Consider the following 40,573-nt stretch of genomic DNA (forward strand, 5'->3'; position numbering starts at 1 on the left):
CCCCACCCCCAGCGCGAAGGCCCCCAGCAGCCAGCTGACGGCGGTCTCCTGGCCATGCACCATGTCGCGTACCCAGGCCGGCAGTTGCGTCAGGTAACAGGCGCCGAGAAACCAGAACAGGCTGATCCCCAGCAGGCCCCGGAACACGCGCGGCTCGCGCCAGCTGCCGCGCAGCACCGCGACACTCCCGGACAGCGGCCGCCAGCGCACGCGCCCGGGATCGCTCGACGGCGCCGGGGGGACCGCCAGACTGGCCAGATAGCCGAGCAGTGCCACAGCGATCAGCGCCACGGCGATCGACGCCCGCGACCAGGGGCCCTCCAGCGCGGCGAGCACGCCGGCCAGCAGCGTGCCCAGCAGGATCGACACGAAGGTCCCCAGATTGATCCAGGCGTTGCCCTGGACCAGTTGGGTACGCGGCAAGTGCTGAGGCAGGATGGCGTACTTGACCGGCCCGAACAGCGCCGACTGGGTACCCATCATGAACAGCAGGGCGAGCAGCAGCAGGAACTGCTCGAACCACACGGCCGCCGCCGCCAGCGTCATGGTCGCCAGTTCGAGCAGCTTGAGACGCTGGACCAGCCGGCGCTTGTCGATGCGATCGGCCAGCGTTCCGCCCCAGGCGGAGAACAGCAGGAAGGGCAGGATGAACAACGCCGCGGCGAGATTGTTGAGCAGCCCCGTGTCCCAGCCGTAGCGCGGCACGGCGACGAAGGTCAGCAGCAGCAGCAGGACGTTCTTGAAGACGTTGTCGTTGAAGGCGCCCAGCGCCTGGGTCCAGAAGAAGGGCGCGAACTGGCGCCGCGCCATCAGTGATCGACTCACGACGACTCCGGCACGCGCTCGAGCCCGGCGAGAATGGTGGTGAGCAGCTGATCGAGCAGCTCGCCGACCTCGAGTTGCTGCCCCTGCCAGTACCCCAGGCGCTCGCTCAGCCCCAACTGGACCAGACCGTGCACGCTGCCCCACAGCGTCCGCGCCATGCGCCGCGCCGCGAGATCGTCGAGCCGGGGCTGATACTCCTTGAGCGTCGCCTCGACGCGGGTGAACAGCCCCTCGATCATGCTGTGCTGGCGCTGGTCGAGTTCGCCTTCCTGGGCCAGCGGGTAGTCGAACAGCAACTGCCAGCGATAGGGCTCCTTGTGGGCGAACTGCCAGTAGGCGGTGGCCAGCGCCTTGAGACGCGGCTCGGGCGCGGCTTCGGCCATGCCCTCCACGGCACCGCCCAGGCGCTCCAGAGTCTCGATGTTGACGTACTGGAGCAGGTTGTTGAAGCTGCCATAGAGCTTGAGCAGCGTGCTCGGCGCACAGCCGATCTCACGCGCCAACGCACGTAGGGACAGCGTATGTACGGGATTCTCCCGTAGCCAGGTGTCGCATGCCGTCATCACCTGGGCATGCAACGCCTCGGGCGCGTGCTGTCTGGGACGTGCCATTCAATGCCTCGCTTGTCGTCCGTCCTGCCAGCGGACGGCGTGGTCGAACAGTGTTTTCACCCCAGCATATCGACACCACGCGCAAACGCAAGCCTGATAACATGCCGCCTGGCGCGCGAGTCCGTGTTTCGCGGACCACCCCATTCCTTCGACGTCACGCTGCCCCGGGAGGCCCGATGGCCGGACGCCTGCACATCGCCGAGCATGCCCTCGATACGCGCCTGCCGTCGCTGCGTATCGACCAGCCCTTGCTGACCAGCCCCAACCGGGCGCCACGCCACCCCGTGTCGATGATTCGCCACGAGCAGGGCGAGCCGCATCTGGTCACGGCGTTCTGGGGGCTGACGCCGCCCTGGCTCAAGGTGCTCGACCATGCGCCGCACTGCGCCCGGGCCGAATCGCTCGACGAGCGCCCGATGTTCCGCGAGGCGTTCGCCGCCCGGCGCTGCGTGGTGCCGGTCAGCGGGGTCTATGTGTGGAAGCCGCAGCCGCGGATGAAGCAGCCCTTCCTGATCACCCGCGAGGATCGCGGTCCCCTGCTGCTGGCAGCGCTGTGGTGCCGCTATCACACCACTCTGGTGCGCTATACCGACTCCACCGCGCTGATCACCGTGCCCGTCAATCCGCTGCTGGCGCCGCTCACCGACCGTTTCCCGGCGCTCGTCGACCCCGCCCGGCTGACCGCCTGGCTCGATCCGGCGACGCCGCTGGAAACCGCTCGCAAGAGCCTGTCACCGGCGCCCTTGGAACTGTTGGGCGCTTTTCCGGTATCTAGACAGGTGAACGATCCCATGAATCAGGACTGGGCCTGCGGCCGCCCCACCGGGCGAATGGTCCGCTGGCACCGCGAACAGGAGTGATGATGCCCACACTGCGAACCCGGGCGACCGCCCTGGGGCTGGCGCTGCTGCTCGGCCTCGCCGGCCAGGCGCCGGCGGCCGAAACGCCATCCCAGGTCGCCGGCGACGACGGCCAGCCGATCGTCAGCCCCAACGACACCCGCCACTACCGCACCCTGACCCTGGACAACGGCCTGGAGGTGCTGCTGATCAGCGACCCCGACGCCGACAAGGCCGCCGCCGCGATGAACGTCGCCGTGGGCAGCGACCAGAACCCCGACGCCGTCCCCGGGCTCGCCCACTTTCTCGAGCACATGCTGTTCCTGGGCACCGACAAGTACCCCGAGGCGGACAGCTACCAGCGCTACATCAACCAGCACGGCGGCAGCCACAACGCCTTTACCGCCGATCGCGACACCAACTTCTTCTTCGACATCGACCCGGGCAACCTCGAGGGCGCCCTCGATCGCTTCAGCCAGTTCTTCATCGCCCCGCGCTTCAATGCCGAGTACGTCGATCGCGAGCGCCACGCCGTGAACTCCGAGTATCAGGCCCGCCTGCGTGACGACACCCGCCGAATCGACGACGCCATGAACCAGGCGCTCGATCCCGCGCATCCGGCGACCCGCTTCGCGGTGGGCAGCCTCGAGACCCTCAAGGACGGCGACCGGCCGCTGCGCCAGTCGCTGATCGACTTCTACCACAAGCACTACGGGGCCGGCATCATGGATCTCGTGGTGGTCGCCCCGCAGCCGCTGGACACCCTGGCGCAGTGGGTGCGTGACGACTTCGCGGCGGTGCCCAATCGCGGCCTGTCCCGCGCCGCGATCCCCGAGCCGCTGCTCACCTCGGCGCAATTGCCGGCCCGACTGCGGGTCAAGACCCTCGAGGAGCGTCGCCAGGTCGAGTTCGCCTTCCCCATCGACGACCCGCAGCAGGACTACCGCCACAAGTCGCTCGGCTATCTCGCCAACCTGCTCGGCCACGAGGGCGAGGGCAGCCTGCTCGCCGCGCTGCGCCAGGCCGGCTGGGCCGACGGCCTGTCCGCCGGCAGTGCCCGCGGCGACGGCGACGATGCGCTGCTGGTGGTCGACGTCAGCCTGACCCCGGAAGGGGCCAAGCACCTCGATCGCATCCAGGCCAGCCTGTTCGCGATGATCCGGCGCATCCGCGAGCACGGGCTCGATGCCTGGCGCTACCAGGAACAGGCCGACCTCGCCGAGCAGGACTTCCGCTTCCAGCAGCGCGGCGAGCCGATCCACGTGGCCAGCAACCTGGCCATGAACATGGCCTACTATCCGCTGAAGGACGTCCAGTACGGCCCCTACCGGATGGATGGTTACGACCCCGACAAGCTGCGCGAGATCCTCGCCAAGCTGACGCCGCAACGCCTGCTGCGCGTCTACAGCGGCCCCGATGTCGAGGGCCAGGCGACCACCCGCTGGTTCGACGCGCCCTACACCCTCGAGCGCGTCGACGCCTGGCCCCGCGCCGAGCCACTCGCCGGCCTGGCGCTGCCCGGTCACAACCCCTACATCGCCGAGGACCTGAGCCTGCTGCCGCTCGAGTCCAGTGCCCCGCAGACGCTGATCGACGGCGCGCACTATATCCTCTGGTACCGCCCCGACAGCAGCTTCGGCACGCCGCGCGTGGAATGGCGCTTCAGCCTGCAGAGCCCGCTGGCGGCCCGTGACGCCAAGGAGGCGGCACTGACCCGGCTGCTCGCCGGCTGGCTCGACGACAGCCTCAACGAGACGCTGTATCCGGCCCGCCTGGCCGGCCAGTCCTACGACGCCTACGCCCATGCGCGCGGCATCACGCTCTCCTTCTCGGGCTGGCGCGATCATCAGGCGCGGGTCATCCAGCGCGTCCTCGAGCAGCTCGAGTCCGGCAAGATCACCGATGACAGCGTGGCGCGGGTCAAGCTGGGACTCGAACGCCAGTGGCGCAACGCGCCCCAGGCGCCGCTCTACCAGCGGATGCAGGCCACCCTGGGCGACGCCCTGATCCGGCCCAGCTGGTCACCCCAGGCGCTGCTCGAGGCAATCGACGGCCTGAGCGCCGCCGACCTGCGCGACTATCGCACGCGCTTTCTCGACGCCCTGCACATCGAGAGCATGGCGGTGGGCAACCTTTCCCCCGAGCTCGCCCGCCGCGAAGGATTGATGGTCGACAACGCCCTCGCCCCCGAACTCGAGGACACGGCGATTGCCGAACTCCAGCCGCTGACGGTGCCCGCCAAGCCGCCCACCCTGCACCCCGACTCCAGCCGCAACGATACCGCGGTGCTGCGCTACCTGCAGGGGCCGGACCGCTCGCTGGCCAGCCAGGCGCGTCTGGCGGTGCTGGGTCAGTTGATCAGCACGCCGTTCTACGCCCAGCTGCGCACCGAGGAACAGCTCGGTTACATCGTCAACGCCGGCTACCAGCCGCTGCTCGACGCCCCGGGCCTCGCCCTGCTGGTGCAGTCGCCGAGCGCCGATGTCGCGCGTATCCAGTCGCGCATGACGGCGTTTCTCGACGGCTTCGACAAGCGCATCGCCGCGCTCGACGAGGCGACCCTGGCCCCCTATCGTCAGGCGGTCCATGACAGCCTGCTGGAACGCCCCTCGTCGCTCGCCGAGCTGACCTCACGACTGTGGCAGGAAACCGTCCACGCGGATCCCGACTTCCAGCGTCGCGAGCACCTCGCCGCACGGGTCGCCAAGCTCACCGCCGACGAGGTCCGCCAGGGCTGGCAGACCCTGCGTCAGTCGGCACCGCTGACGATCAGCTTCGGCGACGACGCCGAGCCCAGCGACGTGGCCAAGCTCACTGCCGGTTTCACGCCGCTCGCCGGGCCGCGCTGAACGAACTGCGCCCGCCGGTTTCCCGGCGGGCGCCTGTCGATTCTCGTCGGCTGGACAGGGCCTACCCGAAAGCCTGCGGCGGCAACATTCCCTCCACGTACATCACCAGCTCCTCGAGGATCTGGCGCTCACGGTCGTCGAGCGAGACCTGGTTGAGCCGCTCGATCTCGCGGGCGAACCCCTGCAGGGTCAGCGTGCCCAGCGAGGCATCGTTGAGCCGGGCCCAGCGATAGGCCTCCCACTGCTGCTGCTCCTCGCCGCTCAAGGTGTCGGGGTAGCTGCGCGCCCGCATGCGGAAGAGCATCTCCTCGAGCCGCGGATCCTGAAAGGCGAAGGCGGTCTCGCCCAGCGCCTCGGGTGAGGTCTCGTGGACCCGTTGCATCTGCTGGCGGTCGGCCGGCGAGAAGAAGCCGCCGGAGTAGAGCATCAGATCGGGGTCGCTGGGCGTGCTCGGCGGGCCGTCGGCGAACACCGCCGCCGCCTTGCGCGCCGCCTTGCGCGCCGCCTCGGGGTTGGCGATCAGCGCCTGCCAGTGTCGCTCGCAGGCCGCGCGGTCGATGCCGACCCGCGCCGCCACCGTGTCGCTCAGCGCCGACACCGGCAGCAGCACCGGGCTGCGGTTGACGTGCACGATCTTCAGGGGGATGCGCGCCTCGCCCTCGCTGAGCTCGTCGGCGCTGGCGAAGACCCGCTGGCGAATCGCCCCGGCGTCGAGCTCGAACAGCGGCGCGGGGTCGATGCTGAGGTCGTAGACGATCACCCCGTTGGGGTTGCCGGGATGCTCGGCGAGCGGCACCACCAGCGCGCTGCAGCCCCGGCTCGCCGGATAGCGCCGCGAGATGTGCAGCATCGGCTTGTGGGACGGGATGTCGAGCAACTTGCCCACCGCCCGCTTGCTACGCAATGAAAGCAGGTAGTCGAACAGCCGTGGGTTGCGCTCGCGCAGCAGTCGCGCCAGGGCGATGGTGGCACGCACGTCGGCCAGCGCATCGTGGGCGCCGGCGTGCTCGATGCCATTGGCGGCGGTGAGGTCCTCGAGCCGGAAGCTCGGCGAGCCGTCGTCGCGCCGGGGCCATTCGATGCCCTCGGGGCGCAGCGCGTGGAAGGCGCGCACCACATCGATCAGGTCCCAGCGCGAATTGCCGTTCTGCCACTCGCGGGCGTAGGGATCGAGCAGATTGCGATAGAAGAGATGCCGCGACACCTCGTCGTCGAAGCGCAGGCTGTTGTAGCCCAGCGCACAGGTGCCGGGCTGGCTCATCAGCGCGTTGATGCGCGCGGCGAACTCCCGCTCGGGGAGGCCCCGGCGGCTGGCGGTCTGCGGCGTGATGCCGGTGATCAGACAGGCCTGGGGCCAGGGCAGATAGTCGTCGGCCGGCCGACAGTAGAGCGTCAGGGACTCGCCGATCTCGTTGAAATCGGCGTCGGTGCGGATCGCGGCGAACTGCGAGGGGCGATCATTGCGCGGGTCGGCACCGAACGTCTCGTAATCGTGCCAGAGAAAGGTCTGCTGCGAATCGCCACCACGGGCCATGCACGCTCTCCCTAAGCGTCGGAGGAAAGGCGCTCAGCCTAGCACAGCCGCGATCACGTCTCAGCACCGCTCGGCCATCGCGTTTCAGCGCGGCAGCGTGACGTTGAGCTCGAGCACCGAGCAGTCGTCCTCGCTGTCGAGGGTGATGTTGATGGCTTCCTGGTCGACGTTGACGTAGCGGCGAATCACTTCCAGAAGCTCCTTCTCGAGCATCGGCAAGTAATCCGGCTGGTCACGCTGGCTGCGCTGATGCGCGACGATGATCTGCAGCCGCTCCTTGGCCACCGACGCCGACTTCTTGCGTTCACGCTTGAGAAACTCGAGTAGCTTCACCGACGACCTCCTCCGAACATGCGCGAGAGCAGGCTCTTTTTCTGGTACTCATGGAAACGCAACGGCACCTCTTCACCGAGCAGGCGCGCCACGGTGTCGGAATAGGCCTGACCGGCATCACTCTTCTGATCGTGCGTGACCGGAATGCCCTGGTTCGACGCCCGCAGCACCGCCTCGGATTCGGGGATCAGGCCGATCAGGTTGATCGCCAGGATCTCGTGGATGTCCTCGAGATTGAGCATGTCGCCACCGGTCACGCGCTCGGGATCGTAGCGGGTGATCAGCAGGTGCTCCTTGACCGGGTCCCGGTTCTGCTCGGCACGCCGGGTCTTCGAGCCCAGCAGCCCGAGGATGCGATCGGAATCGCGCACCGAGGACACCTCGGGGTTGGTCACCACCACCGCCTCGTCGGCATAGTACATGGCCAGCTGAGCACCGCGCTCGATGCCCGCCGGCGAATCGCAGACGATGTAGTCGAAATCCTCGGCCAGGGTATCGAGGACCTTCTCGACGCCCTCGGCGGTCAGCGCGTCCTTGTCGCGGGTCTGCGAGGCGGGCAGGATGTGCAGATTGTCGACGCGCTTGTCGCGGATCATCGCCTGATTGAGCCCGGCCTCGCCCTGAATGACGTTGATCAGATCGTAGACCACGCGGCGCTCGCAGCCCATGATCAGGTCGAGGTTGCGCAGCCCCACGTCGAAATCGATCACGACGGTCTTCTTGCCGCGCAGCGCCAGGCCGGTGGCGATGGCTGCTGCACTGGTCGTCTTGCCGACCCCGCCCTTGCCGGAGGTCACTACAATGATCTTGGCCAAGGTAAGCTTCCTGTTGCTTGCTGAAATCGAAGAGCGTTACATCACCGCGCGTCAGGCCAGTGGCGCAATGGTCAATTGGTCGTCGTCGAGACGGACCTGCGCCGGCTTGCCCAACAGTTGCGGATCGATGTCTTCCAGACGCTTGTAATTGCCGGCCAGCGATAGCAGCTCGGCGTGCAGTTCGTGACAGAAGATCCCGGCCTCGCGGTCGCCGTGGATCCCGGCCAGCGCCCGCCCGCGCAGCGCCCCGTAGACGTGGATGTTGCCCCCCGCCAGGACCTCGGCCCCGGCGTTCACCGCGCCGAGCACCACCAGATCGCCGTCGGCCGCGCTGACCTGCTGGCCGGAACGCACGGTGCCGCGGTGAATCCGGCTGCCCACGCTGCCCAGGGGCGTCGCGACCGGCGCCGGCTCCTCGGCCGGGGCGGGGGTCACGGTCTCGAGGCTGCGCGGGCGCACCTCCTGAGGCGGGAACCAGCCCAGCCCCAGCGCCCATGCCGACTGCTTGACCGGCTCGCCGCCACCGCGCACCGCGACCGGCAACAGCTTGTGGGAGCGGCACACCGCGCAGATCCGCTCCAGCGCCAGGTGCGGCTCCTCGAGCTTTTCGACACTCAGCATCACTGGCGTATGCTGAAAGAAGGCCGGCGCCTGATTGAGCTTGCCGACCAGTTGCTCGCGAATCCGCTCGGGATCCGCGCTGGTCAGCTCCATGACCGTCATGGGCAGCATGCCACCCTTGAAAGAGAAGGCGTTGCCAGCCCTGTCCACGTTGAGGCTCATTGCCGGTCTCCACAATCGGATGATGACTCTTAAAGCTAAGCGAGGGCCTGCCGAGCTGCAACCGATCATACGCGCTGTGGAAGGCGCATGTCAGTGTCGCCCAGCGACGACGCCCGGCTCTTTTCGCGTTCCCGGCCTCATGCTTATATAGCGGTATACCGCAAGCGACACTCGACAGGGCGGAAAGACGCCAGCGGACCGGCTGCCCCGCCGTTTGATCATCGTTATTTCAGGGATGCATTGCGACCTATGTCTGGATTTCTGCGACGATTCTTTGCCCCGCGCTGGCAGCACCGGGACCCTTCGGTCCGGCGCCAGGCCGCGGAGCGCCTCGACCCCACCGACAACGACGACCGCCAGCGGCTCGAGCGTCTGGCCACCGACAGCGACCCCGGCGTGCGTCAGACCGCGCTGGCCAGTCTCGACGACCCGGCCCGCCTGCTGACGCTGCGCGACACCCACGACAGCCCCGAGCTGCATCGCCGCCTGCTCGGCTTGCTGAGCGGTCGCGACGGCAGCACGCCGCTGACCACGCGGATCGAACTGGTCGCGCGCATCGAGGAGCCGACGCTGCTCGAGACGCTGGCGCTGGAAGGCGACAATCAGGCATTGCGCCTGGCCGCCCTGGCGCGTCTCGACGACGAGTCCCGACTGCTTCGTCAGGCCTGTGACAACGGCATCGCCGCGGTACGCCATGCCGCGGCCGAGCGGGTCACCAGCGAAGCCGGCCTGACCCAGCTGGCACGCCGCGCCCGGCGCGACAAGCAGGTCGCGCGCCAGGCGCGGGCACGCCTCAACCGGCTGCGCGAGAACGAGACCCAGGCCCGCGAGACCCGTGAACGCCGCGAACACGTGCTGGACTCCCTCGAGGCCCACGCCCGTCATGCCTGGGAGCCGCTCTACTCGGGGCGTTATCGTCACCTGCAGCGCGAGTGGGAATCCCTCGACGACCTGCCCACGCCGGAACAGGAGCGCCGCTTCCAGGAAGCCGCGCTGCGTTGCCGCAAGGTGATCGCCGACCACGAGGCCCACCATCATGCGCTGGCCGCCGCCGACCAGCGCCGCGACGATGCCGACGAGACGCGCCGCTCGCTGATCGAGGCACTCGAGGACACGCTGGCCGGGCTGCGTCACGGCGAGCGCCTCACCGAGCAGGACATCGCCAGCCTGCAGGCCCAGAAACGCCTGCTGGACAACCAGTGGCAGACGCTCTCCGATCGCCACCCGCCGGAGGCCGCCCTCAGCGATCGCTACGCCCGGGCGTTGAGCGAGTACGAACGGATCAACCAGGCCTGGGGGCGGCTCGAACGCCACGTCGGGGCGCTCGAGGAGGCGCTGGCCGAGCCGCGCAAGGCGACGTTGCGGCAGTGTCTCGATGCCCTCGACTGGCCTCACGACCTGCCACCCAGCCCGCTGCTCGCCCAGGCGCGCCAGCGCCTCGCCGACGCCCCCGACGAGCCGGCCGGCTCGCCCGAACAGGCGGCGCGCGTCGCGCGGGATCTCGAGGAGCTCGAGTCACTGCTCGGTCAGGGCGCCTTCAAGCGCGCCAGCCGGCTGCACCAGAGCCTGCGCCAGCGCCTCGGCCAGCTCGCCGAGGCCGACCGGCGCCAGTACCAGCCGACACTCAAGCGTCTCGGTGCGCAGCTCGCCGAGCTGCGCGACTGGCGCGGCTTCGTGGCCGGTCCCAAGCGCTTGCAGCTGTGCCAGGCGATAGAGGCCCTGGCCGAGGACACGACACTCGCCGACGTCGAGCTGGACCGCCAGCATCGTCAACTGGTCAAGGACTGGAAGAACCTCGGCGACGCCGCCGCCGACCGCGAACTGTCGGCCCGCTTCCGGGCCGCTTCGGAACGCATCCACGAGCGGCTGGTACCCTGGCGGGAAAAACGCGACGCACTGCGCGAGGACAACCTCGCCGCCCGCGAGGCACTCTGCGAGCAGCTCGAGGCCCTGCTCGCCAACCCCGACCCCGACGCCGATCCCGACGCCCTGCGCCAGATCCGCGACCGGGCCCGCGAGCAGTGGCGACGCTTCGCCCCGGTACCCCGCGATCGGGCCCAGGCGATCGGTCAGCGCTTCGGCGAGATTCGTCACGCCCTGCAGATGCTGATCGACCGGCGAGCCCAGGAGATCGCCGGCGCCAAGCGCGAGCTGGTCGAGAAGGCGCGCGTCCTGCAGGCCGATACCACCACCAGCGCCGCTCAGCGCGCCGAGCGTGCCAAGACGCTGCAACGCCAGTGGCGCGAGCTGGGCCGCGCGCCCAAGGGCGAGGAACAGGCGCTGTGGCGGGAATTCCGCGGCCTCTGCGACACCCTCTTCGCGGCCCGCGAGAACGAACGCGACGACCGGGCCCAGCGCACCCGCGAGCGACTCGACGCCATGCAGGCGCTGATCGAGCGCATCGATGCCTGGCAGCCCGATGCCAGCGATGATGTCGCCACGCTCGAGGCAGCCATCGCCGAGGCCGAGAGCCTCGAACCGCTGCCCCAGGGGCGGCGCAGCGACGGCATGCGACGGCGCTGGACGGGCATCGTCCGCGCGCGCCGCGAGCGCCTGGCACGGCTCGCGGTGAGCGAGGAGATTCAGCGCTGGCAGGCGCTGCGCCCATTGCTCGAGGCGCATCTCGCCGCCGACGCCCGGGCATGCCAGGGCAGCACGGCCGAGTCGGTCCCGTTGCCGTCGTCACCGCTCGACGACGACATGCAGGAAGCCCACGAACAGCGCAATGCCGCCCGGCGTGCGCCACCGCCCGATGACGTGGTCGACGAACGCCTGACCCGCCTGCGCGTGCATCTGGCACTGCTCGCCGGCGGCACGGTGCGCCGCGAGGACGAGCCGTTGCGTCTGGCGATCCAGGTCCAGCGTCTCAACGACGGCCTGGGTCGCGAGCTGACCCGGGCCGACGAACTCCACGGCGTACTGCGCGATATCCTCGCCACCGGCCCCGTGGCACCGGCGTTGTGGGAACGCGAGGCCGCCGAGCTGGACCGTCAGCTGTCGCGACTGGCCGAGCTTCCACCGCCCTGAACCGGACGGCCGCAGGCCCCGTAAACGCCGAGAGCGAGGCCGAAGCCTCGCTCTCGTGCGGGGAGTTGCAGTTGGCCGGCGTCTAGCCCATGAACTGGCCGCCGTTGATGTCCAGATTGGCCCCGGTGATGAAACCGGAGCCGCGATCGGCCAGGAAGCACACCGCGCGAGCGATCTCCTCGGGCTCGCCGAAGCGCTTGACCGGGATCGTCTCGCGAATCGACTCGCGGATCTTGTCGGGAATCTTCATGATCATGTCGGTGGCGATATAACCGGGGGAGAGCGTGTTGACGGTGATCCCCTTGGTCGCCGTCTCCTGGGCCAGCGACATGGTCAGCCCGTGCATCCCGGCCTTGGCCGCCGAGTAGTTGGCCTGACCGAACTGTCCCTTGCGGCCGTTGATCGACGAGATGTTGACGATACGCCCGTACCCCGCCTCGAGCATGTCCTCGATCACGCAGCGGCAGGTGTTGAAGACGCTGTTGAGGTTGCAGTCGATGACCTCGTTCCACTGCTCGGGGCTCATCTTCTTCAGTGTGGTGTCGCGGGTGATGCCGGCGCAGTTGACGAGCACGCTGATGGGGCCGAACTTGTCGCGGATTTCGCGCACCCCGGCCTCGCAGTCCTCGTAGTCGATCAGATTGGCGCCGGACAGGGCGATGTTGTTGTAGCCCTCCGCCTGCTGCTCCTCCAGCCAGTGCTTGGCCTTGTCGGGATTGTGATAGCCAGCCACGACCTGATAGCCCTCCTTGGCCAGCGCACGGCAAATGGCGGTGCCGATGCCACCGGTGCCACCGGTTACCCAAGCGACGGGTGCTGTTTGTGTCATCTTGTCTCCCCCTGAGTCATGACGTTGAACCGACGTGAGTCTTCGACTGGCGACGGGCCCTCTCCGAGCCCTGCCACCGGTTAGTATGGTCGACGACACCGCCCCCGTGCGAATACCCGACGAACACTTGACGTGATGCCAATTTTGCGTAGAATACGCTCCACGATCTGATGCGGGGTGGAGCAGCCTGGTAGCTCGTCGGGCTCATAACCCGAAGGTCGTCGGTTCAAATCCGGCCCCCGCTACCAAATTGTAAAGAGGCGAATCGTCCAATGGGCGGTTCGCCTTTTTTTTGCGTGCCTTTTGCAGCGCCGATCGAAAAACGGCCCTCGCGGATTCGCCCCGGCAAACGCCTCGCTGGTCAGCCCCGCTCCTGGTTCGCGTGTCAGCCCCGGCACCTGGGAGGGCGATGTTCCGGCTTGAGGGGGCAGCCGCCGCAAAGCGGCTGACCGGGCAAGCGATACTGGATACAGCACAGCCGCCGCACCCGCGCCGAGGCCCCTCCCTCCAGGTCGAGGTAACGTACCGGTCGGTACAACGGGTTACGCCGGCCATCCGGCAAAGTCCGCATCTCGAGGAAACGCAGCAGCGGTTCACCGGATCCGCTGAAGTCGGGATGCCGGTTACAGGCCTGCCCCGCATACTCCACGTAGTGCCCGAGATTGCTCCAGAACACCTTGGGCGACAGGCCCGAGAGGTCGGCCAACACCTCGATCAGCGGCCGGCAATGCGCATCGAACAACCTCGCGAAACGCACCTCGGGCGCCCGGGACACCAAGGGTCGCCCGCCATGGGGCAGCCAGAGCCGCGCGGTCTCGCCCCGTTCGCCCAGGCTGACCCGCACCGCGCTCGATGCCACCGGCAGTTCACACTCCAGCAACAGATTGGCGACCAGCGCCGGGATCGACACGGCACTCAGGTGATATTTCGACCAGATGGAGGCCGCCGCCCGGCGATCGGCCCCCTCGCCGAAGGCCGCCGCCGTGCGTTCGAGCAACCCGTCCAGCACCGTCCGTTCGAACAGATCGGCGACCGCCAATGTCGAGGCATCGGGCGTGCCGAAAGCCGGGGCTCTGAGGGTATCGAGAGGCGGCCGACGATAGAGCGCCAGCAGGGCGTCGGCGGCGTCATCGATGGGCAATGCCAGGGCGCCCCTATCGACCACAGGTCATCTCCTCGATCATGAACGCGCCTTCCTCACAGCCGCCGCAGCCCCCACATGAAATAGGCCCCACCGATCAACGACGCGATCAGCCCCGCCGGCATGTCGAAGGGGAAGATGATCTGGCGCCCCACCCAGTCGGCCAGCACCATCAGCAACATGCCGACCAGCGCCGCGCCCAGCAGGTGTGGGTACGCCCGCGTCAAGCCCAGCAGTCTGGCCATGTGCGGCGCCAGCAACCCGACGAAGGAGAGCGGCCCCACCACCAGGGTGGCGCAGGCCGTCAGCAGCGCCACCAGCAGTAAAAGCAGCAGCCGTGCCCGGTTGAGGGTAATGCCCAAGGCCCGTGACGTGGGCGCCCCCAGCGGCAGAATGTCCAGCCAGCGAGTCAGCGGCAGCGCGCACAGTGTCAACACCGTCGCCAGCGTACCGACGACCAGGGCACTGGTGAGATCGACGTAATAGGTGGACCCCGCCAGCCAGGCGATCACCTGCTGGCCACGCGGGTCGCCAGCCGACAGGATCACGCTGCGCAGCGCATCGAACAGCGCGCCGATCGCCACGCCGGTGAGCAGCAACTGTTCGGGCACGAAGCCACTACGTCCATTGAGCAGCACCAGCACCAGCAGCGTGGCCAGCGCCCCCAGGGTGCCCACGCCCACCAACATCCCGCTGGAGGGAGACGGCAGCAGGAAGATCCCCAGGATCAGTGCAATGGCGCAGCCGCCGCTGATACCCAGCACCTCGGGGCTGGCCATGGGGTTGGCCGACAGCCGTTGCAGCAGCGTGCCGGCCACGGCCAGCATCAGCCCGCTGGCGGCGGCAGCCAGCACCCGGGGCACCCGCCACTGCAGGACCTCCCAGTTGTCCGGCGACAACCCGTACCAGCCGTGCATCCCCTGCCCCAGCAACAGGCCGAGCCCCACCGCCAGCAGCAGGGCGATCGCCAGGCGTGTGATCAAGCGCCCCGGGCCGGGATGGCGACTCGCTGCGACCCCGGCCGGTTGCGGCGCCTGGTTGCCGTGCAACCTCAGGCGCGGAATCAGCCACATCAGCAGCGGGGCGCCCAGGGCGCCGGTCACGGCGCCGGTGGGAATCAGTATCGGCAAGCCCCCCAGGAAGTGCTGCAACAACAGATCGGTGGTAGCCAGCAGCACCGCTCCCAGCAGCACGCCCCACAACAAGCGCTCGCCGAGACGCCGCGCCCCCGCCAGGCGCACGATGTTGGGCGCCGCCAGGCCGATGAAGCCGATGATGCCCACCACGCTGACCACACTCGCCGTCATGAACACCGCCAGCACCAGGCCGGCCAGGCGTAGATACTTGAGTGAAACGCCCAAACTTCTGGCGCTGGCATCGTCCAGTTCCAGCACCGCCAGGGGCCGCAGCAGGAATACCGCCAACAGACCGGCGATGGCCAGCCGCGGCCAGAGGGTCGCCACGCCATCCCAGCCATTCTGGGCCAACGAGCCGGCCCCCCAGATCAACAGCCCCGACAACGCATCCGGGTTGAACAACAGCAACGCCGTGGACAGGGCGCCCAGGTAGAGGTTGACCACCAGCCCCGCCAGCACCACCACGATGGGCGCCAACCCACGCCGCCAGGCCAGCGTGAACACCAGACCCACCGCCAGCCCACCGCCAGCCAGGGCTATCCATTCACGGCCAACGGTCAACAACCCGGGGGTCAGCAGGGTCGCCGCCATCAATGCCAGATTGGCCCCCGAGGCCACCCCCAGGGTGGTGGGCGACGCCAGCGGGTTACGCAGCACCTGCTGCAGCAGTACCCCGGCCAGCGCCAGGCCACCGCCCGCCAGCAGGGCGATGGAGAGTCTCGGCCACCAGGCATAGTGCAACAGTAATTGGTCGACTGTCTCGAACGACGGCGACAGCAGTGCCTTAAGGCCCAGCGCCAAGCCCCCCTGAGCCTGCAGATCCAGCCACGCCAGCCCCAGCAGCGGCAGGCTCAGCAACAGGCAGGCCAGTGCCGGTGATAGGCCACGTCGAGCCGCGTGGCTCGTCGTGGTCACGTTTCCTCTCATCCGTTCCTGTCCCCTTCCACTGCCCCGTCGCACCGCAAATGCCATAATCGATAACGATTATCAATAAATTTAGCATTCTCGCCAACGCCAAGGCTACCCTGCTCGAGTGCCGGCGAGATTTTCCCGGCGCAAGGCGACAGGAGGAAGCCCACTTCTCCCGCCCTGGCGGGCACGAGCTGACGCGCTTCCCAGCCACCCGGCCGCTCCCGGCGGAGCGGCCCACAACGCCGAGAACCTAACCCCCTCCGCCGGACAGTCCGATCTTGACATCGAGCGCACCCGAAAAAATAATAACGATTATCATTTTTAAGAACATGAGACACCTCGCCCCCGACGTGCCCTCGAATCGCTACGAGACGCCAGCGAGCAAAGTTCAGGGCGGGGGCATAGCCAAGGCCAAGTGTTGGCGAAAGAGCGAGCAGGGCTCGCACACGGGTGCATGGCGTTTCAATGCGCATCTTGGTATCGAGCTGGACTCGCCCTGGTCGATTTTCTACGCCGCATGGCTGCGCGTAGGCAGTCTTCAGCCAATGCCGGAAACGCCGCTGCATGAACGAGCCTGTCCATTGACTGAGCGACGCCATCACCGAGGTGCCGCCTTACAGAGACTCCAGGGTGCCGGCATGACCGCAAGGCCCAACAAAGAACACCGACCTCGTCGTCGGACAACGAGGGCCCCCATGGCGGCCCTCCTGATCGTCTGGCTAGGCCTGGGCAACGTTGCCATGGCCAGCGATTATGAGAACGAGGTTTCCTTGGCGACTTTCGATTTCGCCATCGCCGAGACACTCGATGCCATAGGGCACCCTCCCACCTTCGTTTCGGGCCTTGCCGGCTACGAGACCTATTCCCGCCAGCCCGACATCATTCCGACCGCGACCGATCTGGGTTATCGTCATCTCCCTAACCTTGAGCTCCTTGCGAGCCAGCCCCCCGATGCGATCCTGATCTCCCCGCCCGCTCATGTGAACCTGATCCCCAAGCTCCGCAAGATCGCCGACGTCAAGGAGTACCCGCTTTACAACAATTACCCGGGGAAAGCCGCTATTGATCACTGGCAGATTCTCGAAGACTTGACGCGCCAGCTTGGCGCCCTGACCAAGGACCCGCCCGCAGCAGAACAGTACATTGCACGAACCGACAGACACTTCGATGAGTTGATAAACCGCTTGGGAAACGTCGACTCACCCGTGCTGATCGTTCGCCTGATGGATGAGCGCCATGCGCGCGTTTACGGACATGGCAGTGTGGAAGGCATGGTATTAAAACGTCTCGGACTCCATAACGCCTGGGAAGGAAAACTTGGCAATTGGGGTTTCACGACAGTCACGGCACGAGCCTTGCTGGATATAAAAGCCAGAATCGTCTTCCTCGATAGCCCTTACGACCCGCCTGGTGGGCAGCGCAAGTTACTCCAGAAAGGCCTGTGGCAACACTGGCCGAGTGTCCTGCGCAACGACTATGCCATCCTGTCGCTCGACTACTGGTCGTGGGGAGGCTTCCCGGCCGCCCGACGCTTCGCGAACAGTCTCGTCGACGGCCTTACCGACAAGAGCGACACCGGCGACGTTTGACGCCCCCTTTCGGCCGATTCTCGATGAGCCATCTGGTCCAGCCAGGGTGGCGTCATACGTCTGCGCTGCGACAACAACGCGGCCGTCCCAAAACCGTCTTATGCGTCCCACCCTACTAAGTTACAGCAAGAAGACCGGGGACAGGCTTGACAGCGGAAACACGGCTATATTGAATTAAACTATAAATAATAACAATTATCATTTAATTACAGGCAAAGGAGATCATTCATGTCCGTCCCTTTCGTACTGCATCGACACCCCCTCTCCCCCACCATCAGTATCGTCATCACGGGCATCTGCTCGACCACGCTGCTGACTTCCGGTTTCGCGCAGGCGGCAGAAAACCGAGACGGCAACAACATGCCGGCGGAATTGCCTGTCGTCCAGGTGACCGACGACAGAATCGCCAATGCGCTGATGCCAACCGAGGGCTATACCGCCAGCACCAGTCGCAGCGCCACAAAGAGTGACACCCCACTGTTGGAGACAGCACAGTCTGTGTCCGTCGTCACTCGCGAGCAGATCGAAGATCAGGGTGCCAACTCGGTACAGCAGGCTCTTCGCTATACACCAGGCGTTTTCACCGGGGCACGCAACGGTTTTGGCAACCGCTATGATTTCATTTCGATGCGCGGCTTCGGTGGCGTCGGAAATCTCGACAACATCTATTTCGATGGCCTCAAGATGGCTGGCGATGTGGGGGGATATAACTCATTACAGATCGACCCTTACTTTCTCGAGCGCATCGACGTCTTCAAGGGACCGACATCCGTCCTGTACGGCCAGAGCTACCCGGGTGGCCTGGTGGGGCTGACCAGCAAGCGTCCATTGTTCACGCCTCTCCATGAGATTCAGCTGGAGGCAGGCACTCAGAATAAACGCACCGTGCGCTTCGATTTTAGCGGCCCACTGGGCGATGACCAACGGATTGCTTATCGTCTGGTCGGGTTAGCCAGTGGGTCGGACAGCCAGTTCGATCATGTCGAGAACGAGCGCTATACCCTGGCACCATCGGTGACATTGCTGCCAACCGAGGATACATCCCTGACCTTGATGGCCTACCTGCAACATGAGCCCAATAGTGGCTACTATGGTTGGACACCCGCCGACGGTTCGGTACGCGATCATAACGGCCAGAGAATCGAGAACGACTTCTTCGATGGTGAACCGGATTTCAATGGGTTCGAGCGCTACCAGCGCTTGATCGGCTATCAGCTGGAGCATCAAATCAACGATGCCTGGCAAGCCCGGCAGAACTTCCGTTTCGCCTCGGCTGATATCGATTACGATCAGATTTATTCCAGCGGCTGGGTCGGAGACAGCAACCAGTTGAATCGCCGAGTCGCTAGTGCCGACGAGTCCCTCCACGCCTACAAGGTCGACAACCAGCTTCAGGGTAATTTCGCCACGGGGCCGCTGGAACATACCCTGCTTTTCGGCGTGGACTATCAATACCAGCGTAACTCCGGATCATGGCGGTTTGGCGCAGCCAGTCCGCTGGATGCCTTCGATCCGCAGTATGGCAATGCCCAGGTCACCTATGGCGCTCCCACCAACTTTATTGACAAGGTGGAACAGACCGGCGTCTATCTGCAAGACCAGATCAGCCTGGGCCAATGGCGATTCAACCTCGCTGGCCGTCAGGACTGGGCCGATACCAGTACCGCTTATACCAACCTCGGAATGGCTTCCGAGAGTGATAGTGACAGCTTCACCACGCGGGCCAGTCTGCTCTATGCGTTCGACAGCGGCATTTCCCCTTACCTCAGCTACTCGGAATCCTTCGAACCGGCATCGGCCACCAATACCGACGTTTCCGGCAACACGCTGGACCCCAGCGAGGCTTCACAATACGAGCTGGGGATCAAATACCAGCCGCCAGGGAGCGATGACCAGTACACGGCCGCCCTTTATCACCTCGAGCAAGAAAACGTTTCCGAGTCGATCCCCAACACCCCCTTCTACGAGGCTATCGGCAAGGTCCGTTCCCGTGGGTTGGAACTGTCGGCGAAACTCCACCCCACCGAGCAGTTGTCGCTGATTGCCAGTTACACCTACACGGACATGGAATACGTCGAGACCAATGACGACACCGAGGGTAACACCCCCTATGGCGTGCCTCGTCACATGGCGTCTGCCTGGGGAAAATACGAGTTCTCGCCAGGCACCTTGAATGGACTAGGTTTCGGTGCCGGCATTCGCTGCAATGATGCCACTTGGGGCAACGATACCCATACGTTCGACGTGGAGAATTATACACTGGTCGATGCCATGCTGGAATATGACTTCGGCACGCTGTCCCGCGATTTCCAAGGCATGGATTTGAGAGTCAATGCCGTCAACCTGCTCGACAAGGACTATGTCTCTTCGTGCTCCAGCGCGACGATCTGTCATTTCGGCGAGGCGCGCAATATGACGGCCACATTAAGCTACAAGTGGTAAATTCGCTGCCAAATACCACCGATACAACTATTACGGCAAGCCCAGAAACTACACCCTTACCATGAATTACTGCTATTGAGGGATGGCCATGCATGGCCTGACTCATTTCACGTTGCACACACCCCCAAGAAAGCACAATGCCACTCGACCCCAATGGCGCCGATTTTCCGATCATCATCCAGATGTAAGGCAAACCTACTGTACATGAACTCCCGCTGGCACAGGCCAGAGCGAAGTACCGGAAGACATCCTGACATTAGGTACTCCCGCCGAGCGGAATGACTATCACGATTTCGCGCGCCTGGGCGGCATCGTACCCGAGGCCGCCGGACAGGTACGCAGGGATATCGCTCAGGCTCTGCGGCAGTACCTGTTCAACAGCTGCCACGCCTGAGAATCGCCGGCTGGCGGCGCTATGCCGCGTCTTCTCCCTCGGCCACGACGGCAACGTTCGGGATTGCATTGAGTGGGGAAGCGAGGCATATTTAAATACGAATAATAACAATTATCTTTTACAAGCCAAAAAATCAACATCCAAGGGATGTTCCTAGGGAAGTCAACGATGTCACATCCTCTACTACGCAGACACCGACTCACCATTGCCATCGGCATTGCCAACATCTGTGCCACGGCCCTATTGGCTGCTCCCAATGCGCTCGCCCAGGGTCACTCGACACAGGACTCAGAGAATGACGAGTCCGCTGTCACATTGCCGACGCTACAGGTGACGGAAAGCCGCCTCTACGAAGAGGCCTACGGCCCCGTGCAGGGCATCGCCGCCACGCGTAGCGCCACGGCGACCAAGACCGACACACCGATCATCGAGACGCCACAGTCCCTCTCGGTGGTGAGTAGTGAGGAGTTCCGCGACTATGGCGCGCGAAACTTCACCGAAGCGCTGGGCTATACCGCTGGAGTCTCCAGACAAGAAGGCGCCGACCGCACCACCGACGTAATGCGTATACGGGGTTTTAGGGTCGGAACCACATACCGAGATGGAACCAAGTATCAAGCCAACGTCTACGACGGCCAGCAGGAACTCTATGGTCTGGAGCGACTGGAGGTACTCAAGGGGCCCTCCTCTATCCTCTATGGCGTGGCTTCCCCCGGTGGCGTGGTCAATGCCGTCAGCAAGCGCCCCACCAGCGAGCCCCTGCGCGAGATCAATCTCCAGGCCGGCAGCTTCGACCGGCGCCAGATATCCGCGGACTTCTCCGATGCCCTCGACGAGGATGGCGTCTGGTCCTATCGCCTCACCATGCTGCATCGCGACAGCGATACCTTCGTCGATCATGTGCCCGACGACCGCACCTACATCGCCCCTGCCTTGAAATGGCAACCGACCGACCAGACGTCGCTCACCCTGCTCAGTGAGTACCAGCGCGACCAGACCGCCTATGTCTACGGTCTGCCGGCCAGCGGTACAATCCTCTCGAACCCCAATGGGAAGATTTCACGAGATCGGTTCATCGGCGAGCCCGATTTCGACAACTTCGACAATGAACGCTACTCCTTTGGCTACCTGTTCGAGCACGACTTCTCCGACAACCTTCACTTCCGCCATAGCCTGCGTAGCTTCCACGCTGATCGGGTTTACGACAATATCTTTCTCGGTTCGAGCAGCGATGGACGTGTCTATTCCAGAACCGCCCAGGATCGCCGCGATGCCTCACGAGCACTGACTGCGGATACCTCCCTGCAGTACGACTGGGAGGCTGGCAATACTTCCAACACTACTCTTGTCGGCTTCGACTACACCCGTCAACGTCAAGAGACCGAGCGTTACAACCGCACGGCCCCGCCGCTGGATCTCTACGACCCCGTCTATGACAACGGTGAACTGGGCGATGCCATACCTTTCGCCTACTCTACCAAGCAACGCCATGAGCAAGTGGGTATCTATTTACAAAACCAGATGAAGATCGCCGACAAGTGGGTGTTTTTGTTGGGAGGACGCCAGGACTGGACCGAGGATGAAACCTCTCCCTATTTTGGTCCCACCGACTGGAGTCGCGCAACGGACGATGCGTTCACGGGACGCATTGGAGGCGTTTATCTTGCCGATAATGGTCTGGCGCCTTTCATCAGTTACAGCGAGTCTTTCGAGCCCACCAGCGGTACGGGTCGCAACGGAGACCGGTTCGAGCCGACGCGTGGCAAACAATATGAACTCGGGGTCCGTTACCAACCCGAGAGTTGGGACACTCTCATCACCGCCACCGCCTATGAACTGACTCAGGAAAACGTGCTCGTCACCGACCCCGTCGACACCAGCTTTCAAGCCCAACTGGGCGAGGTGCGTTCTCGCGGTATCGAGCTGGAAGCCAAGACGGCAATCGGGCCCAACGCCAATCTGGTCGCGGCCTATGCCTATACGGATGCGCGAACGACCGAAAGCAGCCCCGCGACGCCGGACCTGGAAGGCAAGCGAACGGCCAATACGCCCTACAACCAGTTATCGCTATGGAGTGACTATCGCTTGGCCAGCTTTGGTTTGCCTGGCCTGAAAGTCGGAGCTGGCGCGCGCTATGTCGGCTCGACCCTCGGTACCTGGATCGATGGCGAGGTTCCCTCTTTCACCTTGTACGACGCCATGGTCAGCTACGAGACAGGCCACTGGACCTATGCACTGAACGCCACCAACCTCACGGATGAGAACTATATCGAATCATGTACCTATGGGTGTTTCTATGGTGAGCCAAGAAATATCACAGCCACTTTAGGTTACCATTGGTAAAATGCCATTAACGGCAACGTTTAAGACACCAGAAAAACCATCACACAGGCATGAAATAGCAAGGGCCCGGGCTAACCGCCCGGCGCTTTAATGCAAAAAACAACACCTTTACTCCCAGAGCCTCAAGAAAAAATCCTTGCAGCACCTCGACCTCTTACATGATTCCAAAACCCAACTCGGCGGCTTTGATGTTCCAAAAAATCAAACTCGTTTACGCAAACCCCTAGAGAAATTCTGTCGCCAACCATGCTGAACAATGTGGTGACATCAAGGGAAAGAGACAATGCCTTCCTTGAGAAAATACGAGTTCTCGCCAGGCACCTTGAATGGACTAGGTTTCGGTGCCGGCATTCGCTGCAATGATGCCACTTGGGGCAACGATACCCATACGTTCGACGTGGAGAGTTATACACTGGTCGATGCCATGCTGGAATATGACCTCGGAGTGCTATCCCGCGATTTCCAAGGCATGGATTTGAGGGTCAATGCCGTCAACCTGTTCGACAAGGACTATGTCTCTTCGTGCTCCAGCGCGACAATCTGTCATTTCGGCGAGGCGCGCAATGTGACGGCCACATTAAGCTACAAGTGGTAATTCACCGTTCAGCAGGGACACGACAGATCAGGACATACCCCGTTTCGACAAGGTGGGTCTATGGCTGCCAGCGGCGTTCTAGCTTCTAACAATCAGACGCGCCAGGTACGCCTGGCGCGCCACCATGATTACCGGGCACCAGCGGCTACGTCTTTAACACCGACACCCACTCAGTGACTCGAGAGTCACTGACGGCACTCTCTTGCAAGCGTTGCTGAAGCTTAGGTAGAGCACTGCAGCGTTGCGCCAGGGCGAGACTTGCATGCTCATGATGCAACAGGTCGGTCAGCATGCCATGCGTCTGACGCAGACAGTCGGCCACACCATTTCCCCCCAGCGTGACGCGAACGGGCAGGGTGTTGATGAACATACCCAGCGCCCGCTCGACACCCTCGGTTCCTTGCATGCGTCCGAACAGCAGGGTGCCAATGACAAACATTATCGTTTGTGATGAAAGCCGTGAAAGACCGACACCCTCCCCCCACATCAGGAGCCGGTACGCCCGTATGGCGCCCGGCTCATGGCCCATGCTCGGCATTTCCCGCCACCCGTGCCGCCATGCCCAGGCGCCCGAGGCCCGGCCACTTGAGTGCCGGTCGCCGCACATCGACGCCCAGCGTCAAGCCCAGCAGCGTCACCTCGAGCCCTTCGTCGGCGGCCACGGTCACGGCCAGCAGCCCGAATGCGGAAAACTGCCAGCCGGTAGCGCTGGGCGCCCGCACGAAGGGGCCATCGAACACAAAGTCCCGGCCGATCGCCGTCACCGGCAACGCCACGTCGAGCCCCGGGACCCGACGCACCACCCAGGCGACGAAGGTATTGCTGTTGGGTCCCGGCCAGGCGCGGTAACGCGCCGGCGCCGGATAGTCACGCACCGCCATCTCGATGGCGGGAATCATCGCGGCCGCCGCCGTGCCGCGGTAATCCGCCAGCAGCCAGGGGCGGCTGCCGAACCAGGCACGATCGGGCGTGCCCGCGCCAACCGACACCGGCGGCCGACGCCAGCTGGTCACCTGATAGACGCGATAGCGCCGAGCGTCGGCCGACTTGGCGGCGATCCAGGTATGCACCGCGAAAGCGCCACGCCATTCGAAGGCGCGCGCGGCGTAGACCTGTACCACCGCCTCGCGGGTCGTCGACGCGGGCGGCGCCAGCCCCGTCGGGCTGCGATCGCTGGTGGCCCAGTTGCCGGTCAGATCGATGCCGGGGCTGGCCAGCATGGCCAGGGGACCACCCAGCATCAGCGCCAGCAAGACGCCGAGCCCCCACCCCGCCCATGCGCGTCGTCGCATCGTTGCCTCTCCCGGCCGCTCGAACAGTGATTCACGGCGCCGCCCCCTTGAATAGCGGCGCGATCACCCACATTGAATGGCAAATTCCGTCAATCAAGGCCAATCCCTATGCCGATCGTCGATCCTCGTACCGGAGAGCCGCTGAACTCCCCCGACAACGGGACGAACCGTTCGTCGCAGGTCGACCCCTCGCGATACATCGTCGACGTCGACATGTCCAACTTTCAGCAGGTGGTCCTCGAGGGCTCCCTCGAGATCCCCGTGGTACTGGACTGCTGGGCGCCGTGGTGCGAGCCCTGCAAGAGCCTGACCCCGGTGCTCGAGAAGCTCGCCCACGAATACGCCGGCGCCTTCGTGCTGGCCAAGCTCAACATCGAGGACAACCAGCAGATCGCCGCCCAGTTGGGTATCCGCTCGGTCCCCGACGTCAAGCTGATCATGCAGGGCCAGCTCTACGATCAGTTCCAGGGCGCGCTGCCCGAGCCGCAGATCCGCGAGTGGCTCGGCAACTACCTGCAGGCGCCCCAGGACGCCCCGGCCAGCCCCGAGGAACAGGCCGAGGCCGCGCTGGCCGCCGGCGACCCGGCCACGGCCAAGGCGATCTATCAGCAGCTGATCCAGGACTATCCCGACTACCCGGACTATCGCATCGGTCTGGCCAGCGCCCTGGTCGGCGAGGGCGAGGCCGAGGCGGCGCGCGAGATCCTCGATGCCCTGCCCCCGGAGCATCGCGACGGCGCCAAGGCCCGCGGCGTGAGGGCACGCATCGAGTTCGGCGAGGAAGCACCGAGCCGCGAGGAGCTCGCCGCACTCGAGGGTCGCGACGACAGCGAGGCGCAGTTCAAGCGCGCCCTGCGTCAGGTCGCCGACGGCGACTACGAGAACGGCCTGGAAGGCCTGCTGGCCCTGCTCAAGCGCGACCGGGCCTATGGCGACGACCTCGCCCGCAAGACGCTGCTGCGGGTCTTCGACGCCCTGGGCGCCGAGCATCCGCTGACCGTCGCCTATCGCCGCAAGCTGTTCGCCCTGCTCTACTGATCCTCCCCGGCGTCGCTCAGCGTCCATCGAGCAGGGTGGCCATGCGTGCCAGGCCCTGCTCGAGCTGAGCCGTCGGCGTGCCGAAGTTCAGCCGCACGAAGCCCGGCCAGCCGAAATCCGCCCCGTCGGAGAGCGCCACTCGGGCCTCGTCGAGCAGGCGCTGCTGTGGCGAGTCGCCGAGCCCGGCCCCGCGCAGGTCCAGCCAGGCCAGATAGGTCGCCTCGGGGGGCGCGACACGCACGCCCGGCCAGCCGGCAGCGGCCTCGACCACCCGCCGACGGTTGTCGCGCAACACCTCGAGCAACTCTTGACGCCAGGGCTCGCCCTCGGCGTAGGCGACCTCGGCAGCGAGCAGGCCCAGCACGTTGACCTCGGGCAGCATGCCGCGCATCGCCGCCTGCCAGCGCCGGCGCAGCTCGGCATCCTCGATCACCGCGCAGGCGCAGCCCAGCCCGGCGAGATTGAAGGTCTTCGACGGCGCCCACAGCGTCACCACGCGCCGGGCGAGAGCCGGGAACAGCGCCGCCAGCGGCCGATGCGCGACATCGTCGAGGATCAGGTCGCAGTGCAGCTCGTCGGAGACGATCAACAGATCGTGGCGCTCGGCCAGCTCGGCGAGCATCGCCAGTTCCTCGTACGTCCATACCCGCCCGGTGGGATTGTGCGGATGGCACCACAACAGTAGCCGCGTGGCCGGGGTGATCGCCCGCTCCAGGGCGTCGCGATCGAGCCGCCAGGGCTCGCCCGGCGCGGCCGGCTCGCGCAGCTCACAGGTCTGGGCGAGCCGGCCGTGGCGCTCGGCCACCTTGAGAAACGGCGGATAGATCGGGGTGACCGTGAGCACGCCGTCGCCGGGCTCGGTCAACGCCTGGCAGGCGAGGTGCAGGGCCGGCACCACGCCGGGCAGCCAGACCTGCCAGTCGGCCTCGATCCGCCAGTCGTAGTGGCGCTCGCTCCAGCGACACAGCGCCTGGCGCAGGCTGTCCGGCGTGCGTCCGTAACCGAACACACCGTGCTCGACACGCGCCTTCAGCGCCTCGATCACCGCCGGGGGCGAGAGAAAGTCCATGTCGGCCACCCACAGCGGCGCGACATCCTCGGCATAACGCTGCCATTTCTGCGACGGGTACTGGCGGCGGTCGAGGGACGTGGCAAAATCGAAGGGCATCGAGCCTCCCGGAAAGAGTGGCGGATTACGCGAAAACGGAGTCAAGAAACGAACATGCCTGAAGCTCCCTTCTATGCCAAGGCCATGCGCGGCGCCTCGCGGCTGGTCGGACACTGGCTGATGATCGGCCAGGCCGCCCCCGATCGGCTGGCGATGATCCTCGCCGACACCGCACGCCTGGCCAAGCTCGGCGAACCCGAGGACACCCCCGACGGCGCGACCCTGACCGCCTGGAGTGGCGACGCCCAGCCCCCGCTGTGGGCGGCCCGCACCGCGCTGTTCCTGCTCGTCCAGATGCCCTCGCGCCCGACGCCGCGCGACGAGCTGGAAGGCTGTGCCTGGGCCTACTGCTGGCTGCGCAACCGCGCCTTCGACAGCTACGGCGAGGCCTGGGAGGCACTGCCCGCGCACCTGCGCGAGCCATTGCAGGCGCCGCTGGCGCAGGCCTGGGCGGACCGCGAGTCGCAGCGTCTCGTCTAAAGCCGCATTGTCGCGCGGCTAGCGCTTCTCTAGGGTTTGAGCCCCCGTCGCCCGCTCCTGGCCCCCCTCAGGAGAGGCGTCTTTTGCCGGTCGTTTGTCGCTAGAGGTGCGAATGGAAGTCCCGCTGTTCCTGCAAGTCTGCAAGCTGCTGGTCTCGATCGGCGTCGTGCTGGGTCTGTCGCTGATCGCCGAGCGCGTGAGCACGCGTGTCGCCGGGCTGCTCTCCGGCTACCCGCTGGGCACGGCGATCGCGCTGTTCTTCATCGGCCTGGAGATCGGTCCCGACTTTGCCGCCGACAGTGCGGTACACACCCTGGCCGGCTTCACCGCCACCCTGGCCCTGGGTGGCGGCTACCTGCTCTGCGGGCGCCGCGACGGCCTGCCGGGCGTGCTCGCCGGTACCGTCGGCGGCCTGCTCTGCTGGCTGGCGGCCAGCACGGTGCTGGCCTCGCTCGCTGTCACCCGCGTGAGCGGGACCCTCATCACCCTGGCGGCGATCGGCCTGTTCATCGGCCTCTACCGCAACATCCCCGAGCGCCCCGCCACCACCCGCGGCGCCTTCTCGTGGCCGGCCCTGGGCTTTCGCGCCGGCCTCGCCGCGGCGATCATCTTCCTGATCACCGGGCTCGCCCACGTGCTCCCCGCCGCCTGGGCCGGACTGCTCTCGGCGTTTCCGGTGACCATGTTCCCCTTCCTGGTGATCCTCCACCTGACCCACGGCGCGGCGCCCACCGCCACGGTGATCAAGCACTACCCCGCCGGACTCGGCTCGTTGCTGGCCTACGCGCTGTGCGTCTCGCTGACCTACGACCGCTGGGGCCTGGCCCTGGGTACCCTGGCGGGCTTCGCGGTGGCCACGCTGTGGCTGGTGGCATGGACGCGCTTGCATGCCTCACATCGCCGGTATCGACGCCACGGCCGCGCTTGACCGCGTCACCCCGGCATTGGATCCTGAAACGCCCACAAGGAGGTGCCCCATGTTCACGCGCACGATCGACCCCACGTTCAGCGACACCGACGCCCTGGGCCACATCAACAACACGCGCATTCCGGTGTGGTTCGAACTCGGCCGCAACGACGTCTGCCGGCTGTTCACGCCCGACCTGGATCCGCAGAAGTGGGTGTTGATCCTCGCCCGCATGGAGATCGAGTACCGCGCCGAGCTGGCCTTCAACGCGCCGATCGAGATCCGCACCTGGATCTCGCGCATCGGCAACAGCTCGTTCACCGTCGATCAGGCGCTCTATCAGCACGGCGAGCTGGGGGCCGAGGGCAGGACGGTGATGATCCATTTCGACCACGCCGCCAAGCAGGCGCGGCCGATCCCCGAGGCGATCCGCGAGGCACTCGCGGCGCACCGGGACACCACCGCGGCCGAGTGCGAATCATGACGCCGGCGATCCGCGTTCTGGAACGCTCGGGCGTGCCCTTCGAGATCCACGAGTACCCGCACGATCCGACGGCGCCGGCCTACGGACGGGAAGCCGCGGAGGCGCTGGGGCTCGATCCCGGCGAGGTCTTCAAGACCCTGCTCGCGCGCATCGACGGCAAGCGCCTGGTGGTAGCCATCGTGCCGGTGTCGGGCAGTCTCGACCTCAAGGCGCTGGCCCGCGCCGCCGGCGGCAAGAAGGCCGCCATGGCCGAGGCCGACGACGCCCAGCGCGCCACCGGCTACGTGGTCGGCGGGATCAGTCCGCTGGGCCAGAAACAGCGTCTGGCCACCTTCATCGACGCCAGTGCCGAGGCCTTGCCGCGCATTCACGTCAGCGGCGGACGGCGCGGCCTCGAGATCGCGCTGGCCCCGGACGATCTGAAACGGCTGAGCGGTGCCGAGTCGGCGGCGATCGCCCGCGACTGAGTCATCGCCTCCAGGAGAGCCCCGCATGGCGATCCGCTACGACCTCTGGCTGTTTCCCGACGACGTCGAACGCCATCGGCGCGTCGAGGCCGACCTCGAGCACTACTTCGTCGAACGCTTCGCCGACTACCCGCACATCCGCTTGTTCGGCGACGACCCTTACGATTATGATGCGCCGTTCAATCGCCTCTACGCCGCGCTGCTTGCCCGCGCCAACGACTACTGCGAGCGCGAGTGGCGTTACGCGCCCACCCCGGTCCAGCTCAATCAGGCCTTCTTCCGCGCGGTGGCACGCTCGACCAAATTCCTGCGGGGCCCCAGTGATGCTGATCCGAACCGATGACTACCCCGATGCGCGCCAGCTGACACGAATCGCCGAGCAACTCGGCCGCACGCCGCGCGGCATCCAGGCCGTCACCGCCACCGACGGCGAGGGCACGCCGCTGGTGCTGCGCATGGAGTCGATCGTCGACGACAAGCCCTTTCCCACGCTCTACTGGCTGTGTTCCGAGCGGCTCAAGATCGAGATCTCGCGGATCGAGGCCGCCGGCATCATCAAGCAGCTCGAGGCACGCCTGCAGGAAGACCCCGAGTTTCTGGCCGCCTACCACGCCAGCCACGCGGACTACGTCGCGCGACGCTGGGCAAGCATGCGCCCCGAACACCGCCGGTTGGCCGCCGAGCGCGGCTACGAGGCGTTGTTCCGCGAGCGCGGCATCGGCGGCATCAGCAATTGGGACCAGGTACGCTGCCTGCATACCCAGTACGCGCACCATCTCTCCGGCGACAACGTCATCGGCCAGTGGCTCGACCGCGAATACGGCGTGATCGACTGTCTGCCCTGATCGGCCTTCATCCATCCACGAGGAGTTCGCATGTCGTGTATCTGTGTCTACCTGGGAGCCCGCGAGGGCCATGATGCCCGCTTCCGCGAGGCCGCCGTGACGCTCGGCCGGTGCATCGCCGAGCGCGGCGATACCCTGGTCTACGGCGGTGCCCAAGTGGGCCTGATGGGCGCCCTGGCGGATGCCACCCTGGCCGCCGGCGGCCAGGTGATCGGGGTCATCCCGCACCACCTGGTCGATCGCGAGCTGGCCCACGAGTCGCTGACCCGCCTGATCCGCGTCGACGACATGCACGAACGCAAGGCGACCATGGCGGAGCACGCCGATGCCTTCATCGCCCTGCCCGGCGGTATCGGCACCCTGGAAGAACTCTTCGAGACCTGGACCTGGCAGTACCTGGGTCTGCACGACAAGCCGCTCGGCGTGCTCGACGTGGGCGGCTTCTACCAGCCCTTGCTGCGGTTTCTCGACAGCACCGTGGAGGCCGGCCTCCTCGATGCCTCCACCCGCGGTCAACTGGTTGCCGCGGCCGAGCCGAATGTCCTGCTCGACCGGCTCATGGCACCGGCTGACACCGACTAGGCGCGACCTCGCCCCCGGGTCGCGCGGCGGTCTCCACCTCCAGCGGGGCCTCGCCGATATAGCGACGCCGCTTGTCGGGCTTGAGCCGGGTCACGTCGACCACCACCAGGCCGTCGAGGCAGTAGCCGAAATCGGCATCGACCCCGAAGTCCATGAAGCGCACCGCGCCGGACTCGGCCACCTCGCCATACTGCTTGTAGAGTACCGGCACGCTGGCCCCGAGCGACTCGAGCTGCTCGCGCAGGCGGCGGAAGTCGCCGTCGCGATCGTCGCCCTGAAAGAGCCGCTCGGCCTCCTGACGGCCGGCCGTCGACAGGGCGAAGGGCGCTCTGGCACGCACGCACTCGGACAGGTCGCCATAGTAATGCCGATAGTAGGCGACCAGCAGCTCCCGGGCACGCAGCGGCAGGCGTCCGGAGATCGTCACCGGACCGAACAGCCAGCGCACCTCCGGATGATGGCGCAGGTAGGCGCCCAGCCCCAGCCATAGGTAGTCGAGGCTGCGCCGCCCCCAGTAGCGCGGCTGGACGAAACTGCGCCCCAGCTCCAGGCCGTGGCGCCACGCGTCCCAGGGCGCGTCACCCAGATGGAAGAGCGTCGAGGCATAGAGCCCGTCGATGCCGTGACTGTCGAGCAACGGCCCCACCTCGCCGAGGCGATAGGCGCCGGCGATCTCCAGGTCCTGATCGTCCCACACCAGCAGGTGGCGATAGCGGGCATCGAAGTCATCGAGATCGCAGCGTCGACCGCTGCCCTCGCCGACCCGACGGAACGCGATCTCGCGCAACCGGCCGATCTCGCGCAGCACCACCGAGTCGAGAGGGCCGTCGTAGAGCAGGATCCGCTTGCCGTCGCGGGTCTCGCCCAGGCAGCGGGCCCCGCGCAGCGCCGCGCGCAGGGCCTGACGGTCCTCGGGGTGGGCGATCGCCGCCTCGCCGCGAAAGATGCCCTTGCGCCCGCGCCCCAGCCGATAGACGTGCTTGCGCAGCAGCTTGAGCTTGACCGGCGTCGCCAGATCGGCGCGATCGAACTGCTCGAGCGGCAGCAGCGCCCCCGCGCGTACCCGGAGCAGGCGATCGCGCTGGCGGAACATCTCGTGGGGCAGCAGCAGGGTGGCCAAGTCGTCGCGCAACGCGGCAAGCAGATAGAAACGCCATGAGTTGCGCCCCTGGACGTGCAGCGGCAACAGCGGCGCATTGGTGCGGCGCGCCAGGTGCAGCACGCCCGCCTGCCAGCGACCGTCGCGAACGCCGCGCAGGCTCGCCCGGGAGACCTCGCCGGCGGGGAAGACGATCACCGCCTCCTCGCGATCCAGCGCCTCGCCGATGGTGGCGAGGCTGCGTCGGAATCCCCGCCGCGAGAGGTTGTCGACCGGCAGCAGGCATTCGGCGAGCGGCTCGACCTGCAGCAGCAGGGTGTTGGCGACGATCTTCACGTCGGGGCGCACATCGGCGACGAGTCGCAGCAGGGCCAGGCCGTCGAGTGCCCCCAGCGGGTGGTTGGCGACGATCAGCACGCGCCCGCTGACCGGGATGTTCTCGCGCTCGCGCGAGGGCAGGGTATAACCGAAACGGAAGTGATCGAGTACGCGGTCGACGAAGGCGAGCCCCCGGCTGTCGCGATGCTCGACGAGGAAGCGATTGATCTCGGTCTCGTGGATCAGCCGCCGGACCAGGGCGACGAGACCGTGACGCAACCAGCCGGGCAGCCGCCCGAACCCCGTGACATGGCGCTGCATGGCGCCGGCGATATCGATCATCCCCGCTTCCTCCGGCCTGTGTCGATTATTGTCCGACGACAGCTTGCCGATGCCGTATGACAGTGACGTGGCGGCCGGCGCTTGGGTAAAGTGGCGACAGGCTTCAGTGACCGGACCCAGCAAGGAGAGACGGATGTTCGCCATCGCCATCGATAACGACCAGCAGTTGCACTGGCAGGAGCAGGACGCTCCCGGCCGCCAGGACCCGCATGACGTGCGCATTCGCGTCGCCTGGGCGGGCATGAACCGGGCCGACCTGATGCAGCGTGCCGGTCAGTACCCGCCGCCGCCCGGCGCGTCGACGATCCTCGGCCTCGAGGTCAGCGGCACGGTGATCGACACCGGCCCTCAGGTGGAGCGGCTGCGTCCCGGCGACAAGGTCTGCGCACTGCTCGCCGGCGGCGGCTATGCCGAGGAAGTGGTCGTCCACGAGGACCAGGTGCTGACGCTGCCCGACGGCTACGGGCTTCGCGAGGCGGCGGCCCTGCCCGAGGTGTTCGCCACCGCCTGGCTCAACCTGTTCATGGAGGGCGGGCTGCGGCGTGTCGACGGGCGGCCCGAACGGGTCCTGCTGCATGCCGGGGCGAGCGGCGTGGGGACCACGGCGATCCAGCTGTGCCATGTCTTCGGGCACCCCTGCTTCGTCACCGTGGGCAGCGCGGAAAAGCTCGAACAGTGCCGTCGCCTCGGAGCCCAGGCCGGCTGGAACCGCCACGACGGCAGCTTCGTCGAGGCGGTCAGGGACTGGGGCGGCGCCGACGTGATTCTCGATCCGGTCGGGGCGAGCTATCTCGCCGACAATCAGCAGGTACTCAATCAGGACGGCCGGCTGGTGCTGATCGGCCTGATGGGCGGGCGTCACGCCGATCTGGACATGGGCCGCATGCTGATGAAACGCCAGCGCCTGATCGGCTCGACCCTGCGCAGCAAGTCGCCACGCGCCAAGGGCTCGATTCTCGACAGCCTGCATACCCATGTCTGGCCACGGCTGGCCCGCGGCGAACTGCGCCCGCTGATCGACCGCGACTGGCCGATCCAGCAGGCCGACGCGGCAATGGCCTATCTGGAGAGCAATGCCAGCACGGGCAAGGTACTGCTGTCGGTCAGCGGCGAGGGATGAGCGTCGCCGCGCTCACGGGCGGTGGCTGCGTGCCGCCGCTTCGCGGGTCTTGAGGTAGGTCAGCTGGAGCAGACGCGCATCGTCGCCGGCACGGTGGCGCTGAATGCCCCACTCGCCAATCAGGGCTTCCTTGGTCTGCTTCCAGAGTCCGAGCTGCGCCTCGCAGAGCAGCGAGCGCAGCGCTTCGAGGCGAAAGCGCGGCAGCATGCCGGCATGATGAAAGAGCAGCGACAGCCAGGTGTTGTCGTAGCCCCAGCTGTCGCTGTAGGCGATGCCGATCTCGGCGAGCTCGTCGTTGAGCCAGCGCGCCACTTCCCCCACCGGGTAGCCCTCCCGCGCGAGCCGTGCGCGACTGATGCCATGCAGCAGCTCCGCCTTGGGATCCCAGTGTGTCCACTCGGGCAGGGGCTGGATCAGAAACGCGCACACGCTGCCGTCGCCACGGGCCAGGCCGATCTCGATGGGGTAGCTGCCGCGGCCAAAGCCGGACGCTTCGATATCGAGGAGAGTGGGCAGCGTCACATCAGCGGTCCTTTGTCGTCGGTCAGGCACGGCCGGTTAGGCACGGCCGGTTAGGCACGGCCGGTCAGGCACGGCGCCCGAGCAGGCGAAGGGCAGCCGTGCCTCCCGCTAGCGCAGGAGGCCCGAGCACCACCCGGTGGGGTCATTCTGGCGCCGATAGCGCAGGGCGACAACGGTCGGCGGGGAATTCCCGACCAAGGCAGGGTGTCCCGGGCCGGGTGCCTCGACGCCGTCACGGCGAAGGGCGCTCCCGGCACGCGACATGATCAGTGGGTCAGCGCCCGCTGGCCATGGTGGCCATCGGCACCGGTATGGCGCTCCGCCAGCGCCTGCCACTGGGCGGCGCGTCGCGAATCGACCGGCAGCCCCAGTTCCCCGCGGCGGTAGGCATCGGCCAGGCGTTCGGCGGCCGTGGGATGGCCCGCCTCGCCGGCGCGGGCATACCAGGTCACCGCATGGTCATCGCGACGCGGGTACTGGGCACAACCGTGCTCGTAGATGCGGGCGGCCTGATACTGAGCCCGGGCATCGCCGGTCTGGGCCGCCTGCAGCACGTAGCGGGCGCCCTTGGCCTTGTCCTGGGGCGTCACGCCACGCTGATAGAGCATGTGCCCGTACAGCGACAGGGCGCTGGTGTGGCCGGCCTCGGCGCAGCGCTGAAAGAGGCGCATCGTCAACCGCTGGGTACGCGGAGAGCGAGGCAACCAACGAGTCTGGAACAGCTGTTCGGCCAGCCGAAATTCGAGCCGGGTGAACAGGGAAGATGCCTGCGGCATGGCGATAAAACCTTGATCGAGTTTGCCTTGGGTGACGACGTCGACCTTGGCTCCACCCTGAGCCAGCCCACGCCTCATCTCCTGACTGCCAACCGTCCGGACCTCCGCCGGAGCAACGGGTGGCAAGCATACGCCCCACTCTGGCCCGACTCAACCCCCGATTTGCTGCCCTGCAGCGGGCTGGTTAACATGCGATTTTTCGACCGTTCAGGGAGCCCCGAACATGCAAAAGCGCCCGCTAGGCAATACCGGGATCAACGTCAGTCGTCTGTGCCTGGGGACGATGACGTTCGGCGAGCAGAACAGCGAGTCCGACGCGCATCGCCAGCTCGATCGGGCACGCGACGCCGGGATCGACTTCATCGACACGGCCGAGATGTATCCGGTACCGCCGAAGGCGGAGACCCAGGGACTGACCGAGGCCTACATCGGGACCTGGCTCAAGGCACGCGGCAAGCGCGACGAGGTGATCCTCGCCACCAAGGCCGCCGGCCCGCGTCTCGAGCATATCCGCGGCGGCCCCCGCTTCACCCGCGAACACCTCCATGCGGCCGTCGACACCAGCCTCGAGCGCCTGCAGACCGACTACATCGACCTCTACCAGCTGCACTGGCCGGACCGCAGCACCAACACCTTCGGTCAGCTCGATTACGCGCCCGACCCCGACGAGGACGCCACGCCGCTGGAGGAAACCCTCGCCGCCCTGAAGGAACTGGTCGACGCCGGCAAGATCCGCGCCATCGGCCTATCCAACGAGACGCCCTGGGGCGTGATGCGCTGCCTGCATCTGGCCGAGACGCTGGGACTGCCGCGGGTCGCCAGCGTGCAGAACCCCTACAACCTGCTCAATCGCAGCTTCGAGGTGGGCCTGGCGGAGATCGCCCATCGCGAGAACGTCGGCCTGCTCGCCTATTCGCCGCTGGCCTTCGGCGTGCTGTCGGGCAAGTATCTCGACGGGGCGCGCCCGCCGCAGGGGCGTCTGACGCTGTTCGAGCGCTTTCAGCGCTATACCTCGGATGTCGCCGAGCAGGCCACCCGCGCCTACGTCGACATCGCCCGGCAACATGATCTCGACCCGGCCCAGATGGCACTGGCCTTCGTCAATTCACGCCCCTTCCTGACCAGCAACATCATCGGCGCCACGACGCTGGACCAGCTCGAGAGCAACCTGGCGAGCGAGTCGCTCACCCTGGAACCGGCCGTACTCGAGGCCATCGACGCCGTCCACCGGCGTCTCTCCAATCCCTGCCCCTGAATGGCTATGAGCGCGATAGCGGGGGCCGCCTCGGCCCCCGTCACCACGCTTGGTATACTCCGGGATTCGCCCGTCAAACCGATCAGGAGTTCGCCATGCTGAGCGTGATTTCGCCGGCCAAGACGCTGGATTTCGAGACCCCTCCCACCACCGAGCAGTACTCCCAACCGGATTATCTCGACCAGAGCCGGGAGCTGATCGACATCCTCCGCGATTATTCGCCCCAGCGGCTGGCCGAGTTGATGGGCATCAGCGACAAGCTGGCCGGCCTCAATGCGGCACGCTACGGGCAGTGGCAACCGCCCTTCACGCTCGACAACGCCAAACAGGCCGCCCAGGCCTTTCAGGGCGACGTCTACCAGGGGCTCGATGCGCCGACCTTCGACGATGACGACAACGCCTTCGCCCAGGCGCACCTGCGCATTCTCTCGGGGCTCTACGGATTGCTGCGTCCGCTGGACCTGATCCAGCCCTACCGGCTGGAGATGGGCACGCGGCTGGCCAATCCGGCCGGCAAGGATCTCTACGCCTTCTGGCGCGAGCGGCTGACCCGGGATCTCGATGCCGCCGTGGCCGCAAGCGGCTCCCCGGTGCTGGTCAACCTGGCCTCCAACGAGTACGTCAAGGCGATCGACACCCGTCGACTGTCCGCCCGGGTCATCTCGCCGGTCTTCAAGGACGCCAAGAACGGGCAATACAAGATCATCAGCTTCTACGCCAAGAAGGCCCGCGGCCTCATGGCGGCCTGGCTGATTCGCGAACGCATCGACGACCCGGCAGCCCTCACGGGGTTCGACGTCGCCGGCTATCGTTACGCCCCCGAACAGTCGAAAGAGCATGCCCCGGTCTTCGTGCGCGAGGAAGCGGACCGCGCCTGATACCTGCCCGGGGTTTTCCGCTAGGGTGAGTCAGGTTCGCCAAGAACCGGTAGAATGAGCGGGCGTTTCACCCTCCGGAGATTGTCCATGCGTAACCTGTTCGTCATGTTGCTGGTCGGCCTGCTCGGCTTCGGCCTGGCGGTCGATCACGCCGAAGCTCGCCGTATGGGCGGCGGCAAGAGTTTCGGTTCCTATTCACGCTCCATCAGTAGCCAGAAGTCCTCCACGGCCAGCCACAGACCCTCCATTGGCCTGTCGCGCTTCGCCGGTCCGTTCGCCGGGCTGCTTGCCGGCGGCCTGCTGGCCTCGCTGTTCTTCGGCGGCGGCTTCGACGGCCTGCGCCTGATGGACATGCTGCTGATCGGCGGGGCGATCTGGCTGGCCACTCGCCTGTTCACCCGGCTCCGGGCAGCGACGGCGAGCGGCCCCCAGGCCCACCGGCAATCCCACGATAGCGCCCAGGAAACGGCGCAACCCTTCACGGCGACGGGTGCCATGGGTGGCGGCAACTCGCCGAGCTGGTTCGACAAGGAGCGTTTCCTCAACGATGCCAAGCAGCACTTCATGGCGCTGCAGCGCGCCTGGGACAACAACGACCTGAGCAAGATCCAGGAGTACGTGACCCCGGAATTCTACAACCTGTTGCGCGAGGAACGCGCCAATCAGCCGCCCAACAACCGCACCGAGATCGTGCGTCTGTTCGTCGAGCTGGGCGACGTGCGCGAATACGCGCAGCAGGCCGAAGCCTCGGTGATCTTCCACGGCGTCGTGGACGAGAACGGCGAGCGCAACGAGTTCAACGAAACCTGGCACCTGACGCGCGAGCTGCGCGACGGCGCCCCCTGGCACGTGCAGGGGATCGAGCAGAATCCCAGCGCCTGACGCCTTCATGCGGTCACCGGGCCGCTCACGAAAAAGCCAGCCTGACGGCTGGCTTTTTGCATGGCATCGGGTCGCGGCGGATCGCTGTTCCGCCTCCCCTCATGCTCAGTTGTTCTGGGCGTCCTCCGCGGCATCCTGGACGTCGTCGCCCATCTCCTCGACGCTGTCGCCGACGTCTTCTGCCGCCTGATCGATGTTCTCGCCCGCCTCCTCGGCAGGGCCGTCATTGTCGCAGGCGGCCACGCCACCCAGCATCAGGGCCATCATCAGGGCCAGACCGAGTTTGCGCAGCATATCCGATGTCATCATGGGCTCCTCCTGAGTCTTGATCACCATTCTTGGCACTACATGTCCTGGCGGTGCGTCCGAAAACGGCCGCCAGCGCTCCTACCATAACCATACCGCGTCCTGGACTCTAGTCCCGGGCCCACTCGATCGCCCCGGTGAGCGAATCTCTCACAAACACTATCGGTCCTGGCCTATCTAACCACGGCCGACGACTGCGTTATCGTCCCCTGGACACCCGCTAGCCGGGCACCTTCCAACAACGACATGTCTCCCCGCAGTGGAACCGTGGGCGTCGAATCCGCTCACCACGATACGCCGGCATCGCGCATCGCGATCCCAGCCATCCATCGAGGAGTACCTGGCATGCCGTTCACCGAACGACATCTCGCCCAAGCCCTATCCCTTCCCATGACGCAAGGAGACGCGACATGAGCCACCCTTCCCGTTCCCACGGCCGGCCCGTGCAGGATCTCAAGCACGACCTCCCGGCCGGTATCGCCGTCTTTCTGGTCGCCATTCCCCTGTGCCTCGGCATAGCACTGGCCTCGGGGGCTCCCCCACTATCCGGCCTGCTAGCCGGCATCATCGGCGGCCTGGTGATTTCGCTGGCGAGCGGGTCCTCGCTGAGCGTGAGCGGCCCCGCCGCCGGCCTGGTGGTGGTGGTCCTCTCCGCCATCGAGACGCTCGGCTTCGCCGGTCTCTTGATGGCGACGGCGGTCAGCGGCCTCCTGCAGATGCTCTTCGGCTATCTGCGCCTGGGCCGCATCGGTGCTTTCGTGCCGAGTTCGGTGATCAAGGGCATGCTGGCCGGCATCGGGGTGATCCTGATCATCAACCAGTTACCCATGCTGCTCGGCATGCCGGCCGGAGAGACCCTGGGCTGGCACGACCTCGCCAACCTGCCCGAACAGACGAATGGCCTGGCCGTCGTCATCGCCGTCACCTCCCTGGCCCTGCTCTGGCTCTGGGATCGGCCGAGCATCAAGCGCTCGCCGCTGGGCATGCTGCCCGGTCCGCTGGTGGTGGTCGTCGCGGCGATCCTGATCGACCAGACGATGCCCGGCGCCTGGTTCACGCCCCTCGACGACACCCAGCACATTGCCCTGCCCATCGAATCGCTGGGGCTCACCGGCTTCCAGCAATTCCTCGATCAGTTGCAGACACCCGCAATCAGCACGCTGGCCAATCCCGAGCTCTACCTGTTCGCGCTCACCCTGGCATTGATCGCCAGTCTGGAGACTCTTCTGAGCATCGAGGCGGTCGACAAGCTCGATCCTCTCAAGCGGCATACATCGCCGCATCGCGAACTCAAGGCGCAAGGACTCGGCAATCTGCTCAGTGGCCTGGTGGGCGGTCTGCCGATCACCGCGGTGATCGTGCGCAGCTCCGCCAACGTCAACGCCGGTGGGCGAACCCGTGCCTCGAGCCTGATTCACGGACTCCTGCTGTTCGCCACCGTCGCCTTCCTGGCGCCCATGCTGGAGCTGATGCCGCTCGCCTGCCTGGCCGCGATCCTGATCCACACCGGCTACAAGCTGGCCAATCCGCGCCTGATCCTGGCCCTGTACCGGCAAGGCATGAATCGCCTGATTCCGTTCGCCACGACCCTGGTGTCGGTGGTCGCCATCGACCTGCTCAAGGGCGTCCTGATCGGCATGTTCTGCGGGCTATGCTTCATGATTCGCGCCAATTTCCGTCGCGCCGTGTCGTTCCGCCAGGAAGGCGACCGGGCCTGGATGACCTTCCACACGGACATCTCCTTTCTCAACCGGGAGGAAGTTCGCAGCCGGCTCGAGCGCCTCGTGCCGGGCACGCACCTGATCATCGACGCGCGCCACGCCCTGCATGTCGACCCCGATATCCGCGAGGATATCGACGCCTTCACGCGCAATGCCCCGCTGCACGGTATCACCGTCGAACTGAGAGACCTGCGGGGATTCAGTGCGAGCTTTCCGGGCTCTCCCGTCGACGACGATAGCCACCGCCTGCCCCTGGGGCAGAGCGCTTTCACCTGACCGTTTCACTTTCCAGCGGGCCGGCCCCCGGGCCGGCTTTCCGGTGCCCGACGCCGAGGTGAGCGAGCGAGGCTTTCGCATGGAACTGCCGCAACGAGATCCGAGCCCTATAGCCGACACAACAACCCCGGCCACAGGGTAAGAAGGCGTCGGGCTTATGGGGCCCCGAGCGGTGGCGCGGCATCTGGGGAAGGCAGGGTTACAGAGGGCCGGGCGACATCGGCCCGACGGTTTTTCGGTGCCCTGAAACGCAAAAACCCCAGCCGATTGGCTGGGGTTTTCGAAAAGATGCCTGACGATGACCTACTCTCGCATGGGGAGACCCCACACTACCATCGGCGCTGAGCGGTTTCACTGCTGAGTTCGGCATGGGGTCAGGTGGGACCCGCTCGCTATGGTCGTCAGGCGTAACCGTGGCGTGCTGCAGAGCCTGCAGCACCCAACTACCTGGTGCGCTTCAACAACGTGATCAAGCTGATCGAGTCGACTCTCGCGACGTATCCGTCGTGTCTCGCCCATAGGGCCACTCAGGCCCCTTGGGTGTTATATGGTCAAGCCTCACGGACCATTAGTACGCGTTAGCTCAACGCCTCGCAGCGCTTCCACATCGCGCCTATCAACCTCGTCGTCTTCGAGGGTCCTTCAGGGGGCGCGAGGCCCCAGGGAAGTCTCATCTTGAAGGGGGCTTCCCGCTTAGATGCTTTCAGCGGTTATCCCGTCCGTACATAGCTACCCGGCAGTGCGATTGGCATCACAACCGGAACACCAGCGGTACGTCCACTCCGGTCCTCTCGTACTAGGAGCAGCACTTCGCAAAC

36 protein-coding genes, 1 tRNA gene and 2 rRNA genes are annotated in these 40,573 nt (G+C 66.1%); 21 read left to right on the plus strand and 18 right to left on the minus strand.

Going from position 1 to position 40,573, the window contains the following annotated elements:
• A partial coding sequence (locus tag D0901_RS18140; protein ID WP_233440467.1) for an MFS transporter occupies positions 1 to 825 on the minus strand: 825 nt, incomplete at its 3' end.
• Positions 822 to 1,436, minus strand: a complete 615-nt coding sequence (locus tag D0901_RS18145) for a TetR/AcrR family transcriptional regulator (protein ID WP_129141713.1) — start codon at positions 1,434 to 1,436, stop codon at positions 822 to 824. The genes D0901_RS18140 and D0901_RS18145, both read right to left, overlap by 4 nt.
• Before the next feature lie 176 nt (positions 1,437 to 1,612).
• On the opposite strand from D0901_RS18145, the gene D0901_RS18150 reads away from it, so the two are divergent.
• Together D0901_RS18150 and D0901_RS18155 are read left to right on the plus strand one after the other, a co-directional pair.
• The gene (locus D0901_RS18150; RefSeq protein WP_129141714.1) at positions 1,613 to 2,296 is read left to right on the plus strand and encodes an SOS response-associated peptidase; all 684 of its coding nucleotides are present in this window, start codon (positions 1,613 to 1,615) and stop codon (positions 2,294 to 2,296) included.
• Between the two features lie 2 nt (positions 2,297 to 2,298).
• Positions 2,299 to 5,124: an insulinase family protein gene (locus tag D0901_RS18155; protein ID WP_233440468.1), complete on the plus strand. Its 2,826-nt coding sequence runs from the start codon at positions 2,299 to 2,301 to the stop codon at positions 5,122 to 5,124.
• 61 nt (positions 5,125 to 5,185) lie between these two features.
• Here D0901_RS18155 and sbcB read toward each other — a convergent pair whose 3' ends face one another.
• The 4 genes from sbcB to minC form a co-directional block, all read right to left on the minus strand.
• Positions 5,186 to 6,658: an exodeoxyribonuclease I gene (sbcB, locus tag D0901_RS18160; RefSeq protein WP_129141716.1), complete on the minus strand. Its 1,473-nt coding sequence runs from the start codon at positions 6,656 to 6,658 to the stop codon at positions 5,186 to 5,188.
• Between the two features lie 84 nt (positions 6,659 to 6,742).
• Positions 6,743 to 6,991: a cell division topological specificity factor MinE gene (gene minE / locus D0901_RS18165; protein ID WP_129141717.1), complete on the minus strand. Its 249-nt coding sequence runs from the start codon at positions 6,989 to 6,991 to the stop codon at positions 6,743 to 6,745.
• Positions 6,988 to 7,806 (minus strand): septum site-determining protein MinD, encoded by an 819-nt coding sequence (gene minD / locus D0901_RS18170; RefSeq protein WP_129141718.1) that lies wholly within the window; start codon positions 7,804 to 7,806, stop codon positions 6,988 to 6,990. Before minD ends, minE begins: the two co-directional genes overlap by 4 nt.
• Before the next feature lie 51 nt (positions 7,807 to 7,857).
• Positions 7,858 to 8,589 (minus strand): septum site-determining protein MinC, encoded by a 732-nt coding sequence (minC, locus tag D0901_RS18175; RefSeq protein WP_129141719.1) that lies wholly within the window; start codon positions 8,587 to 8,589, stop codon positions 7,858 to 7,860.
• 249 nt (positions 8,590 to 8,838) lie between these two features.
• On the opposite strand from minC, the gene D0901_RS18180 reads away from it, so the two are divergent.
• Positions 8,839 to 11,616 (plus strand): DUF349 domain-containing protein, encoded by a 2,778-nt coding sequence (locus tag D0901_RS18180; protein ID WP_129141720.1) that lies wholly within the window; start codon positions 8,839 to 8,841, stop codon positions 11,614 to 11,616.
• 82 nt (positions 11,617 to 11,698) lie between these two features.
• Here the strand turns inward: D0901_RS18180 and phbB are convergent, their stop codons facing one another.
• Positions 11,699 to 12,445 carry an acetoacetyl-CoA reductase gene (gene phbB, locus D0901_RS18185; RefSeq protein WP_129141721.1) on the minus strand — a complete coding sequence of 249 codons (747 nt, stop codon included), beginning with the start codon at positions 12,443 to 12,445 and terminating at the stop codon, positions 11,699 to 11,701.
• Between the two features lie 171 nt (positions 12,446 to 12,616).
• Between phbB and D0901_RS18190 the strand changes: the two genes are divergently transcribed.
• A tRNA-Met gene (locus D0901_RS18190) sits at positions 12,617 to 12,693 on the plus strand.
• 137 nt (positions 12,694 to 12,830) lie between these two features.
• Here D0901_RS18190 and fhuF read toward each other — a convergent pair.
• Both fhuF and fhuB read right to left on the minus strand, forming a co-directional pair.
• Entirely contained in the window at positions 12,831 to 13,610 is a 780-nt protein-coding gene (fhuF, locus tag D0901_RS18195) for a siderophore-iron reductase FhuF (RefSeq protein ID WP_129141722.1), read from the minus strand.
• Positions 13,611 to 13,642: 32 nt separating this feature from the next.
• Entirely contained in the window at positions 13,643 to 15,637 is a 1,995-nt protein-coding gene (gene fhuB / locus D0901_RS18200; protein WP_233440469.1) for a Fe(3+)-hydroxamate ABC transporter permease FhuB, read from the minus strand.
• A 692-nt stretch (positions 15,638 to 16,329) separates the two neighbouring features.
• Between fhuB and D0901_RS18205 the strand changes: the two genes are divergently transcribed.
• From D0901_RS18205 to D0901_RS18220, 4 genes are all read left to right on the plus strand, one after another.
• Positions 16,330 to 17,223: an ABC transporter substrate-binding protein gene (locus D0901_RS18205; RefSeq protein WP_162500912.1), complete on the plus strand. Its 894-nt coding sequence runs from the start codon at positions 16,330 to 16,332 to the stop codon at positions 17,221 to 17,223.
• A 228-nt stretch (positions 17,224 to 17,451) separates the two neighbouring features.
• Complete coding sequence (locus D0901_RS18210; RefSeq protein WP_129141725.1) at positions 17,452 to 19,665, plus strand: TonB-dependent siderophore receptor; 2,214 nt, start codon at positions 17,452 to 17,454, stop codon at positions 19,663 to 19,665.
• A 562-nt stretch (positions 19,666 to 20,227) separates the two neighbouring features.
• Positions 20,228 to 22,402, plus strand: a complete 2,175-nt coding sequence (locus D0901_RS18215; RefSeq protein ID WP_129141726.1) for a TonB-dependent siderophore receptor — start codon at positions 20,228 to 20,230, stop codon at positions 22,400 to 22,402.
• 283 nt (positions 22,403 to 22,685) lie between these two features.
• Complete coding sequence (locus D0901_RS18220; RefSeq protein WP_129141727.1) at positions 22,686 to 22,997, plus strand: TonB-dependent receptor; 312 nt, start codon at positions 22,686 to 22,688, stop codon at positions 22,995 to 22,997.
• A gap of 145 nt (positions 22,998 to 23,142) precedes the next feature.
• Here the strand turns inward: D0901_RS18220 and D0901_RS21450 are convergent, their stop codons facing one another.
• The gene (locus D0901_RS21450; protein WP_129141728.1) at positions 23,143 to 23,604 is read right to left on the minus strand and encodes a condensation domain-containing protein; all 462 of its coding nucleotides are present in this window, start codon (positions 23,602 to 23,604) and stop codon (positions 23,143 to 23,145) included.
• The gene (locus D0901_RS18230) at positions 23,516 to 24,289 is read right to left on the minus strand and encodes a DUF3750 domain-containing protein (RefSeq protein ID WP_129141729.1); all 774 of its coding nucleotides are present in this window, start codon (positions 24,287 to 24,289) and stop codon (positions 23,516 to 23,518) included. Before D0901_RS18230 ends, D0901_RS21450 begins: the two co-directional genes overlap by 89 nt.
• Positions 24,290 to 24,397: 108 nt before the next feature.
• Between D0901_RS18230 and D0901_RS18235 the strand changes: the two genes are divergently transcribed.
• Positions 24,398 to 25,327 carry a thioredoxin family protein gene (locus tag D0901_RS18235; protein WP_129141730.1) on the plus strand — a complete coding sequence of 310 codons (930 nt, stop codon included), beginning with the start codon at positions 24,398 to 24,400 and terminating at the stop codon, positions 25,325 to 25,327.
• A 16-nt stretch (positions 25,328 to 25,343) separates the two neighbouring features.
• On the opposite strand, the gene D0901_RS18240 is transcribed toward D0901_RS18235, so the two are convergent.
• Complete coding sequence (locus tag D0901_RS18240; RefSeq protein ID WP_129141731.1) at positions 25,344 to 26,495, minus strand: MalY/PatB family protein; 1,152 nt, start codon at positions 26,493 to 26,495, stop codon at positions 25,344 to 25,346.
• 54 nt (positions 26,496 to 26,549) lie between these two features.
• Between D0901_RS18240 and D0901_RS18245 the strand changes: the two genes are divergently transcribed.
• The 7 genes from D0901_RS18245 to D0901_RS18275 all read left to right on the plus strand — a co-directional run bounded on the left by D0901_RS18245 (position 26,550) and on the right by D0901_RS18275 (position 30,260).
• Positions 26,550 to 26,975: a hypothetical protein gene (locus tag D0901_RS18245; protein WP_129141732.1), complete on the plus strand. Its 426-nt coding sequence runs from the start codon at positions 26,550 to 26,552 to the stop codon at positions 26,973 to 26,975.
• Between the two features lie 112 nt (positions 26,976 to 27,087).
• Positions 27,088 to 27,903, plus strand: coding sequence for a hypothetical protein (locus tag D0901_RS18250; RefSeq protein WP_129141733.1), 816 nt, complete (start codon positions 27,088 to 27,090; stop codon positions 27,901 to 27,903).
• A gap of 49 nt (positions 27,904 to 27,952) precedes the next feature.
• On the plus strand, positions 27,953 to 28,366 hold the full coding sequence (locus D0901_RS18255; RefSeq protein ID WP_129141734.1) for an acyl-CoA thioesterase: 414 nt from the start codon (positions 27,953 to 27,955) through the stop codon (positions 28,364 to 28,366).
• A complete protein-coding gene (gene ybaK, locus D0901_RS18260) occupies positions 28,363 to 28,833 on the plus strand; it encodes a Cys-tRNA(Pro) deacylase (protein ID WP_129141735.1) in 471 nt (156 codons plus the stop codon). The genes D0901_RS18255 and ybaK overlap by 4 nt, the downstream gene beginning before the upstream one ends.
• Positions 28,834 to 28,858: 25 nt before the next feature.
• Complete coding sequence (locus D0901_RS18265) at positions 28,859 to 29,176, plus strand: hypothetical protein (RefSeq protein ID WP_129141736.1); 318 nt, start codon at positions 28,859 to 28,861, stop codon at positions 29,174 to 29,176.
• Positions 29,157 to 29,678: a DUF501 domain-containing protein gene (locus D0901_RS18270; RefSeq protein ID WP_129141737.1), complete on the plus strand. Its 522-nt coding sequence runs from the start codon at positions 29,157 to 29,159 to the stop codon at positions 29,676 to 29,678. Before D0901_RS18265 ends, D0901_RS18270 begins: the two co-directional genes overlap by 20 nt.
• Positions 29,679 to 29,708: 30 nt before the next feature.
• Positions 29,709 to 30,260 (plus strand): LOG family protein, encoded by a 552-nt coding sequence (locus D0901_RS18275; protein ID WP_129141738.1) that lies wholly within the window; start codon positions 29,709 to 29,711, stop codon positions 30,258 to 30,260.
• Here D0901_RS18275 and olsF read toward each other — a convergent pair.
• Positions 30,235 to 32,019 carry a bifunctional ornithine lipid synthase OlsF gene (gene olsF / locus D0901_RS18280; RefSeq protein ID WP_129141739.1) on the minus strand — a complete coding sequence of 595 codons (1,785 nt, stop codon included), beginning with the start codon at positions 32,017 to 32,019 and terminating at the stop codon, positions 30,235 to 30,237. The genes D0901_RS18275 and olsF overlap by 26 nt on opposite strands.
• A gap of 133 nt (positions 32,020 to 32,152) precedes the next feature.
• On the opposite strand from olsF, the gene D0901_RS18285 reads away from it, so the two are divergent.
• Positions 32,153 to 33,139 carry an NAD(P)H-quinone oxidoreductase gene (locus tag D0901_RS18285; protein ID WP_129141740.1) on the plus strand — a complete coding sequence of 329 codons (987 nt, stop codon included), beginning with the start codon at positions 32,153 to 32,155 and terminating at the stop codon, positions 33,137 to 33,139.
• Positions 33,140 to 33,151: 12 nt separating this feature from the next.
• Here D0901_RS18285 and D0901_RS18290 read toward each other — a convergent pair whose 3' ends face one another.
• Both D0901_RS18290 and D0901_RS18295 read right to left on the minus strand, forming a co-directional pair.
• Positions 33,152 to 33,661, minus strand: coding sequence for a 3'-5' exonuclease (locus D0901_RS18290; RefSeq protein WP_129141741.1), 510 nt, complete (start codon positions 33,659 to 33,661; stop codon positions 33,152 to 33,154).
• Between the two features lie 266 nt (positions 33,662 to 33,927).
• Positions 33,928 to 34,437, minus strand: a complete 510-nt coding sequence (locus D0901_RS18295; protein ID WP_129141742.1) for a tetratricopeptide repeat protein — start codon at positions 34,435 to 34,437, stop codon at positions 33,928 to 33,930.
• Between the two features lie 223 nt (positions 34,438 to 34,660).
• Here D0901_RS18295 and D0901_RS18300 point away from each other — a divergent pair, with 223 nt between their 5' ends.
• From D0901_RS18300 to D0901_RS18310, 3 genes are all read left to right on the plus strand, one after another.
• Positions 34,661 to 35,692, plus strand: a complete 1,032-nt coding sequence (locus tag D0901_RS18300; RefSeq protein ID WP_129141743.1) for an NADP(H)-dependent aldo-keto reductase — start codon at positions 34,661 to 34,663, stop codon at positions 35,690 to 35,692.
• Positions 35,693 to 35,787: 95 nt separating this feature from the next.
• Positions 35,788 to 36,570 carry a peroxide stress protein YaaA gene (yaaA, locus tag D0901_RS18305; protein WP_129141744.1) on the plus strand — a complete coding sequence of 261 codons (783 nt, stop codon included), beginning with the start codon at positions 35,788 to 35,790 and terminating at the stop codon, positions 36,568 to 36,570.
• An 87-nt stretch (positions 36,571 to 36,657) separates the two neighbouring features.
• Positions 36,658 to 37,452, plus strand: coding sequence for a Tim44 domain-containing protein (locus D0901_RS18310; RefSeq protein WP_129141745.1), 795 nt, complete (start codon positions 36,658 to 36,660; stop codon positions 37,450 to 37,452).
• Positions 37,453 to 37,557: 105 nt separating this feature from the next.
• Here the strand turns inward: D0901_RS18310 and D0901_RS18315 are convergent, their stop codons facing one another.
• Positions 37,558 to 37,761 (minus strand): hypothetical protein, encoded by a 204-nt coding sequence (locus tag D0901_RS18315; RefSeq protein WP_325051850.1) that lies wholly within the window; start codon positions 37,759 to 37,761, stop codon positions 37,558 to 37,560.
• A gap of 407 nt (positions 37,762 to 38,168) precedes the next feature.
• On the opposite strand from D0901_RS18315, the gene D0901_RS18320 reads away from it, so the two are divergent.
• Positions 38,169 to 39,755 (plus strand): SulP family inorganic anion transporter, encoded by a 1,587-nt coding sequence (locus tag D0901_RS18320; RefSeq protein WP_129141746.1) that lies wholly within the window; start codon positions 38,169 to 38,171, stop codon positions 39,753 to 39,755.
• 290 nt (positions 39,756 to 40,045) lie between these two features.
• Here D0901_RS18320 and rrf read toward each other — a convergent pair.
• Together rrf and D0901_RS18330 are read right to left on the minus strand one after the other, a co-directional pair.
• Positions 40,046 to 40,161: ribosomal RNA gene (rrf, locus tag D0901_RS18325) — 5S ribosomal RNA — on the minus strand.
• Between the two features lie 141 nt (positions 40,162 to 40,302).
• Positions 40,303 to 40,573: ribosomal RNA gene (locus tag D0901_RS18330) — 23S ribosomal RNA — on the minus strand; the annotation flags it as partial.

It is taken from the genome of Modicisalibacter coralii (assembly GCF_004117855.1).
GTDB lineage: Bacteria > Pseudomonadota > Gammaproteobacteria > Pseudomonadales > Halomonadaceae > Modicisalibacter > Modicisalibacter coralii.

Bases quoted from the DNA above. Each gene is read 5' to 3' on its own strand.
- D0901_RS18145 (WP_129141713.1), bottom strand. From the start codon at position 1,436: ATGGCACGTCCCAGACAGCACGCGCCCGAGGCGTTGCATGCCCAGGTG.
- D0901_RS18150 (WP_129141714.1), top strand. From the start codon at position 1,613: ATGGCCGGACGCCTGCACATCGCCGAGCATGCCCTCGATACGCGCCTG.
- D0901_RS18155 (WP_233440468.1), top strand. From the start codon at position 2,299: ATGCCCACACTGCGAACCCGGGCGACCGCCCTGGGGCTGGCGCTGCTG.
- sbcB (WP_129141716.1), bottom strand. From the start codon at position 6,658: ATGGCCCGTGGTGGCGATTCGCAGCAGACCTTTCTCTGGCACGATTAC.
- minC (WP_129141719.1), bottom strand. From the start codon at position 8,589: ATGAGCCTCAACGTGGACAGGGCTGGCAACGCCTTCTCTTTCAAGGGT.
- D0901_RS18180 (WP_129141720.1), top strand. From the start codon at position 8,839: ATGTCTGGATTTCTGCGACGATTCTTTGCCCCGCGCTGGCAGCACCGG.
- phbB (WP_129141721.1), bottom strand. From the start codon at position 12,445: ATGACACAAACAGCACCCGTCGCTTGGGTAACCGGTGGCACCGGTGGC.
- D0901_RS18205 (WP_162500912.1), top strand. From the start codon at position 16,330: ATGGCGGCCCTCCTGATCGTCTGGCTAGGCCTGGGCAACGTTGCCATG.
- D0901_RS18210 (WP_129141725.1), top strand. From the start codon at position 17,452: ATGTCCGTCCCTTTCGTACTGCATCGACACCCCCTCTCCCCCACCATC.
- D0901_RS18215 (WP_129141726.1), top strand. From the start codon at position 20,228: ATGTCACATCCTCTACTACGCAGACACCGACTCACCATTGCCATCGGC.
- D0901_RS18220 (WP_129141727.1), top strand. From the start codon at position 22,686: ATGCCTTCCTTGAGAAAATACGAGTTCTCGCCAGGCACCTTGAATGGA.
- D0901_RS21450 (WP_129141728.1), bottom strand. From the start codon at position 23,604: ATGTGCGGCGACCGGCACTCAAGTGGCCGGGCCTCGGGCGCCTGGGCA.
- D0901_RS18230 (WP_129141729.1), bottom strand. From the start codon at position 24,289: ATGCGACGACGCGCATGGGCGGGGTGGGGGCTCGGCGTCTTGCTGGCG.
- D0901_RS18235 (WP_129141730.1), top strand. From the start codon at position 24,398: ATGCCGATCGTCGATCCTCGTACCGGAGAGCCGCTGAACTCCCCCGAC.
- D0901_RS18240 (WP_129141731.1), bottom strand. From the start codon at position 26,495: ATGCCCTTCGATTTTGCCACGTCCCTCGACCGCCGCCAGTACCCGTCG.
- D0901_RS18245 (WP_129141732.1), top strand. From the start codon at position 26,550: ATGCCTGAAGCTCCCTTCTATGCCAAGGCCATGCGCGGCGCCTCGCGG.
- D0901_RS18250 (WP_129141733.1), top strand. From the start codon at position 27,088: ATGGAAGTCCCGCTGTTCCTGCAAGTCTGCAAGCTGCTGGTCTCGATC.
- D0901_RS18255 (WP_129141734.1), top strand. From the start codon at position 27,953: ATGTTCACGCGCACGATCGACCCCACGTTCAGCGACACCGACGCCCTG.
- ybaK (WP_129141735.1), top strand. From the start codon at position 28,363: ATGACGCCGGCGATCCGCGTTCTGGAACGCTCGGGCGTGCCCTTCGAG.
- D0901_RS18265 (WP_129141736.1), top strand. From the start codon at position 28,859: ATGGCGATCCGCTACGACCTCTGGCTGTTTCCCGACGACGTCGAACGC.
- D0901_RS18270 (WP_129141737.1), top strand. From the start codon at position 29,157: ATGCTGATCCGAACCGATGACTACCCCGATGCGCGCCAGCTGACACGA.
- D0901_RS18275 (WP_129141738.1), top strand. From the start codon at position 29,709: ATGTCGTGTATCTGTGTCTACCTGGGAGCCCGCGAGGGCCATGATGCC.
- olsF (WP_129141739.1), bottom strand. From the start codon at position 32,019: ATGATCGATATCGCCGGCGCCATGCAGCGCCATGTCACGGGGTTCGGG.
- D0901_RS18285 (WP_129141740.1), top strand. From the start codon at position 32,153: ATGTTCGCCATCGCCATCGATAACGACCAGCAGTTGCACTGGCAGGAG.
- D0901_RS18295 (WP_129141742.1), bottom strand. From the start codon at position 34,437: ATGCCGCAGGCATCTTCCCTGTTCACCCGGCTCGAATTTCGGCTGGCC.
- D0901_RS18300 (WP_129141743.1), top strand. From the start codon at position 34,661: ATGCAAAAGCGCCCGCTAGGCAATACCGGGATCAACGTCAGTCGTCTG.
- yaaA (WP_129141744.1), top strand. From the start codon at position 35,788: ATGCTGAGCGTGATTTCGCCGGCCAAGACGCTGGATTTCGAGACCCCT.
- D0901_RS18310 (WP_129141745.1), top strand. From the start codon at position 36,658: ATGCGTAACCTGTTCGTCATGTTGCTGGTCGGCCTGCTCGGCTTCGGC.
- D0901_RS18315 (WP_325051850.1), bottom strand. From the start codon at position 37,761: ATGATGACATCGGATATGCTGCGCAAACTCGGTCTGGCCCTGATGATG.
- D0901_RS18320 (WP_129141746.1), top strand. From the start codon at position 38,169: ATGAGCCACCCTTCCCGTTCCCACGGCCGGCCCGTGCAGGATCTCAAG.